The organism is Serratia sp. YC16 (assembly GCF_009707615.1).
Lineage (GTDB): Bacteria > Pseudomonadota > Gammaproteobacteria > Enterobacterales > Enterobacteriaceae > Serratia > Serratia surfactantfaciens.
This window is the reverse complement of the sequence record NZ_WLYN01000004.1, coordinates 173,015-229,056: the sequence shown is the minus strand read 5'-3', so window position 1 is coordinate 229,056 and position 56,042 is coordinate 173,015. Positions and strand designations below refer to the sequence as shown.

Below are 56,042 nucleotides of genomic sequence, written 5' to 3'. Positions count from 1 at the left end.
GCAGCTGCAGCCGCTCGAGCACCAGCACCTGCTTATTTGCGCTCACTTCGCTGCCCGGCAACGCCAGCAACACCGGCTGTTCCTCTTCTACCCGCTGATAGGCTTCGCGCACCGCCGCATCGAGACTGTCGCGCTGATCCTGATGCTGTTTGCGCAGCGTGCCGAGGCTCTCCTTCGCCGCTGATTTGTAGGCCACCCGCTCGAAAGAGGCGATATTCAACGTATCGACGACGCGCAGCGTTTGTGCCGAGCGCCGCTGGCTCATGTCGTGCTCCTTCTGCTGACGGGCGCGAGTGCGGCGGCGCTCTTCGCGCGCATGCTCCAGATCGGCACGCGCCGCCTGCTGCTGCGCATCGCGCTGGCGCCGGTAGTCGTCGTAATTACCGCCGTAACTGCGCAGCGCGTCGGGCGTCAGTTCGACGATGCGCTCCATGCGCGCCAGCAGCTGCCGGTCGTGGCTGGCGATCAGCACCCCGCCGCGCCACTGATCCAGCTGGTAATACAGCCAGGCGCGGCCGGCGCTGTCGAGGTGGTTGGTCGGTTCGTCCAGCAGCAGAAAGTCCGCCTCGCCCAGCAAGGCGCCGCACAGCGCCGCGCGCATCCGCTCGCCGCCGCTCAGAGAGTGTGCGGATCGCAAAGGATCGAAGGCCGGCAGCCCGGCGGCGGCGAAGGCATTTTTCAGGCGATCGTGGAGATCCCATCGCCCTTCCAGACGATCGATATCGTCCGCCAGCGGCCGCCCCTGTTCGAGACGCGCCAGCGCGGCGAACACCTCGCCGTAGCCCAGCAGCTGCGCCAGCGTGGTGTCCGCGCCGATCTCCGGCTGCTGCGCAACGTAAGCCAATGCGGCATGGGATTCGACGTGCCCGTTGCCCGGCTGATCCAGCCCGGCGATCAGGCGCAGCAGCTGGGTTTTGCCGACGCCGTTGCGCCCTACCAGGCCGCAGCGCTGCCGATCGAAAGCGAGATCCAACGGGCCGAACAGCGTTTCGCCGTCAGCAAATTGGCAGGTCAGTTGATGTAAAACGAAATAAGGGGACTGCGCAAAATGAGCCATAAGCACTCCTGAATGAGATCAAAACATCCCCACAGGGCGCGAGAGCGCACGGCGTGGGACCAGATATCAACAGGCGTGGTTGTTCATTTTCGGTTATGGCTCCGCAGAGAGAAGGAATTTGCAACGCACAAAGGCTAACCGATCTTTTGTTCGTTATGCAAACAGAGTCTGAGATTCATGATGTCTATCACATTCGGCACAACACAGATTCCCAAGCGGCGCGACAACGGCTAGATTTATCTCATCCGACCACTTTTGTTCACATAATAATAACAACGGGCCCTGATTTACCCGATGGAGAGTGCAATGAGCAATTACCCTCACCTGCTGGCGCCACTGGATCTCGGTTTCACCACCCTGAAAAACCGGGTGCTGATGGGATCGATGCATACCGGCCTGGAAGAGCTGCCCGATGGCCCGCAGCGCCTGGCTGCGTTCTATGCCGAGCGCGCCGCCGCCGGCGTAGCGCTGATCGTCACCGGCGGCATTGCCCCGAACGAACAGGGCGTGGTGTTTCGCGGCGGATCGATCCTCAACAACGAGGCGCAATTGCCTCACCACCGCCCGGTGACCAAAGCCGTCCATCAAGCGGGCGGCAAAATTGCGCTGCAAATCCTGCACACCGGCCGCTACAGTTATCAACCCAAACTGGTGGCCCCTTCCGCGCTGCAGGCGCCGATCAACCCGTTTACGCCGAGCGCGCTCAGCGAAGCGGAGATTGAGCAAACCATCGCCGATTTCGCCCGCTGTGCGGCGCTGGCGCAGCAGGCCGGCTACGACGGCGTTGAGGTGATGGGTTCCGAAGGCTACCTGATCAACCAATTCTTGACGACGCGCACCAACCAGCGCGACGACCAATGGGGCGGCAGCTTCACTAATCGCATGCGCTTCGCCGTCGAGACCGTCAGGGCGGTGCGCCAGGCGGTGGGCCCGGAATTCATTCTGATCTACCGGCTGTCGATGCTCGACCTGGTGGAAGACGGCTCCAGCTGGCAGGAGATCGAACAGCTGGCGCTGGCGGTCGAACAGGCGGGGGCGACGATCATCAACACCGGCATCGGCTGGCACGAAGCGCGCATCCCGACCATCGCCACCATGGTGCCGCGCGCCGGGTTCAGCTGGGTGACCCGCAAGCTGATGGGCAAGGTCGGCATCCCGCTGATCACCACCAACCGCATCAACGACCCGGCGGTGGCCGAGCAGGTGCTGGCGGACGGCTGCGCCGATATGGTGTCGATGGCTCGTCCGTTCCTCGCCGACGCTGCCTTTGTGCAAAAAGCCGCCGAAGGGCGCGCCGACGAGATCAATACCTGCATCGGTTGCAATCAGGCCTGTCTCGACCAGATCTTCGAAGGCAAGTTGACTTCCTGCCTGGTCAACCCGCGCGCCTGCCGCGAAACTGAAATGCCGCTGACGATGGCGGAGAAACCGAAAAAACTGGCGGTGATCGGCGCCGGCCCCGCCGGACTGGCCTTCGCCACCACGGCCGCCAGCCGCGGCCATCAGGTGACGCTGTTCGACGCCGCCGATCAGATCGGCGGCCAGTTCAACATCGCCAAGCAGATCCCCGGCAAGGAAGAATTCCATGAGACCCTGCGCTACTTCCGCCGCCAGCTGGCGCTGCGTGAAGTGACGGTCAGGTTGGGCGTTAAGGTCGAGGCGGCGGATTTAAGCGAATTCGATGAGGTGATCCTCGCCTGCGGCATCGTGCCGCGCACCCCGGACATTCCCGGCATCGGGCACGCCAAGGTGCTGAGCTATCTGGACGTGCTGCGCGATAAAAAACCGGTCGGCCAGCGCGTGGCGATCATCGGCGCCGGCGGCATCGGCTTCGATACCGCCGAGTACCTCAGCCAGCACGGCGTGTCCAGCAGCCTGGATCAGGCTGAATTCAACCGCGAATGGGGCATCGACGGCCGCCTTGAGCAGCGCGGTGGGCTGGCGGAGCAAGGGCCGCAGGCGCCGCGCGCCGCCCGGCAAATCTACCTGTTGCAACGCAAAACCAGCAAAGTGGGTGAAGGCCTGGGCAAAACCACCGGTTGGATCCATCGCGCCAGCCTGGCGATGCGCGGCGTGAAGATGCTCAACAGCGTCAGCTATCGGCTGATCGACGATGAAGGGTTGCATATCACCCGCGCCGAGCAAGATAGCTGCCTGCCGGTGGACACGGTGATCGTCTGCGCCGGGCAGGAACCGCGCCGCGAGCTGCAGCAGCCGCTGCTGGCGATGGGCAAAACCGTGCACCTGATCGGCGGCGCCGACGTGGCCGCCGAGTTGGACGCCCGTCGCGCGATCGATCAGGGTACGCGGCTGGCGATGGCGCTATAAAAAAGGGGCGCCCGGCGCCCCTGATATTGATGACAAACCTCATCCCCATACCGGATTGGCAGAGAGCAACGAATAGAAAACAAGGAAAATCAATTTATTGATTTTCGGCTGATAACCACAAAGGGGGACAAACCACGCTTTTTCCCCCTTTGTCTACAGCCAGAGGGGCGCCCGGCGCCCCTTGTTATTCACTCTCAGCGACGCGCGCCAGATTTCACCGCTCGAAGGATCACGAACTTCTTGTTCGAGGCCACCAGCGTACAGTTGCCGAACAGGCGCTTGAGCTTCTGGTGATAGTCTAGGTGACGGTTGCCGACGATGCGCAGTTCGCCGCCCACCTGCAGGCAACGCTTGGCGTCGCAGAACATCTGCCAGGCAGTGTGATCGGTGATGGCGTGTTGCTGGTGGAATGGCGGGTTGCACAGTACCGCCTGCACGCTTTCACGCTCGATGCCCGCCAGCGCGTTGTTCACCTCAAACTGACAGCGATCCAACTCTTGCGGCAGATTGTGCTCCACGTTCAGTTCGCTGGAGGCCACCGCCATGTAAGATTCATCGACGAAGGTCACCTGCGCTTCCGGGTTCTGCGCCAGCGCCGTCAGACCAATCACGCCGTTGCCGCAGCCCAGATCGACAATGTGGCCGTTCAGGCCGCGCGGCAGATGTTGCATAAACAGGCGCGCGCCGATATCCAGGCTGCCGCGCGAGAAGACGTTGGCGTGGTTGTGGATCAGCCAATCGGTGCCGTCCAGCGTCCAGTCGGTGGTTTCTGCCGCCGCCGGTGGGACGATGTCCGCCGCCTGGCAGAAGATCAGGCGCGCCTTCTTCCACGCCAGGCTGGTGCGCGTCGGGCCCAGCACCTTTTCAAACAGCTGCATCGTCGAGGTGTGCACGTCGCGGGCTTTGGCGCCGGCAACGATCAGCGTGTCTTCGGTCACAACGTGGCGCAGCGCGCGCAGCTGCTGTTCCAGCAGCGCCAACGCTTTCGGCACGCGAATCAGCACCACCGCCGGCGCCGCCGGCAGTTCGGCCAGGCTGTCCAACAGCGTGACCTGCTCAGGATCCAATCCGTTGAGCTTCAGGTTGTGGCGCGTCGCCAGCTGGCTCATGTACGAGTCGCTGACGCTGTAAGGGCGATGCGCGTGCAACGCACAGGCCAGGGTGCCGAAGTTATCGTTGAAAATCAGCACCGGGCGGCCGCCGATATCTACATTTTCAAGCTGTTGCAGCAGATATTCGTCCGCCGCTTCCCACGCCTGCAGTTGGGTGGATTCTTCCTGTTGGGGATAACGCTCCAGCTCAAGTTGCTGTGTTCCCAGATCGAGTTGGCTCATTGCCCCTCCTGACTGATAAAATTTGGGCTGTTTATCCCCTAAAAACGCCCGTCAGTAAAATGTTTTTTCGGATAAATTGCGTATTGCGCCGCGTATCTGAAAACCCACGCCCCTTTTCCCCTTTAACAACATTAACCTTCCTTGCCCGCACGTCCATGTCGACGTTTTTTTAACCTGACGGGGTGTAACTTTAAATGTTACACTGCCAATCCCTATGGAAGGGGGAAGCATGATTAAATCTTTCCGCGATCGCTATCTGGAGCAGTTCTATCTGGAAGGCAGACGCAGCCGTCTGATTCCCGGCATGCTCGAACGGCAGTTGGCCAGAAAGCTCGATATGTTGGCAGCCGCGCAGCAAGAGCGCGATTTGCATCACCCCACGGGCAACTATTACAAGCGGCTGTCGGGGCCGTTTCAGGGATGGTCAAGTCTGCGCGTTAATATGCACTGGCGGCTGATGTTCCAGTGGCGGCATGATGCCGCTGAAAGAATTTACCTCGATCCTCACCAAGATACCTGAACGAGGGGGAACCCATGTTGGAAACCACGACTCGCGAACCCACCACGGTGGGGGAAGTGCTGCAGGAAGAGTATTTAACGCCGTTAGGCATCGGCCAGGAAGAACTGGCGAAGGTGCTGGGCGTCACCCGCGCCACCGTTAACCGCCTGTGCAATGGTCATCGACGCATGAGCGTTGCCGAGGCCAACCTGTTTGCCGATCTGTTCGAAACGACCGCCGACTTTTGGCTGAACCTGCAGGCGGCGCACGATCGCTGGGAGGCCAGACAGGCCGATGCGCAGCGTGTGCGGCTGCGGCCAATCAAAGAAATACTGGGACGCAATATCACTCATGCATGACATCGAGCTCGCTTACCTGCAAGGCTACCCAACGCATCTGCAAAGCCAGGTGCAACAACTGATCCATCAAAACCGGCTGGGTGACGTGCTGCTGCAGCGCTATCCGCAGGTGCACGACTGTACCACCGACAAATCGCTGTATCAGTTTACCGTCGATCTGAAAAATCAGTATCTGCGCAACGCCCAGCCGCTGAGCAAGGTGGCTTACGACAGCAAGATCCACGTCATGAAGCACGCGCTTGGCCTGCATACCGCCATCTCGCGCGTGCAAGGCGGCAAGCTGAAGGCCAAGGCAGAAATCCGCGTGGCGACGGTGTTCAAAGTCGCGCCCGAGCCGTTCCTGCGCATGATCGTGGTGCATGAGCTGGCGCACCTGAAAGAGAAAGATCACAACAAGGCGTTCTACAGCCTGTGCTGCCACATGGAGCCGGATTACCACCAGCTGGAGTTCGATACCCGGCTGTATCTGACGCACCTTTCGCTGTTCGGCGAGCTGTATGCATAGCGAGTGGGGGCGTGATAATCTGCGGTTTTAGGCCTGGACCGGAGCTCGCCATGATTCGCTTTGCCGTCGTCGGCACCAACTGGATTACGGAACGTTTTATCGATGCCGCCCATGAAAGCGGCAAACTCAAGCTGAGCGCCGTGTATTCACGCTCGCTGGAACAGGCGCAGGCGTTTGGCGCCAACTATCAGGTCACGCAGTTTTTCGACTCGCTGGAGGCAATGGCCCAGTCCGACGTCATAGACGCGGTGTATATCGCCAGCCCCAATTCCCTGCACTGCCCGCAATCGCTGCTGTTCCTGCGCCATAAGAAGCACGTGATCTGCGAGAAGCCGCTGGCTTCCAACCAACGCGAAGCGGAACAGCTGGTGGCCTGCGCGCGGGAAAATCAGGTGGTGCTGTTCGAGGCGTTCAAAAGCGCCTATCTGCCTAATTTCCTGGCGCTACAGCAGGCGTTGCCGAAAGTCGGCCGGCTGCGCAAAGTCTTCATCAACTACTGCCAATACTCGTCACGCTACCCGCGCTATCTGGCCGGCGAGAACCCCAACACCTTTAACCCGCAGTTCTCCAATGGCTCCATCATGGACATCGGCTACTACTGCCTGGCCAGCGCGGTGGCGCTGTTCGGCGCGCCGCAGACGGTGCTCGCCAGCGCCACGCTGCTGGATACCGGCGTGGACGCCCACGGCACCGTCTGCCTGAACTACGGCGATTTCGACGTTACGCTTTCCCATTCCAAGGTCAGCGACTCGGCGCTCCCCAGCGAGATCCAGGGAGAAGAAGGCACGCTGATTATCGACAAGATTTCCGAGTGCCAGGGCGTGGCGCTGACGCCGCGCGGCGGCAACCGCCAGGATCTGAGCCAGACGCAGCACATCAACACCATGCTGTATGAAGCGCTGGCCTTTGCCGAGCGGGTTGAGAAGCACCAGGTCGAGCATCCAGGGCTGGAGCATTCGCTGATCGTCGCCCGCCTGCTGACCGACATCCGCCGCCAGACCGGCGTCGTCTTCCCCGCCGACGGAGAATAAGATGAAACCGCTGCTCGTCATGCAAACCGGCGATGCGCCGCAGGCCATTCGTCAGGAACTGGCCAACTTCGAAGGCATGTTCCTGCAACAGGGCAATATCGATGCCGAACGCGCGCACATCGTGCATCTGCCCGCCGGCGAGCGGCCACTGCCGCCGGCCACCTATTGCGGCGTGGTGATCACCGGTTCGCCGGCGATGGTGACCGAACAGCTGCCGTGGAGCGAAGAGGCCGCCGAGTGGCTGCGTCAGGCGATGGCGATCAAACTGCCACTGTTCGGTGTTTGTTATGGTCACCAACTGCTGGCCTATGCGCTTGGCGGCGAAGTGGGCTACCACCCGCAGGGCATGGAGGTCGGCACGCTGGAGATCGAGCTGCTGCCCGCCGCGGCCGACGATCGGCGGCTCACCCTGCTGCCGCCACGCTTCAAGGCCAATCTTATCCACTCGCAGAGCGTGCTGGCGCCGCCCGCCGGCGCGCAGACGCTGGCGCGTTCGCAACAGGATGCGCACCAGATCCTGCGCTATGGCGATCATGCCCTGACCACTCAGTTCCACCCGGAATTCAACGGCGCGGTGATGAGCCAGTATCTGCAGTGGCTCGGTGAGCTGCATCCCGAGCAGCAATCCCTCTATCAGCAGAAACAACAACAGGTTAGCGATACGCCGTTCAGCCGCCTGCTGCTGCAGGGATTCGTCGTCAGCCTCGGCGCGCAAAAAGCGTTGGCCGGCTAACGCGATTCACATTGACCGCCGACATATTTTGCATTACTTTCTGCTCTGCAAAGGGGAGTAACTTCATTGCCGGTCAATCGTCATTACGATGCGCAAGCATCCGGTTACCGGGCAACCTGATGTCAAAGGTGTAACTACCTTCATCAACGTTGTAAGTGAGACCTTGCCGGAAGGCGAGGTTTGCTTGCAGCGTTCACAGAGCGGCTGGCGTCTTCCGACGTTGGCCGTTTTTGTTTTTGAAGGATACCTCTGATGATGAATACCGTTGGCACACCGTGGTTATGGGGCAGCTTCGCCGCCGTCATAGTCGTGATGCTCGCAATCGACCTCCTGTTGCAGGGCCGTAAAGGCGCGCACACCATGACCCTGAAGCAGGCCGCCAGCTGGTCGCTGGTGTGGGTCAGCCTCTCCCTGCTGTTCAACTTCGGTTTCTGGTACTACCTGAACGAAACCGCCGGGCGCGCCGTCGCCGACACCCAGGCGCTGGCCTTCCTGACCGGTTACCTGATCGAAAAAGCGCTGGCGGTGGATAACGTGTTCGTCTGGCTGATGCTGTTCAGCTACTTCTCCGTGCCGGCCAACCTGCAGCGGCGAGTGCTGATCTACGGCGTGTTGGGCGCGATCGTGCTGCGTACTATCATGATCTTCGCCGGCAGCTGGCTGGTCAGCCAGTTCCAGTGGCTGCTGTATCTGTTCGGCGCTTTCCTGCTGTTCACCGGTATCAAGATGGCGCTGGCGAAGGAAGATGACTCGGCGATCGGCGACAAGCCGCTGGTAAAATGGCTGCGCAGCCGCCTGCGCATGACCGACAGCCTCGAAGGCGAGCGCTTCTTCGTGCGCCGCAACGGCATCCTGTTCGCCACCCCGCTGGTGCTGGTGCTGATCCTGGTAGAGCTGAGCGACGTGATCTTCGCGGTGGACAGCATTCCGGCGATCTTCGCCGTGACTACCGATCCGTTCATCGTGCTGACCTCTAACCTGTTCGCCATCATGGGTCTGCGCGCCATGTACTTCCTGCTGGCCAACGTGGCGGAGCGGTTCTCGATGCTGAAATACGGCCTGTCGGTGATCCTGGTGTTTATCGGCATCAAGATGCTGATTATCGACTTCTTCCACATCCCGATCGGCGTGTCGCTCGGCGTGGTGGCGGGCATCCTGGCGCTCACCTTGCTGATCAACGCCTGGGTCAATCGCCGCAACGATCGCCTGGCGAAGAAATAACCATAATCTGTTATCCGGGGCGCTAGTCGCCCCGTGATTGTTTGGCAATTCCCGCAAAACGCCAAACGTTATTACGATCACACAAATGTAACCAGTATGTTATCAAGTGTTGATCCGCGCTCAGAATTTCACCCTCGCCTCTTTCCAACATCATTCTATTGCTGAATACTGATTCGGCAAACACACTTAGTTACAGAATCACATAAAGCTACCCGGCGTCGTTCCCGCCGCGGCGGCCAGATAACATCAGGAAGAGAAGCACTATGCAAAAACTACTACAAAGGATCACACAGGGCAGCCTGGTCAAACAAATCATGGTCGGCCTGGTGGCCGGCATTCTGCTGGCGCTGGTTTCGCCGGCGGCGGCAACGGCGGTCGGCCTGCTCGGTTCCCTGTTCGTCGGCGCGCTGAAAGCGGTGGCGCCGGTGCTGGTACTGATTCTGGTCATGGCCTCCATCGCCAATCATAAACAGGGGCAGAAGACCAATATTCGTCCGATCCTGTTTCTCTACCTGCTGGGCACCTTCGCCGCCGCGCTGGTGGCGGTGGTCGTCAGCTTTATCTTCCCTTCCACGCTGGCGCTGACCACCGGGGCGACGGACATCACCCCGCCAGGCGGTATCGTGGACGTCATGAAGGGCCTGTTGATGAGCGTGGTGGCCAACCCGTTCCATGCGCTGATTAACGCCAACTACATCGGCATTCTGGCCTGGGCCGTCGGGCTGGGGCTGGCGCTGCGCCACGCCTCCGAAACCACCAAAAACCTGATCAACGACATGTCCCATGCGGTTACGCTGGTGGTGCGTGCGGTCATTCGCTGTGCGCCGCTCGGCATCTTCGGCCTGGTGGCTTCCACGCTGGCGGAAACCGGCTTCGGCGTGCTGTGGGGCTATGCCCAGCTGCTGATGGTGCTGCTCGGCTGCATGCTGCTGGTGGCGCTGGTGCTCAACCCGCTGATCGTTTACTGGAAGATCCGCCGCAACCCATACCCGCTGGTGTTCGCCTGCCTGCGCGAGAGCGGCGTGACCGCCTTCTTCACCCGCAGCTCGGCCGCCAATATCCCGGTGAACATGGAGCTGTGCAAGAAGCTGAACCTGAATGAAGACACCTACTCGGTTTCCATTCCGCTGGGCGCAACCATCAACATGGCTGGCGCGGCGATCACCATCACCGTGCTGACGCTGGCGGCGGTGAACACGCTGGGCATTGCGGTGGACGTACCGACCGCCCTGCTGCTGAGCGTGGTGGCGGCACTGTGCGCCTGCGGCGCCTCCGGCGTAGCGGGCGGCTCGCTGCTGCTGATCCCGCTGGCGTGCAATATGTTCGGCATTCCGAACGACGTGGCGATGCAGGTGGTAGCGGTCGGCTTTATCATCGGCGTGCTGCAGGATTCGGCGGAAACCGCCCTCAACTCCTCCACCGACGTGCTGTTCACCGCCGCCGCCTGCCAGGCGGAAGACCAACGGCTGGCGAATGAAGATCCGCTGAAGGTGCGTTAATCCCACCTTGCTTCATAGAAAAGGCGCTCTTTCGAGCGCCTTTTTTGTCAGTCTTACAGCGTCACCCCGCTTTTAAATATCGCCAGCTCGCGGAAATCGTTGGCTTCATTGCGCGCCGGGCGGCCGTTGACGATCTCGACAATCAGATCGACGAAGCGGCTGAGCAGCTCGTCCATGGTTACCCCGTGAATCAAGCCGCCGGCGTCGAAATCGATCCAGTGCGGTTTCTTCGCCGCCAGTTCGCTGTTGGTGGCCAGCTTCACCGTCGGTACAAAGCCGCCATACGGCGTGCCGCGTCCGGTGCTGAACAGCACCATATGGCAGCCGGCGCCGGCCAGCGCGCTGGTCGCCACCGCATCGTTGCCCGGCGCGCTGAGCAGGTTCAGCCCCGGCACGCGCAGCCGCTCGCCGTATTTCAGCACGTCCACCACCTGGCTCAGGCCCGCCTTTTGGGTGCAGCCGAGCGATTTTTCCTCCAGCGTGGTGATGCCGCCGGCCTTGTTGCCCGGCGACGGATTCTCATAAATAGGCTGCTGGTGGGCGATGAAATAGCGTTTGAAGTCGTTGATCATGTCGACGGTCTTGCCGAAGGTTTCCCAATCGCGACAGCGGCTCATCAGAATGCGCTCGGCGCCAAACATCTCCGGCACTTCGGTCAGCACCGTGGTGCCGCCGTTGGCGATCGCATAGTCGGAAAAGCGCCCCAGCAGCGGGTTGGCGGTAATGCCCGACAGCCCGTCCGAACCGCCGCACTCCAGGCCAAACCTCAGCTCGCTCAAGTGGCCTGGTTCGCGCCTATCGTGGCGCATCTCCCGATACAGCTCGTGCAGCAGCGCCAGTCCGGCCTCCACCTCGTCGTCCTGCTGCTGGCACACCATAAAGCGCAGCCGCCGATCGTCCTCGATCCCCAAGGTGGCGCGAAAGGCCTCCACCTGATTGTTCTCGCAACCCAGCCCGATCACCAGCACCGCGCCGGCATTGGGATGGCGGACCATGTTTTGCAGCATGATGCGGGTATTGGCATGATCTTGCCCCAACTGCGAGCAGCCGAACGGATGGCTGAACAGATGCACGCCGTCGATCCCGTCCGCCTGAGTTTGCTGTAAAAAGCGATGCTGGATCTGGCGGGCGATGCCGTTGACGCAGCCGACGGTGGGCACGATCCACAGCTCGTTGCGGATCCCCACTTCGCCGCCGGCCCGGCGATACAGCTGCACCTCGCGATCCGCCGCCTGCGGCGGCAGCGCGGGGAACTGCGGCTGGTAACGGTAGCTGTCCAGATCGCTCAGGTTGGTTTTGGCGTTTTGCGAGTGAATATGCTCCCCTGGCGCGATGGCCGCGAGCGCATGGCCGATCGGCTGACCATATTTGATGATGTCCTCACCCTCGGCGATCGGGCCGAGCGCAAACTTGTGCCCGCGCGCCACCGGCTGCGCCAATCGAACGCTCTCCGCTTCCAGCTCAACCGTTTCTCCAGCGGCCAGATCGCGCAGCGCCACCGCCACGTTATCCTGCTCATGAATCTTTATCGTACTTTGCATAAACCGGTCCCGGATAACGGCTACGCCAGTTCAATGGCGAAATAGTTTTTGGCGTTGTCGAAGCAGATGTTTTGCACCATCTCGCCCAGCAGCGCGATGTCCGCCGGCGCTTCGCCATCCGTCACCCAGCGGCCGATCATCTGGCAAAGGATGCGACGGAAGTATTCATGGCGCGTGTACGACAGGAAGCTGCGGCTGTCGGTCAACATGCCGACGAAACGGCTCAGCAGCCCGAGCTGCGCCAGCTGCGTCATCTGCCGTTGCATGCCGTCCTTTTGATCGTTGAACCACCAGCCGGAGCCGAATTGCATCTTGCCGGGCGTGCCTTCCCCCTGGAAGTTGCCGACCATGGTGCCGATCACTTCGTTATCGCGCGGGTTGAGGCAGTAGAGAATGGTTTTCGGCAGGCCGCCCTGCCGCGCCTGGGCGTCCAGCAGCCGCGACAGTGGTTCCGCCAACGGCCGGTCGTTGATCGAATCGAAACCGATATCCGGGCCGACGGCGGCCAGCATGCGGCTGTTGTTATTGCGCAGCGCGCCGATGTGATACTGCTGCACCCAACCACGGCGCCGGTACTCGCCGGCCAGAAACAGCAGTACCGCGCTTTTGAACTGGGCGCTCTGTTCCGGCGTCGGCAGCTCGCCGTTCAGGCGGCGCAGCAGGATCGCATCCAGCGTCGCTTCATCGGCCTCGCCGAACACCACCACGTCCAGCGCATGGTCGGCCACCTTGCAACCGTGGGCGGCAAAGTGATCCATGCGCTGGTACAGGGCATCGCACAGCGTGCTGAAGCGGCCGATGGCAGTGTCAGCCGCCGCCTCCAGCTGCCGCAGATAGTCGTTGAAGCCCGGTGCATCGATAGTGAAAGCCTTGTCCGGCCGCCAGCTCGGCAGCACTTTGATCTCGAAGCTGCGATCGTCGGCGATCGCCCGATGATGGCGCAGATCGTCGATAGGATCGTCGGTGGTGCCGACCATTCTCACGTTCATCTGGCGCATGATGCCGCGCGCGCGAAACTCATCCTGCGCCAGCAGCGCATTGCCGCGCTGCCAGATCTCGTCCGCCGTGGCCGGCGACAGCAGCGTGCCGGTGATGCCGAACGGCCGGCGCAGCTCCAGATGCGTCCAGTGATAGAGCGGATTGCCGATGGTATGCGGCACCGTGGCGGCCCAGGCGTCGAACTTCTCGCGATCGCCCGCATCGCCGGTGCACAGCCGCTCCGCTACGCCGTTGGTGCGCATCGCCCGCCATTTGTAGTGATCGCCCCGCAGCCAAATATCGTACAGGTTGCTGAAGCGGGTGTTCTCCGCGATCTGCTGCGGCGGCAAATGGCAGTGATAATCGAAAATCGGCTGCGGCGCCGCATAGTCGTGATACAAGCGCCGGGCAAACTCGCTGTCCAGCAGGAAATCTTCGCTCAAAAACGTCGCCATTTCGGGCTCCTTACTTGCCGTGCGGCACGGGAATCGAATCGCAAAAGTTATCACACCAATTTTAATGAGCGTCCAGCAAATTTTTCCCGCCATTTGCCGTTTTGCTGTCCTTCAATCCCTTTTTCGCTCAGTTTTACGGCAAACGTGCGGCATAAACGCACTATTTCACCGGCAACAGTATCGCTCAGGCGAATAATTCCTTTTGTGATATCACTCAACCTTTAAACCTGTATGACAGGTTATTGTCTCGCCAGCCGCATCGCCGGCCACACCTTCAAACGGGGAGACTTTTCGGATGCGTAAAATTAAAGGGTTACGCTGGTACATGATCGGACTGGTGACCATCGGCACCGTGCTGGGCTACCTGACCCGCAACGCCATCGCCGTCGCGGCGCCAACGCTGGAAGATACGCTGCACATCACCACCCAACAGTATTCCTATATCGTCGCCGCCTATTCCGCCTGCTACACCGTGATGCAGCCGGTGGCGGGCTATGTGCTGGACGTACTGGGCACCAAAATCGGCTACGCCATGTTCGCCATTCTGTGGGCGCTGTTCTGCATGGGCACCGCGTTGGCCAACAGCTGGGGCGGCCTGGCGCTGGCGCGCGGCGCGGTCGGCATGGCCGAAGCGGCGATGATCCCCGCCGGGCTGAAGGCCAGCAGCGAGTGGTTTCCGGCCAAAGAGCGTTCGATCGCCGTCGGCTATTTCAACGTGGGGTCGTCGATCGGCGGCATGATCGCCCCGCCGCTGGTGGTCTGGGCCATCGTGGCGCACAGCTGGGAAATGGCGTTCATCATCACCGGCGTGCTGAGCCTGATCTGGGCCATCTGTTGGCTGCTGTTCTACAAACATCCGAAAGATCAGAAGAAACTGAGTCAGGAAGAACGCAGTTACATCCTCGAAGGCCAGGAAGCGCAACACCAGACCACCCACGCCAAAAAGATGTCGGCCTGGCAGATCGTGCGCAACCGCCAGTTCTGGGGGATCGCGCTGCCGCGCTTTCTGGCGGAGCCGGCCTGGGGCACCTTCAACGCCTGGATCCCGCTGTTCATGTTCAAGGCCTACGGCTTTAATTTGAAAGAGATCGCCATGTTCGCCTGGATGCCGATGCTGTTCGCCGATCTCGGCTGCATCGTCGGCGGCTACCTGCCGCCGCTGTTCCAGAAGTATTTCAAGGTCAATCTGATCGTCTCGCGCAAGCTGGTGGTGACGATGGGAGCGGTGTTGATGATCGGCCCCGGCATGATCGGCCTGTTCACCAGCCCTTACGCCGCCATCGCGCTGCTGTGCGTCGGCGGCTTCGCCCATCAGGCGTTGTCCGGGGCGCTGATCACCCTCTCTTCCGACGTATTCGGCCGCAATGAGGTAGCGACCGCCAACGGCCTGACCGGCATGGCGGCCTGGACCGCCAGCACACTGTTCGCCCTGGTGGTCGGCGCGCTGGCGGATACGCTCGGCTTCAGCCCGCTGTTCGCGGCGCTGTCGGTATTCGACATTCTCGGCGCGATCGTCATCTGGACGGTGCTGCAAAACCGTCCGGCCGCCGAACCGCAGTCAACCGCGCTGCAGCCGACCCCGGCGCGCAGCTGATCCCACCGCCCGGCCGCCGCGCCGGGCCCCTTACCCCTCTGGCAGCAGTGCCGAATAAGTGGTATAACAAATCCAATGGCTACGCGCCCCTTCCCACCGCACCGTATAGAGCATTCACTATGGAATTCACTGAAACCAGACGCCTGTATCAGCAACTGGCCGCCGAGCTTAAGCACCGTATCGAAAGCGGCCGCTACCCGGTGGGCGACAAACTGCCGGCCGAGCGATACATCGCCGAAGAGATGAATGTCAGCCGCACCGTGGTGCGCGAAGCGATCATCATGCTGGAAGTGGAAGGCTATGTGGACGTGCGCAAAGGATCCGGGATCCACGTGGTCTCCAACCAGCAAAAGCACCTGGTGGTGCCGGGCGACAGCATCGAGTTCGCCACCGCCGGCCCGTTTGAGCTGCTGCAGGCGCGCCAGCTGATCGAAAGCAACATCGCCGAATTCGCCGCCACCCAGGTGACCAAGCAGGATATCGTGCAACTGATGGAGATCCAGGAGCACGCCCGCAAAGAGGATCGCTTCCGCGACTCGCAGTGGGATCTGAAGTTCCACGTGCAGGTGGCACTGGCTACTCAGAACACCGCCATGGCCACCATCGTGGAGAAAATGTGGGTGCAGCGGGTCAACAACCCTTACTGGAAAAAGCTGCACGAGCACATCGACGAACGCTCGATCGCCAGCTGGTGCGACGATCACGATCAAATCCTCAAGGCGCTGATGCGCAAAGACCCTTACGCCGCCAAGCTGGCGATGTGGCAACATCTGGAAAACACCAAGCAGATGCTGTTCAACGCCACCAGCGACGACTTCGAATACAACGCCGACCGCTACCTGTTCGCCGAGAATCCGGTAGTGCATCTGGATGGCGTGAGCCACGAGCCGAAATAGCCACTGCGGTCAAAAACCGTCGGCTTATGTCAGGTAATGTAAAATCCGCTGAATCGATGCCGTAACCGCCGTTTGCCGTGTACTATTTCACCGCTGGCAACGTAGATTTCCCTGTTGCCAATCGTGCTATTTTGGTAGAGTTAGCCCACTTTTTTACCCATTGCTGCAGGGGCGGAACGCGAATAAATGCGCTGGTTGTTTGCCATGCTGATTGCTCTTTTCTGCTGGACCGGTTCGGTCTCCGGCCAACAGCTTTGCGTGGCGTCATCCAAGCCCACCCCCAGCGCGCTGAGCAGCCTGCCGCTGCTGGCGGAGCCGGCGCTTTCCCCCTATGATCATGTATATCGGGCGCCGGCCGAAGCGCGCCGCAAAGCCCCCGGCAAGTTGCCGCTGCTGCTGCCCAGAGCGCACTCTTTCTCCGGCTCGCTGCTCGCATTTTCCCTGCTGGCGCCGGTCTATACCCTGGCCGCAGAGCCGGGCTACCGAATTCGTTTCCCCCGCCAGGACACCCCGGCCCCCAACCGGCTTGCCCAGGTCGACTGGATGCTGGACGCCTCCAGGCAACAGAGTCGGCAAGCCGGCTGGAAAGAAAGTAACATGCAGTACCGTGGCACGCTGACTTACCACCTATGACCGGTGTCGCACCGCTTAGAAACTTTAAAGCAACGCCGTTTCATCGTTATCAGCAATCAGGATCGCCGCGCGCTTTCAGCCCACGTCCGCTCCGTCGCTGAGATAAAAATAAACAATGACGTTTTAGGAACACCGGATGGATATCATTAAAGAACTGATACATGCCTTGTGGCAGCAGGATTTTGAGACGCTGGCGAACCCTTCGTTGGTGTGGACCCTCTACATCCTGCTGTTCATGATCCTGTTTTTGGAAAACGGCCTGCTGCCGGCCGCTTTCCTGCCGGGCGACAGCCTGCTGATCCTGGTCGGCGTGCTGATCGCCAAAGGCACCATGGGCTTCCCGCTGACCGTCGTGATCCTGACCGTCGCCGCCAGCCTGGGGTGCTGGGTCAGTTACATACAGGGCCGATGGCTCGGCAATACGCGAACGGTGCAAGGCTGGCTTTCGCACCTGCCGGCCCACTACCATCAGCGGGCGCACAACCTGTTCCACCGCCACGGGCTTTCCGCCCTGCTGGTGGGCCGCTTCCTGGCCTTCGTGCGCACCCTGCTGCCGACCATCGCCGGGCTGTCCGGCCTGAGCAACGCGCGCTTCCAGTTCTTCAACTGGATGAGCGGCCTGCTGTGGGTCTTGATCCTGACGACGCTGGGTTTCGCGCTGGGTAAAACCCCGGTGTTCCGCAAGTATGAAGATCAGCTGATGTTCTGCCTGATGATGTTGCCGCTGGTGTTGCTGGTGGTCGGTCTGGTCGGCTCGCTGATCGTGCTGTGGCGCAAGAAACGCGCCAGCGGCCAGAACCCGGGGAAAGGGGCGTGACAGCAAAGCGCCCGCGCTGGCAATACGTCCTGATGATCGCGCTCGCCCTGCTGGCGTTGGCGACGCTGTTGGTGCCCTGCATGGTGCGCACCGAGAGCGAGCTGCGCATTCGCGCCAGCCAGCAGGGGCTGTCGCTGCCCGACGGATTTTATGTCTACCAGCGCCTCGATGAGCGCGGCATCCGCATCAAGAGCATCACGCCGGAAGGCGATGGCCTGGTCATTCGCCTGGATTCGCCGGAGCAGCAATTGCTGGCGCGCGAAGCGTTGCAAACCATCCTGCCGCCCGGTTACCACATCGCATTGAGCGAGTCTCCGGTGCCGTCGCATTGGGTGCGCGAATTTGCGCGTTCCCCACTCAATCTGGGATAATCCCCCTTCAGATGAAGGGGTTTCCTTTCGCTGCCGCTATCTTCATTTTCATTCGCACCGTTTAGCTCAAAAATCAGTCAGTCGACACCAGACCGCGGCTGATTCTTTGGGGGCACGCCGGTTTCATGACTATGCTGAAGGGTAACTTCAGCCGGCGATGAACGCCCTCCTCTCGCGCTGCCGTCTTAGGCAGTCAGGAAAGCGGATGCCTGTGCAGGCATCCCATGAAAAGGAACTGAAAGATGAAATTACGCCATTCACTGTTACTGCTGCTGCCACTCTGCGCGCTGCCGGCACTCGCTTCGGCCGCAGAGGGCGGCTGCGCCGCCAAAGCGCAAAGCATCCAGCAACAAATCGACTACGCCACCCAGCACGGCAACACCCACCGCGTGGACGGGCTGAAAAAGGCGCTGAGCGAAGTGCAGACCCACTGCACCGAAGCCGGCCTGCAGGCCGAACGCCAGAAAAATATCGCGGAGAAACAGCGCAAGGTTGACGAACGCCGGGAAGAACTGAAAGAAGCGCAGCAAACCGGCAAGCTGGACAAGGTCGCCAAGAAACAGCAAAAGCTGGCGGAAGCGCAGGCTGAGTTGAAACGCGCCCAGGCGGAATAATTTTTTACACCAGCGGATTTATCGATGAGAGCCCCATCACGCGGGATTTCTTAAGCATATGAAAGTGATGTCTGGTGTTATCTGCTAGTCATCACCCCTTTGCTCCGGCGAAAAAATCCGCTATGTTAAAAGTCTGTCGAAATAAACGTTAAGGAATAATCACATGGCACATGATTCAAATGCAGAAAACTTACGCGCTGAACTGAAGTCCTTAGCCGATACGCTGGAGGAAGTGCTGAACTCCTCCACCGACAAGCCGAAAGCCGAGCTGGAGAAGCTGCGTTCGAAAGCGGAAGGCGCGCTGAAAGAGACCCGCGCTCGCCTGAGCGACGCCGGTGACAAGCTGGCTTCGCAAACCAAACAGATCGCCGGCCAAGCCGACGACTACGTGCGCGACAACCCGTGGACCGGCATCGGTATCGGCGCGGCGGTCGGCGTGGTGCTGGGCGTGCTGCTCGCGCGTCGCTAATCATGGCTGAACAACCGCAAGTGCGCGCGCAGGGCCCCGCCAAAGGGGTCCTGGATATCGGTCAGCGCATCATCACGATCCTGGTCGGCATGGTGGAAACCCGTGTCCGGCTGGCGGTCGTCGAGCTGGAAGAGGAGAAAGCCAACCTCATTCAGCTGCTGATCATGGCCGGTATGACGCTGCTGTTCACCGCCTTCGGTTTGATGAGCCTGCTGATCCTGATCTTCTGGGCCATCGATCCGGTCTACCGGCTGGTGGCGCTGGGTGCCACGACCGGCGTGTTGCTGTTCCTGGCCGTGGTCGGCACCATCTGGACGCTGGTCAAGGCCCGTCGCACCACGCTGCTGGGCGCCACGCGCAAGCAGCTGGAGCTCGACCGCGCCGAGCTGGAGCGCGAACCATGAGCCGCCGCCGCTACCTGGAATGGAAGAAAGAGAGGCTGATTCGGCAGATCCAGCAACAGCGTCTGGATCTGGCCGAACACAAGTCTCTGTGGCTGGAAAAGACCGAACGCATCGACCGCGGCTGGCAAACGGTGTTTGGCCTGCGCCGCTATCTGGTGCTCGGTTCCAGCATCATGGCGCTGTACGGCATCCGCCATCCCAGCAAGATGATCCGCTGGTCGCGCCGCGCTTTCGGCGCCTGGAGCGCTATCCGTCTGTTTAAGAAGACGTTCTCTACCAAGTAAGCCGCCGCGTTTTTCCTTCAAACCTCCTGTTGCTCTGCCCCCATTTTTCCCCCTGAAACAGCATGCCTAATCCCGGGGCCGGGCAACCTGCTGACCAACGGCAATTTATTAGCACGCTAAAGATTCAGATTTTTTGAAAAATTACGACAGTTTTACTTGCTAACAACCTGAGCACTTCCCGCTTAACATTCACTCCATCAATACGATACGGACCGGACAGGGTCAAAGACCCGCTACGCCGCCCGCTGATATGACTACCGCCGAACAGGCGCACAAAAACACTTTTGGAGTTGATGATGAAAAAATTAGAAGATACAGGTTTGCTGGTTGCTCGTATTCTGATGCCAATCCTGTTCATCGTGGCAGGCTACGGCAAAATGGGTGACGCCTACGCCGGCACCCAACAATACATGCAATCGATGGGCGTGCCTGGCTTCTTGCTGCCGCTGACCATCCTGCTGGAATTTGGCGGCGGCCTGGCGATCCTGTTCGGTTTCCTGACCCGCACCGTGGCGCTGTTCACCGCCGGTTTCACCATCCTGACCGCGCTGCTGTTCCACACTGACTTTGCAGAAGGCGTAAACCAGCTGATGTTCATGAAAAACCTGACCATCGCCGGCGGCTTCATCGTGTTGGCAGTCGCAGGCCCAGGCGGCTTCAGCATCGACCGTATTCTGAACAAGAAATGGTAATCTAAACTGTCATTCAGGGCCCGGCATGCCGGGTCCTGTCGTTTTTCACTCGGACACCAAGGAGATTCCCATGGGACAACTCGTCGATGGCGTTTGGCAAGACATCTGGTATGACACGAAATCTACCGGCGGCCGTTTCAAACGTTCAACCGCTCAGTTTCGCAATTGGGTGACCGCCGACGGTCAGCCGGGCGAACACGGCGCGGGCGGCTTCCAGGCCGAAGCGGGCCGTTATCACCTGTACGTTTCTCTCGCCTGCCCCTGGGCGCACCGCACGCTGCTGATGCGCAAATTGAAAGGGCTGGAGCAGATCATTCCAGTTTCCGTGGTGCACCCGCTGATGCTGGAAAACGGCTGGACCTTTGGCCAGGATTTTCCTGAGACCACCGGCGACCCGCTGTATCACGCCGACTTCCTGTACCAGATCTACCTGCGGGCCGACCCGCACTACAGCGGGCGCGTGACCGTGCCGGTGCTGTGGGATAAACAGCAGCAAACCATCGTCAGCAACGAATCCGCCGACATCATTCGCATGTTCAACAGCGCATTTGACGGCGTGGGCGCCCGCGCGGGCGATTACTACCCGGCCGAACTGCGCGGCAAGATCGATGAGCTGAACGGTTGGATTTACGATCGGGTGAACAACGGCGTGTACAAGGCCGGTTTCGCCACCAGCCAGGAAGCGTATGACGAAGCGGTCCACGGGGTATTCAGCGCGCTGGAGCGCCTGGAGCAGATCCTGGGGCAGCACCGCTATCTGACCGGCGATCGGCTGACCGAGGCCGACCTGCGGCTGTGGACCACGCTGGTGCGTTTCGATCCGGTATACGTCACCCACTTCAAGTGCGACAAACACCGCATCAGCGACTACCTGAACCTGTACGGTTTCCTGCGCGACATCTACCAGATGCCGGGCATCGCCGAGACGGTCAGCCTGCCGCACATTCGCAATCACTACTACCGCAGCCACGCCACCATCAACCCGTATGGCATCATTTCCATCGGGCCGGCGCAGGATCTGGACGAGCCGCACGGCCGCGACCAGCGCTTCGGTTAAGACGAAAAAAATCCCCTTGCCGCCCGGCAAGGGGATGTCATTCAACGAACGTTAACGCTGTGCGAACAGGCGCGGAATTTCGCGCAGGAACCAGGCTTTCGCCTCTCCCATGCTGTCGCGCCGCCAGGCCATGATGATGTCGGCTTCGCGGCTGTATTCCGGCCCCACCACCCGCAGCCGCCCGGCTTCGATATCTTTCTCCACCATCGGATACGGCATGGTCGCCACCCCCAACCCGGCCAGCAGCGCCAGACGCTTGTCTTCAATGGTGCTCACCGTCAGACGTTGTTGTTTATCCAGCAGCTGAACGGTCAACACCGGGCGCTCGCGGGCGGTATCCGCCACGGCGATGCCGCGGTACTTCACGCGGGTCACCTCGGACAACGGCTCCGGCTCCTGATGGATCGGGTGATCCGGCGCGGCGACATAGACGCTCATCACCTTGTACAGTTTGCGGGTGTTGATCTCCGAGGATGCGCGGAAATGCATATCCGGTGCGATCACGATGTCGGCGCGCCCCTGCTCCAGCCGCTCCCAGGCGCCCGCCAACACTTCGGTGAAAATCGACACCTGGGTATTGGCCTTCAGCGCCAGCTTGTCGACCAGCGGGAACAGCAGGCTCGGCGGTGATAACGCTTCGCTGACGATGGTCAGGTGGGTTTCCCAACCGCGCGCCAGCGCTTCGGCGTCAGTGGTCAGCTTGTCTGCCGCCTCCAGCAGCACCCGCCCGCGCTCCAGCAGCATGCGCCCCACGTTGGTGAACTTGGTGCGGTGGCCCGAACGGTCGAACAGCACCACGTCCAATTCTTCTTCCAATTTTTGCATGGTGTAGCTGAGCGCCGACGGCACCCGGCCCAATTCGTCGGCGGCCGCGGCGAAACTGCCACGCCGGTCGATCGCGTCCATCACTCTCAGCGCCTCAAGCGTGAGCGCCCGATCTCTGGCCATCACATCCCTCTGTCAGGAAATTTGAATATGCCGACCAGATTAACTGGCTAACAATCCGACGTCCAGATGCTTACCATTTGGATAATGAATTTAGAGAGCCGATTGCCATGATTACATGCAGAACAGCACAACAATGCGGGCAAGCTGACTTTGGTTGGCTGCAGGCTCGCTACACCTTTTCCTTTGGTCACTACTTCGATCCCAAACTGATGGGCTACGCCTCGCTGCGGGTACTGAATCAGGAGGTGCTGGCACCAGGCGCGTCGTTCCAGCCGCGCACCTATCCCAGCGTGGACATCCTGAACCTGATCCTGCAGGGCGAGGCGGAGTACCGCGACAGCGACGGTAACACGGTGCGTGCCAAAGCCGGCGAAGCGCTGCTGTTGGCCACCCAGCCGGGCCTGAGTTACAGCGAGCAGAACGTCAGCGGCGACACGCCGCTCACCCGTCTGCAGCTGTGGCTGGACGCCTGTCCGGAACGCAGCAACGAGCGGGTGCAGCGCCTGACGCTGCCGACGGCAGGCAGCCTGCTGCTGGCCTCGCCGGACGGCGCGCAGGGCAGCCTGCAGCTGCGCCAGCAGGTCTGGATCCACCATCTCGATCTGCAAGCGGGTGAACAGCTGACGCTGGCGATTAACGGGCCGCGCGCTTATTTGCAGTCGATCCACGGCACCATCACCGCCAACGGCGAGCGCCACGAAGAACAGCGTCTGACCTGCGGCGACGGTGCCTTCGTGCGCGAGGAGAATCGCCTGACGATCCGCGCCGAGACGCCGCTGCGCGCGCTGCTGATCGACCTGCCGGTGTAAACCAAACCGGCCGGAAAACGAAAAACCCCGCGCAACTGACGTTGCGCGGGGTTTTCTTTTGTCGAGGGAGTTGACCGGTAAGCCGGGTTCTGTCGTGGACAGTCATTCCTCTAGGCCAGCAATCGCTCACTGGCTCAAGCAGCCTACCCGGGTTCAGTACGGGCCGTACCATGTGAACCCCTATTTGGCCTTGCTCCGGGTGGAGTTTACCGTGCCACGAACTGTTGCCAGCCGCGCGGTGCGCTCTTACCGCACCCTTTCACCCTTACCTGATCCCGCTTGCGCGGGCCATCGGCGGTTTGCTCTCTGTTGCACTAGTCGTAGGCTTGCGCCTCCCAGGCGTTACCTGGCACCCTGCCCTATGGAGCCCGGACTTTCCTCCCCTCCATCTGTCTCCCCGAAGAGGACGGCAATGAAGCGGCGACTGTCTGGTCAACTCCGGCGCGGATAGTAGCGTCGCGACGGCGGCAGGTCAACCGCTTTACGGCTGTTGTTGCTCCAGCGCGTGCTTATACAACGCATTTTTCTTCACGCCGTGGATTTCCGCCGCCAGCGCCGCCGCCTTTTTTAGCGGCAGCTCTTTTTGCAGCAGCGCCAGCGTGCGCAGCGCCTCGAGTGGTAACGCATCCTCCTGCGCCTTGTGGCCTTCGACGATCAGCACCATTTCGCCGCGGCGGCGCACTTCATCTTCCTGCACCCACGCCAGCAGTTCGCCCACCGGCGCGCCGTGGATGGATTCCCAGGTCTTGGTGAGTTCGCGCGCCAGCACCACATAGCGCTGCGGGCCCCAGACGGTGACCATGTCCTGCAGGCTTTCCAGCAGACGATGGGTGGACTCATAGAAAATCAGCGTGCGCGGCTCCTCCGCCAGCGCCATCAGCGTATCCTTGCGCCCCTTGGTTTTCGCCGGCAGGAAGCCTTCGTAGCAGAAACGGTCGGAAGCGACGCCCGCAGCGCACAGCGCAGTCGTGGCGGCGCAGGCGCCCGGCAGCGGCACCACGCGAATGCCTGCCTCGCGGCAACGGCGCACCAGGTGATAACCGGGATCGTTGATCAATGGAGTGCCGGCGTCGGACACCAGCGCGATGCTCTGGCCTTCCTGCAGTTTCGCCAGCAGTTGATCGGCCTTTTGCTGTTCGTTGTGATCGTGCAGTGCGAACAGGCGCGCGTTGATCGCGAAGTGTTGCAGCAGCAATCCGGTATGGCGCGTATCTTCCGCCGCGATCAGATCAACGCTTTTCAGTACCTCTAACGCACGGTGGGTAATATCGCCCAGATTGCCGATTGGAGTGGGCACCACATACAGCGTTGATGCAGAAATGACTGATTGTTGGTGTTGATTCATTGTTTCATCCGGGTTGCCGATTTAATATTGAGCATCTTGAAAAAAACATCACTGGATACAGTATGCTTTCCTCAACATTCGTTCGTACCAAAGCAGGGCGTTCCAAGCCTGTCCGACTGACCGCAGTCATCGCCGCCGCCCTTTTCCTGGCGGGCTGTCCAAGTCGGGCCCCGCAAACGCCGCCCGCCAATATACAGGACGAAGCGAGCGCCAGCTCCGATTACTACCTGCAGCAGTTGCAGCAAAGCAGCGATGATAACAAGGCTGACTGGCAATTACTTGCTATTCGCGCCTTGCTGCGTGAAGGAAAACTGCCGCAGGCCGGCGACCAGTTGAATCAACTGCCGAAAAACCTCAGCGGCGCGCAGCAGACCGAACGCCAATTGCTGACCGCCGAACTGCAGATCGCCAACAAGAGCTACGTCAGCGCCCGCAGCACGCTGGGCCACCTGGACAGCGGTTCGCTGTCGCCGAATCAGAAGGTGCGTTACTACCAGGCGCAGATCGCCGCCAATCAGGGCAAAGCGTCGCTGCCGCTGATCCGCGCCTATATCGCGCAGGAGCCGCTGCTGACCGGTAAACCGCATCAGGAAAACCTGGACCAGACCTGGCAGGCGCTGCTGCAGCTGACGCCGCAGGAGATGAACAGCCTGGTGATCAACGCCGATGAAAACGTGCTGCAAGGCTGGTTGGATCTGCTGCGCGTCTATCAGGACAACAAGCAGGATCCCGATCTGCTGAAGGCCGGCATCAAAGATTGGCAGAACCGTTATCCGAAAAACCCGGCGGCCAAAACGCTGCCGGCTCGCCTGAACCAGGTGCTGAACTTCACCCAAGCCTCTACCTCGAAAATCGCCCTGCTGCTGCCGTTGAACGGCCAGGCGAAGGTGTTCGCCGACGCCATCCAGCAAGGCTTCGAAGCGGCGAAAAACGGCGGCTCCATGCCGGCGCCACAGCCTCAAGCCGCACAACCGGCTGCCACAGCGGCCCAAACGGCGCCGGCCGACCAGGCCGCTGCGGGTGACATCAACGCCAACGGCGCGGTCAGCCCTTCAGCGCAAGAGAGCCAGCCTGCAGTGACCGCCGCGCAACCCGCCGCACCGTCCAGCGCGCCGGTAACGCCGCTGCAGGCCGCCAATGCGCAGGTCAAAGTGTACGACACCACCAGCCAGCCGCTGGCCGCCTTGCTAAGCCAGGCGCAGCAGGATGGCGCCACTCTGGTGGTCGGGCCGCTGCTGAAAGAGAACGTCGACCAGCTGTCCGCCAGCACCACCACGCTGAACGTACTGGCGCTCAACCAGCCGGAAACGCCGAAGGATAACCTGAACATCTGTTACTTCGCTCTGTCGCCGGAAGATGAAGCGCGCGACGCCGCCCGCCACATCTGGGAACAACAGAAGCGCCAGCCGTTGCTGCTGGTGCCGCGCGGTGCCTTCGGCGATCGCGTCGCCAAGGCCTTTAACCAGGAATGGCAGAAACAGGGGGGGCAAACCGTGCTGCGTCAGGACATCGGCTCCGCCGGTGAACTGCGCCAGATGGTGAACAGCGGCGGCATCCGCATGACCGGCACGCCGATGTCGAGCGCCCCGGCGCCGCAGAGCGTCACCATCGCCGGGCTGACCATTCCGGCGCCGCCGAGCGACGTACCCGCCGCCACCGGCGGCAACGTCGACGCGGTATATATCGTCGCCACCCAGTCCCAGCTGACGCTGATCAAACCGATGATCGACATGGCCACCAGCTCGCGCGGCAAACCGGCGATGTACGCCAGCTCGCGCAGCTACCAGGCCGGCGCCGGCCCGGACTTCCGTCTGGAAATGGAAGGCCTGCAGTTCAGCGATATTCCGCTGTTGGCCGGCTCAAACCCTCAGCTGCTGCAGCAGGCCAGCGCGCGTTTCCGCAACGATTACTCGCTGGTGCGCCTGTATGCAATGGGGATGGATGCCTGGACATTGGCCAACCATTTTGCTGAAATGCGCCAGCTGCCGGGCTTCCAGGTTTCCGGCACCACCGGTACGCTGAGCGCGTCGCCGAACTGCGTGATCAACCGCAAACTGCCTTGGCTGCAATACCGTCAGGGTACGGTCGTCCCGGTCTCTTGAACCCACGCGCCTCAGGGGCGGGCTATGAGTTACTGGCCCGCCGTCATCTGGAACACGCCGGGCTCACCTTCTGCGCCGCCAACGTCGCGGTGCGCGGCGGTGAGCTCGACCTCATCATGCGCGACGGCGCCACCTGGGTGTTCGTCGAAGTGCGCTACCGCCGCAACGACGCTTTCGGCGGCGCGGCCGCCAGCGTCACCTCTCGCAAACAGCAGCGGTTGCTGCACGCCGCCGCCGTCTGGCTGGCGGGACGCGGAGCCAGTTTTGACACATCATCTTGCCGTTTTGATGTTTTGGCCATTACCGGTAGCCAGTTAGAATGGATACCCAACGCCTTCAATGCGGATTAATCGGGGTTTTGCGGCGCAGACCGGCCCTTTGACTTAGTGGATTAATACAACGTGCTGGATAGAATTAAAGTCTGTTTTACCGAAAGCATCCAAACCCAGATCGCGGCGGCGGAAGCGTTGCCTGACGCCATTTCCCGCGCGGCGATGACGCTGGTTCAATCCTTACTCAACGGCAACAAAATCCTGTGCTGCGGCAACGGCACCTCGGCGGCCAACGCGCAGCACTTCGCCGCCAGCATGATCAACCGTTTTGAAACCGAGCGCCCCAGCCTGCCGGCCATCGCCCTCAATGCCGACAACGTGGTGCTGACGGCGATCAGCAACGATCGGCTGCACGACGAAGTGTACGCCAAGCAGGTGCGCGCGCTCGGGCACACCGGCGACGTGCTGCTGGCGATTTCCACCCGCGGCAACAGCCGTGATATTGTGAAAGCGGTCGAAGCGGCCGTCACGCGCGACATGACCATCGTCGCGCTCACCGGCTACGACGGCGGCGAACTGGCCGGGTTGCTCGGCCAACAGGATGTCGAGATCCGCATCCCGTCGCACCGCAGTTCGCGCATTCAGGAAATGCATATGCTTACCGTAAACTGCCTGTGCGACCTGATAGACAATACGTTATTCCCCCACCAGGACGATTAAGGAACTGAGATGAAGCTAAAAGCCACATTTGCAGTGCTGTCCAGCGCCCTGCTGTTGCAAGGCTGTATCGCCGGCGTCGTCGTCGGCAGTGCGGCCGTCGCCACCAAAACCGCCACCGACCCGCGCAGCGTAGGGACTCAGGTAGATGACGGCACGCTGGAAGCCAGGGTCGAGAGCGCCCTGAGCAAAGACCAGCAGTTGAAGAAAGAAGCCCGGGTGGTCGCCACCGCCTATCAGGGCAAGGTGCTGTTGACCGGTCAGTCGCCTAACGCCGACCTCACCGCGCGCGCCAAGCAGATCGCCATGGGCGTGGAAGGCACCACCGAAGTGTATAACGAAATCCGCCAGGGCACGCCGGTCAGCCTGAGCACCGCCTCCTCCGACACCTGGATCACCACCAAGGTGCGTTCGCAGCTGTTGACCAGCGATACGGTGAAATCGTCCAACGTGAAGGTCACCACCGAAAACGGCGAAGTGTTCTTGCTGGGCCTGGTCACGCAGCAGGAAGGGCAATCGGCGGCGCAGATCGCCAGCCAGGTCAGCGGCGTGAAGCACGTCACTACCGCCTTTACCTATGTGAAGTAACCCTCTCTGCGGGAGCGGCGCTACGCCGTTCCCGCTCGCTTAATCCAGCTTGTTCTCGCGTAAAAACGTTTCCCCGCCCAACTGCCGCATCTGACGCATGATCCACTGTTGACGCTGCACCACATAGCCGGACGGCGCATCGGCCCTGAAACGGTGCGGATTCGGCAATACCGCCGCCAGCAGCGCCGCTTCGGCTGCGGTCAGGCGCTTGGCCGGCTTATGGAAAAAGCGTTGTGAAGCCTCCTCCACGCCGAACACCCCATCGCCGAACTCTACGATGTTCAGATACACCGTCAGAATGCGCCGCTTGGTCCACACCAGCTCGATGCCCGACGTCAGCCCGGCCTCCAGCCCTTTGCGCAGCCAGCTGCGGCCATCCCACAGAAACAGATTCTTGGCGGTTTGCTGCGACAGCGTGGACGCGCCGCGGATGCGCGTCGGGCGTTTCTCGTTGTGGCTGAGCGCCTTTTCAATGGCCGCCACGTCGAAGCCCCAATGATCGGGAAACTTCTGATCTTCCGCCGCCATCACCGCCAGCGCCATCTGCGGCGAGATATCGTCCATCGACACCCAGTCAGAATGAGCGACGTAGCCGAAGTCGCCGCTCAACCAGGCGCTGACTTGCCGCTCCACCATCACGGCGGAAAACGGCACCGGCAGGAAAGCAAAGGCCACAATGCCCAGCACCCACAGGCCGATAATCGCGATGACGCCGCGCTTCAGCCAATACCACGGGCGCAGCCGCCGCCATCCGCCGAGCGATTTTCTCATTCAGCCAGTTCCAGCACCCGCGCCACCAGTTTGTCGATGCCGAGGGCCGCCTGCGCGATCGACGGCGCCAGCATATAGGCCGGCGTGGTCACGATCTTATGTTCGCGGTCCACCACGATGTCGTCCACCGGGCAAATCACCGGCTCTCCGCCCATGGCGTCAATCACTTCCCCCAGGTCGGGATCGTTGCCAATGGTCAGCCGCGCTTGTTGATCCAGCAGCTTCGGCAACAGCGCCGGCGCGATGCACATCAGGCCAATTGGTTTGTTGGCCTTATGCATCTCGCGCGTCAGGCGCGCCAAATCTTCATCGACCCAACATTCCGCGCCGGCTTCGGCGAAATTGCTGAGATTCTTGGCGGCGCCGAAGCCGCCGGGCACGATCAGCGCATCCAGCTGCGCGGCTTCCGCCAGCGCCAGCGGCTGCACAGCGCCGCGGGCGATGCGCGCCGATTCAATCAGGACATTGCGCGACTCCGCCATCTCATCACCGGATAAGTGATTGATAACATGGCGTTGAGGTTTATCCGGCGCAAAGCACACCGCCTGGGCGCCGGCGCGGTCCAACGCCAGCAGCGTCAACACCGCTTCATGGATCTCTGTACCGTCATAAACGCCGCTGCCGCTGAGGACGACACCCACCTTTTTCATCACTCTTACTCCTGTCGCTGCTGTCAACTGGTTCGTGCTCGGAGTTGACAAACACTAATCTACATCACACATTTTAATGAATCTTCTAACAAGAGCGCTTACATTTGCTATGTTGTTGGCTGTATGATGTTTAGGAATTCGCTACAACCTGCTCGACCAGAACACTGAAACCAATACGCAGGTTCACAATTTCCCTGGTGTTGGCGCAATATTCGCGCACCCCGGCTTAGGTCGGGGTCATTTTTTTTCAGCGTTCTCAACCCAAGCCCGCAGCACCTGCACATCGTTGCGCCACTCTTGTTTCAACTCATCCACCCAATCCTGCACGTTATCCCACCAGGCCGGCAGCGTAGGCGTTTGAATTTGTTGTGCCAGCTGCTGCAGGTGGCGCAGACCGACCGAACCGGCGGCGCCCTTGATCTTGTGCCCTTCCTCGGTGATGCCTTTCTGATCGCGCGCCGTCATGTTGGAATCCAGCACCGCCAGATAGCCCGGCATCATCTGTTCGAACATCTCCAGGCTTTGGTGGATCAACTGCGGGCCAACCAGGTCCATGTACTGCTCCAGCATCGCGGTATCGAGTAACGACTCATTAATCTGCATCGCCTTGTGCTCCGTTTTCTTAGAAGTGTGAGAAGGTTGATGATCCCAATAGTGTTTGATGACCTGGGTCAGCGCCGGCACCGACAACGGCTTGCTCAGCACATCGTCCATGCCCGCCTCGAGATACTCTTTTTTGTCTTTCAGCACGTTGGCGGTCAGGGCCACCAGCGGCGGCAGCGCCTGCCCGGCATAGCGCTCACGCAGCGCCCGGGCGATATCCAGCCCTGTCATGTCCGGCAGTTGGATGTCCAGCAGCACCAGATCGAACTCGTCCGGATCGAACATCGCCAGCGCGTCGTGGCCGTTCATCGCCACCTCGACGCTGTTGCCCAGCTTCTCCAGCACCGAGCGCGCCACGATCACGTTCAGTTCGATATCCTCCACCAGCAGGATGTGCAGCGCCGGCAACGGCAGCTCCTCTTCCTCCGGCGCCGCGCTGACGGCTTCCTGCACCGCCGGCGCCTTGATGGTCAGGGTGAAGCAAGAACCGTGCCCCTGTTCGCTGCGCACGGTGATGTCGCCGCCCATGCTCTGCGCCAGCCGCTTGGAGACCGCCAGCCCGATGCCGGTGCCGGTGGCCGGGCGGCCACCGCGCTGATCTTTCACCTGATAATACATGGCGAAGATCTTGTCCTGCTCGTCCTGCGGGATGCCCATGCCCGAGTCTTCCACCTCGAACACCAGCTTCTCCGGCGCCTCGCGCCGCACGCGCACCACGATTTGGCCCTGCTGGGTAAATTTCACCGCGTTGCCGATCAGGTTCCACAGGATCTGCCGCAGGCGGGTGCCGTCGGTCACGATCTGCTGCGGCAGCGGCGTCTGCGGCTCCATGACGAACTGCAGCCCTTTCGGCTGCGCCAGCAGGCCCGAGAGGTTCTCCAAATCCGCCAGGAAGCCGGTGAAGTCCACCGGCTGGTTGTCGAGCTGCACCTTGCGCCGCTCGAGCTTATCCATTTCGATAATGTCGTTGAAGATGTTGCCGAGGGTGATAGCGCTGACGTGAATGGTCTTCAGGTATTTCAGCTGCTCATCGTTCAGCTCGGTATCGAGCAGGATGCGGCTCAAGCCGACGATGCCGTTAAGCGGCGTACGCAGCTCGTGGCTGATCGTTGAGATAAAGGTGGTCTTCTCCCTACTGGCATTCTCCAGCGCGTCCTGGTAGCGCTTACGCTCGGTAATATCGCGGCCGAAGCCCATCAGCCCGTGGCGTTTGCCCACCCGGTCGTAAAACGGCACCTTGCGCAGCTCGAAACAGGCCTTGCGGCCGTCGGGATACACCAACCACTGTTCGTAGGTCAGCGAGACGTTGTGGCGGAACACCTTCTCGTCGGTTTCGATCACCTTTTCGGCGATCTCCTGGCCGTAGACGTCGAACGGCGTCAGGCCGATCAACTGCTTCTCGCTCTTGCCGGTCAGCAGCTCCATCGCGCGGTTGCAACCGGAAAACTCTTTGTCTTCGTTGCGGTAATAAACCAGATCCGGCGAGGCATCGAGGAAGGAACGCAACAGCGCCGATTGCTGGCCCAGCTCAATCTGCGCCAGTTCGCGCTGTTCCATCTCTTCCGTCAGCTTTTCCATCACCTGCAGACGCTCTTCCTCCGCCTTGATACGGTCGGCGATCTCCTGGTTCAGCTGGCTGATATTGTCTTTAAGCTGCTGGTTGAGCTCCAGATCGCGGTGGCGCATCTCCTCGAGCTTGTCCACCAACCGCGCCAGCCGTTGGCGCGACTCCTCCAACTGCTCCACCACCACAGAGAGGAAATAGACCGCCCACGGGGTGATCAGCAGGCCGAAGAAAATCGAACGCACCACGTCGATGCTTTCCACTTCGCCGCGCAGCAGCATGGTCACCGCCATCTGCACCACCATCGCCAGCACCACCAGCGCCGAGGCCAGCAGCAGCGAGAAGCGCACCAACCCCAGTTTTACCATTAAATCGACGTAGTACTGGGCCAACACCCGGATTTGCTTCATAGCGGCTCCCATCAGACACAATCTTTTGAATCATACCGTAAAACAGCGGTGAGATAAGGCGGCAAACGCCGAAGTGTGGCAAAGATTGCACTTCAGAGCGGCATGCCAGGGCGGTAGCGCCGCTTTTCATCCAGCGCACTGCCCTGCCCGCCGTGCCGTTGCAGATAAGCGCCGACCGCCTGCATGCCGCTCCAGCGGTTTTCGCACCACAGCGGCGCCAGCAGCGTAGGCCGGCGGGCGCTGGCGGAAAGGCGGTGGTACACCACGTCCCCCGGCGTATGGCGGATCATCTCCCCGGCGCTGGCGGCATAATCCTCCAGCGCCAGTTCGGACAAACGCCCGGCCTGCCAAGCCCGCGCCAGGGTACTGCCGGTGACGACGTGCAGCGGGTGGAGCTTGATGCCGTCGACGCCGGTCTGCGTCACCTGCTGCAGCGTGAGCAGATGATCGCGCTGGGTTTCTCCCGGCAGCCCGACGATCAGATGGCAGCACACCTTCAGACCGCGCTGTCGAGCGAGGCGTGCGGTCTGCTGATAGCAGCGGAAATCATGGCCGCGGTTGATGCGCTTTAGCGTTTTATCGTGCGCCGTCTGCAGCCCCAGTTCCAGCCACACTTCATAGCCTTGTTCGCGGTAGCCCGCCAGCAGGTCCAACGCGGCGGGCGGCACGCAGTCCGGCCGGGTGCCGACGCACAGGCCGACCATGTCGCTCTGCGCCAGCGCCTGCCGATACATCGACGCCAGCAGTTCGACCTCCGCATAGGTGCTGGTATAGGCCTGGAAATAGGCCAGATAGCGCCGCGCCCGGTCGACCCGCGCGGCCTGCCGCGCCAGCTGTTCGGCGATGCTCTGCTGCTGCATCGTTTCATCGGCGAACGACGCGACGTTGCAAAATGTACAGCCGCCGCGTCCCAGCGTGCCGTCGCGGTTTGGGCAGCTGAATCCGCCGTGTAGCGTGAGTTTATGGATCTTTTCGCCATAGCGGCGCTGGAGATCCGCACCAAACATATTGACTAATTGCGGCAACTGCATAATCTTGGTGATTCTCTGTGTTCAAAGCCGCGATGCTAATAAGAAACGGTTTTTCCCGCGATGACAGAGATCAACGCTTTCCCCGCAAGGCGCCATCACGCATAACCATTCATCATAAACGCAAATAAATTCACTATAATTCTGATGAATTATTCTAATCATCACGCAACCGTTAACGGCAATATGACAACGCGGTGAAAAATAGTCATAAACATCAACAAAGCAATATCTTATAGAATAAAACTCTGTCATTAACCCCCGCACTAGCATGGTGCAGAGATTAAGGGGTTGCACTATAGTGAGACAGCTCACACTTCTGCGGGGATCCGCGTTGCCCCACGATAGTGCAAAAATGCATTAAAACATTTATTTTTCAAATAAATAAACATCATCAATTCGATAAGAATCTATCTTAAGCCCACATTTGACCTGCGAATTCTTTCTCGCTAAGTTGGAAGTCCGCTGGAAGCTTTCTGGACGGGCAAACGTCTCGTCATATTTATGCAGTAATTGAAGACTCCCTCTTAAAACAAGTCCTATACCACTTGTGAGACCGTCACGAGAGGCCATTGATGGAGGGCGGAAAAGCAGATTGGCGGGGTTAACTTGCTGATTGGACTTCTGCCTGAAATTGGGAAGCCCCCTCGCAGTAGGTTGTGAGAGTCACGCAGAGCCTGGGGAGGTTCACTGATATGTTGTACGATAAATCCCAAGAGAGGGACAACTGTGGTTTCGGCCTGATCGCCCACATAGAAGGCGAACCTAGCCACAAGGTGGTGCGCACCGCCATTCACGCGCTGGCCCGCATGCAGCACCGCGGCGCGATCCTGGCCGACGGCAAGACCGGCGACGGCTGCGGCCTGTTGCTGCAAAAACCCGATCGCTTCTTCCGCATGGTGGCGGAAGAGCGCGGTTGGCGCTTGGCCAAGAACTACGCCGTCGGCATGATGTTCCTTAGCCAGAATGAAGAGGAAGCGCGCCTCAGCCGCCGCATCGTGGAAGAAGAGCTGCAAAACGAAACGCTGTCGATCGTCGGCTGGCGTGAAGTGCCGACCAACCCGGACGTGCTGGGTGAAATCGCCCTCTCCTCCCTGCCGCGCATCGAGCAAATCTTCGTTAACGCCCCGGCCGGCTGGCGCCCGCGCGATATGGAACGCCGCCTGTTCGTGGCGCGCCGCCGCATCGAGAAACGCGTGCAGGACAACAGTTTCTACGTCTGCAGCTTCTCCAACCTGGTGACGATCTATAAAGGCCTCTGCATGCCTGCGGATCTGCCGCGCTTCTATCTCGATCTGGCGGACCTGCGCCTGGAATCGGCCATTTGCCTGTTCCACCAGCGTTTTTCCACCAACACCGTGCCGCGCTGGCCGCTGGCGCAGCCGTTCCGTTACCTGGCGCACAACGGCGAAATCAACACCATCACCGGCAACCGCCAATGGGCGCGCGCCCGTACCTATAAATTCCAAACGCCGCTGATCCCGGATCTGCAGGCCGCCGCGCCGTTCGTCAACGAAACCGGCTCCGACTCCAGCTCGCTGGACAACATGCTGGAGCTGCTGCTGGCGGGCGGGATGGATCTCATCCGCGCCATGCGCCTGCTGGTGCCGCCGGCCTGGCAGAACAACCCGGACATGGACGGCGATCTGCGCGCCTTCTTCGACTTCAACTCGATGCACATGGAGCCGTGGGACGGCCCGGCCGGCATCGTGATGTCCGACGGCCGCTACGCCGCCTGTAACCTCGATCGCAACGGCCTGCGCCCGGCGCGCTACGTGATCACCAAAGACAAGCTGATCACCTGCGCCTCCGAAGTCGGCATCTGGGATTACCAGCCGGACGAAGTGGTGGAAAAAGGCCGCGTCGGCCCCGGCGAGCTGATGGTGATCGACACCCGCAGCGGCCGTATCCTGCACTCGGCGGAAACCGACAACGATCTGAAAAGCCGCCATCCGTATAAAGAGTGGATGGAGAAAAACGTCAAACGTCTGGTGCCGTTCGAAGATCTGCCGGACGATCAGGTTGGCAGCCGCGAGCTCGACGACGCACAGCTCGAGACCTACCAGAAACAGTTCGGCTACAGCAGCGAAGAGCTGGATCAGGTGATCCGCGTGCTGGGCGAGATCGGCCAGGAAGCCACCGGCTCGATGGGCGACGATACCCCGTTCGCCGTGCTCTCCAGCCGGCCGCGCATCGTTTACGACTATTTCCGCCAGCAGTTCGCGCAGGTCACCAACCCGCCTATCGATCCGCTGCGCGAAGCGCACGTCATGTCGCTGGCCACCAGCATCGGCCGTGAAATGAACGTGTTCTGCGAAGCCGAAGGCCAGGCGCACCGCCTGAGCTTCAAATCGCCGATCCTGCTGTACTCCGATTTCAAACAGCTCACCACGCTGGAAGGCGAATACTATCGCGCCGAGACCCTCGATCTGACCTTCGATCCGCAACAGCAGGATCTGGAGCAGACCATTCGCGCCCTGTGCGACGAAGCGGAACGCAAGGTGCGCGAAGGCGCGGTGCTGCTGGTGCTGTCCGACCGCGCCATCGCGCCCGGCCGCCTGCCGGTACCGGCCCCGATGGCAGTTGGCGCCGTACAAACCCGCCTGGTGGAGAAAAGCCTGCGCTGCGACGCCAACCTGATCGTTGAAACCGCCAGCGCCCGCGATCCGCACCACTTCGCCGTGCTGCTCGGCTTCGGCGCGACCGCCATCTACCCGTATCTGGCCTATGAAACCCTGGCCAAGCTGGTGGACAGCCAGGCGATCGACAAGAAATACCGCGACGTGATGCTGAACTACCGCAACGGCATCAACAAGGGCCTGTACAAGATCATGTCCAAAATGGGCATCTCGACCATCGCCTCTTACCGCTGTTCCAAGCTGTTCGAAGCGGTCGGCCTGCACCGCAATCTGGCAGATCTGTGCTTCCAGGGCGTGGTCAGCCGCATCGGCGGCGCCAGCTTCAGCGACTTCCAGCAGGATCTGCAGAATCTTTCCAAGCGCGCCTGGCTGAAACGCAAACCGCTGGAGCAAGGCGGCCTGCTGAAGTTCGTGCACGGCGGCGAATACCACGCTTACAACCCGGACGTGGTGAACTCGTTGCAAAAAGCGGTGCACAGCGGCGAGTACAGCGACTATCAAGCCTACGCCAAGCTGGTGAACGAGCGGCCGGTCGCCATGCTGCGCGATCTGCTGGCCATCACGCCGAAAGGCGAACCGATCCCGGTCGATCAGGTTGAACCGGCGGAGTCGCTGTTCAAACGCTTCGACACCGCGGCGATGTCGATCGGCGCACTGAGCCCGGAAGCGCACGAGTCGCTGGCGATCGCCATGAACGGCCTCGGCGGTTTCTCCAACTCCGGCGAAGGCGGCGAAGATCCGGCGCGCTACCGCACCAACAAGGTGTCGCGCATCAAACAGGTGGCCTCCGGCCGCTTCGGCGTGACGCCGGCCTATCTGGTGAACGCCGATGTGATCCAGATTAAGGTGGCGCAGGGCGCCAAGCCGGGCGAAGGCGGCCAGCTGCCGGGCGACAAAGTCACCCCGTATATCGCCAGACTGCGTTACTCGGTGCCGGGCGTGACCCTGATCTCCCCGCCGCCGCACCACGATATCTACTCGATCGAAGATCTGGCGCAGCTGATCTTCGACCTGAAGCAGGTCAATCCGAAGGCGGTGATCTCGGTGAAACTGGTGTCCGAACCGGGCGTCGGCACCATCGCCACCGGCGTGGCGAAAGCCTATGCCGATCTCATCACCATCGCCGGTTACGACGGCGGCACCGGCGCCAGCCCGCTGTCCTCGGTGAAATACGCCGGCTGTCCGTGGGAATTGGGCCTGGTGGAAACCCAGCAGGCGCTGGTGGCCAACGGCCTGCGCCACAAGATCCGCCTGCAGGTGGACGGCGGCCTGAAAACCGGCGTGGACATCGTCAAAGCGGCGATCCTGGGCGCGGAAAGCTTCGGCTTCGGCACCGGGCCAATGGTGGCGCTGGGCTGCAAATACCTGCGCATCTGCCATCTCAACAACTGCGCGACCGGCGTCGCGACTCAGGACGACAAACTGCGCCGCGATCACTACCACGGCCTGCCGGAACGCGTGACGAATTACTTCCAGTTTATCGCGCGTGAAACCCGCGAGATCATGGCGCAGCTGGGCGTGAGCCAGCTGGTGGATCTGATCGGCCGCACCGAGTTCCTGACCGAGCTGGACGGCATCTCCGCCAAACAAAACAAGCTGGATCTGTCGCCGCTGCTGAAAACCGCCACGCCGCATCCGGGCAAAGCGGTGTACTGCACCGAAAGCAGCAACCCGGCGTTCGACAAGGGCCTGCTGAACAAAGAGCTGCTGGCGCAGGCGCAGCCGCACATCGAAGCGAAACAGGGCAAAACCTTCTACTTCGACATTCGCAACACTGACCGCTCCGTGGGCGCCATGCTGTCCGGCGCTATCGCCAACGCGCACGGCGATCAGGGCATGGCGGCCGATCCGATCAAGGCGCACTTCTCCGGCACCGCCGGGCAGAGCTTCGGCGTCTGGAACGCCGGCGGCGTCGAGCTGACCCTGACCGGCGACGCCAACGACTATGTCGGTAAAGGCATGGCCGGCGGCAGCATCGCGGTGCGTCCGCCGATCGGCTCCGCCTTCCGCAGCCATGAAGCCAGCATCGTCGGCAACACCTGCCTGTACGGAGCCACCGGCGGCAAACTGTTCGCCGCCGGCCGCGCGGGCGAACGTTTCGCGGTGCGCAACTCCGGCGCCATTACCGTGGTGGAAGGCATCGGCGACAACGGCTGTGAATACATGACCGGCGGCATCGTCTGTGTGCTGGGTAAAACCGGCATCAACTTTGGTGCCGGCATGACCGGCGGCTTCGCCTACGTGCTGGACGAAGACGGCGAGTTCCGCAAGCGCGTGAACCCGGAGCTGGTGGAAGTGCTGGATGTCGATCAGCTGGCGATCCACGAGGAGCACCTGCGCGGCCTGATCACCGAACACGTGCAGGCGACCGGCTCTTCCCGCGCGGAAGAGATCCTGGCCAACTGGCCGGAGTGGGCGCCGAAGTTCGCCCTGGTCAAACCAAAGTCCAGCGATGTCAAAGCGCTGTTGGGTCACCGTAGCCGTTCCGCAGCCGAGCTGCGGGTGCAGGCGCAGTAAGAGGTAGGTCATTAATGAGCCAGAACGTTTATCAATTTATCGACCTGCAGCGTGTTGATCCGCCAAAGAAACCGCTGAAAATCCGCAAAATCGAGTTCGTCGAGATCTATGAACCGTTTTCGGAAACCCAGGCCAAGGCCCAGGCGGATCGCTGTCTGTCCTGCGGCAACCCGTATTGCGAGTGGAAGTGCCCGGTGCACAACTACATCCCGAACTGGCTGAAGCTGGCCAACGAAGGCCGCATCATGGAAGCGGCGGACCTGGCGCATCAGACCAACAGCCTGCCGGAAGTGTGCGGCCGCGTATGCCCGCAGGATCGCCTGTGCGAAGGCTCCTGCACCCTGAACGACGAGTTCGGCGCGGTCACCATCGGCAATATCGAGCGCTACATCAGCGATAAGGCCATCGAAATGGGCTGGAAGCCGGACATGTCGCACGTGCAGCCGACCGGCAAGCGCGTGGCGATCGTCGGCGCCGGCCCCGCCGGGCTGGCCTGCGCCGACGTGCTGACCCGCAACGGTGTCAAAGCGGTGGTGTATGATCGTCATCCGGAGATCGGCGGCCTGCTGACCTTCGGTATCCCGGCCTTCAAGCTGGAAAAGGACGTGATGATCAAACGCCGCGGCATCTTCAGCGAGATGGGCATCGAGTTCCAGTTGAATACCGAAGTGGGCAAAGACGTCAGCATGGAGACTTTGCTGAGCGAGTACGATGCGGTGTTCCTCGGCGTCGGTACCTATCAGTCAATGCGCGGCGGCCTGGAGAACGAGGAGGCGCAGGGCGTGTACGACGCACTGCCGTTCCTCATCGCCAACACCAAGCAGCTGATGGGGTATGAAACCGAGCAGCACGAGCCTTATGTCAGCATGGAAGGCAAACGCGTGGTGGTGCTGGGCGGCGGCGATACCGCCATGGACTGCGTGCGCACCTCGGTGCGTCAGGGCGCGACGCAGGTCACCTGCGCCTACCGCCGCGACGAAGCCAACATGCCGGGCTCGAAGCGCGAAGTGAAGAACGCCCGGGAAGAAGGGGTGGACTTCCAGTTCAACCTGCAGCCGCTGAGCATCGAACTGAACAGCGCCGGCCGCGTAGCCGGAGTGAAAATGGTGCGCACTCAGTTAGGCGCGCCGGATGCCAACGGCCGTCAGGCGGCGGAGCAGGTGCCGGGTTCCGAGCACGTGATCGACGCCGATGCGGTGGTGATGGCGTTCGGCTTCCGCCCGCACCGCATGGACTGGCTGGCGGCGCATGACGTGCAGCTCGACAAACAGGGCCGCATCCTGGCACCGGAAGGCAACGACAACGCGTTCCAGACCAGCAACCCGAAAATCTTCGCCGGTGGCGACGCGGTGCGCGGCTCCGACCTGGTGGTGACGGCGATCGCCGAAGGCCGCAAAGCGGCAGACGGCATCATGAACTACCTGGAAGTGTAAACCTCCCGTACCATCCGAGGCCCGGCACATTGACGGGCCTCTGTTTTTAGCCTGCCACGCTTTGTAACAACCTCCCCTCTCCTTACCGCCTCAACGCGCTATAGTATTGAGTTAGCACCATTGCGGGGCGCGGCTGCGCCTGACACCGAGATAAGGATAGCGAACATGAAATGCTCCATTTCCCTGTTGGCCGGCGCGCTGCTGGCCGCCAGTTTCAGCGCTTCAGCCATGGCGCCGGATTCGCAGGAGGTCGGTTACAATATCGAAGCGCGCGGCGCGCGGCCGGTCGTGGCGCAGTTGGGTAAGGCCGGGCAGTTCAGCGCCGTAGAAAACAGCATCCGGCTGGGGGACGACAACTGGATTGCCCTGGCGCCCAAGCTGGCCGGCGGCGGCAACGCCGGCTTTACCGCCGGTATCAAATCGGCCCTTTCCGCGGCCCTGATCTACAATCCGGCGGCGGTGTTGCAGGCGCTCAACCAGGGCAACGATCTGCCGCTTAATGACATCTGCACCGCGCCGCCGGAGGTGCAAGGCGACACCGCCATCACCAGTTTCCGCCAGCGCGCAACCCGCGCCCTGTCTACCGTGCGCGTCGGCGATCTCAGCGCGCCCCGCGATGCCTGCATTGCCGCCCTGAAAGGCTGACCCGCTTCTGCCGGGCAAAAAAAAAGCACCCCTTAGGGTGCTTTTTCATTTGCTCTGGCGGGATTATTTCACCACGCGCAGCGCCGGGCGGCCACCGCGCGGCGGCTGCGGCGGCTCGTCATCCGAGCCGTTGTCTTCCGCAGTATCCGGGCGATCGCCGTCGATCACTGACATCAGCGTTTCCGAAGGGATCGTCTCATTGTCCAGACCTTCGAACACGCCTTCGCTCTCGTCGTAGGCGGCTTCCGGTTCGAACATCGTGCCGGCGCCGTTTTCACGCGCATAGATCGCCAGCACGGCAGCCATCGGCACCGAAACCTGACGCGGCACGCCGCCGAAGCGCGCGTTGAACTGCACGTCTTCGTTGCCCAACGCCAGGTTGCCTACCGCGCGCGGCGCGATATTCAGCACGATCTGGCCGTCACGCGCGAATTCCATCGGCACCTGAACATCAGGGCGAGTCACGTCGACCACCAGGTGCGGCGTCAGCTGGTTATCCAGCAGCCAGTCGTAGAACGCCCGCAGCAGATACGGGCGACGCGGCGTCATCTGAGACATGTCCATAGCGCTTAGCCCCGGGTTTGCAGGCGCATTTCACGCTCGGCTTCGGTCAGGGAAGCCAGGAAAGCGTCGCGTTCAAAGACGCGGGTCATGTAGCCTTTCAGCTCTTTGGAGCCGGCGCCGCTCAATTCGATGCCCAGCTGCGGCAGACGCCACAACAGCGGTGCCAGGTAGCAATCCACCAGGCTGAACTCTTCGCTCATGAAATACGGCGCCTGACCGAAGATCGGCGCGATCGCCAGCAGCTCTTCGCGCAGTTGGCGGCGGGCGGACTCCGCTTCCTGACCGCTGCTTTTCTCGATCTTGTCCATCAGCGAGTACCAGTTCTTCTCGATGCGCAGCATCATCAGACGGCTCTCGCCACGGGCAACCGGGTAAACCGGCATCAGCGGCGGGTGCGGGAAACGCTCATCCAGGTATTCCATGATGATGCGGGATTCATACAGGGTCAGTTCGCGATCGACCAGCGTAGGCACCGTCTGGTAAGGGTTGAGGTCAATCAGATCTTGCGGCAGGTTATCCATTTCGACCTGCTCGATCTCGACGCTGACACCTTTCTCCGCCAGTACGATGCGTACTTGATGGCTAAAAATGTCGGTCGGGCCAGAGAACAGCGTCATTACCGAACGTTTGTTGGCAGCGACAGCCATGAAAACCTCCAAGTTATCTAGAAAATACTGCGAATAGCCAACTGACAGGCTGCTATCCTGAATAATCTTGCCGCAGGCCGGCAGCACGCAGCGCGACCCGAGCCCATGAAAAACCGGCCCAGGCGGTCAACTGCACGGCGAACAGGCGCAAAAGTGGGTGATAGTTTACCAGATTTTGCTTGTTTTGTGGGGACGCTGCGGCGAATTCATGTTGAATTGTCTGATATGCCACAGATTTTAGTCGGGGACGGCGGATTTCAGGCATAAAAAAACCCGGTGAAGCACCGGGTTTTTTGCGTAAATCGCACTGCCGAAGCAGCGAAAATTAACGCTTGGAGAACTGCGGACGACGACGTGCTTTACGCAGGCCGACTTTCTTACGTTCAACCTGACGAGCGTCACGGGTGACGAAGCCAGCTTTACGCAGTTCAGAACGCAGAGTCTCATCGTACTCCATCAGTGCACGGGTGATACCGTGACGGATAGCGCCAGCTTGACCGGAGATACCACCACCTTTAACGGTGATGTACAGGTCCAGTTTGCCAACCATGTCGACCAGCTCCAGCGGCTGACGAACTACCATGCGGGCAGTTTCGCGACCGAAGTACTGTTCCAGGCTGCGCTGGTTGATAACGATGTTACCGTTGCCCGGCTTGATGAAGACGCGAGCGGCGGAGCTTTTGCGGCGACCAGTGCCGTAGTATTGATTTTCAGCCATTGCCATTAATCCCGATTAAATGTCCAGAACTTGCGGTTGCTGTGCCGCGTGATTGTGCTCGGTGCCCGCGTAAACTTTCAGTTTACGGAACATAGCACGACCCAGCGGGCCCTTTGGCAGCATGCCTTTAACCGCGATTTCAATCACGCGCTCAGGACGGCGGGCAATCATCTCTTCAAAGGTCGCTTGCTTGATACCACCGATGTGGCCGGTGTGGTGGTAGTACACTTTGTCTGTACGCTTGTTGCCGGTTACAGCAACTTTGTCAGCGTTCAGAACGATGATGTAATCACCGGTATCCACGTGCGGGGTGTATTCCGCTTTATGCTTGCCGCGCAGGCGACGAGCCAGTTCAGTAGCGAGACGGCCTAAAGTTTTACCATCTGCATCAACAACGTACCAGTCGCGTTTTACGGTTTCTGGTTTAGCTGTAAAAGTTTTCATTAGAAAGCTTACCCAATAATTAGTTACACGTTGGTGAACACCCAAACGCTCGAAAACAGTTGAGGCTCACACGACCATACAAGTCCAGCAAACCTACCCCTTCGAATAGCCATTGCCGGCACTATAAAGTTTTTGGGAAAAAAAACTTTGTTGTAACGTGGGGTCGCAAGATTATAGAGAAGTCGCTCACAAAGATCGAACGGTTTTTGAATGGAAAATAAATTTATCGCCGGTGGCGGACAACCGGCGATACGGCGGCGACAAGCCTGCGGACTCAGGGCAGATGCGGCAGCTTGAGATACTCTTCGCTCTGCATTTCCTGCAGGCGCGACAGGCAGCGCTGGAATTCAAATTTCAGTTGCACCCCCTGATAGATCTCGAACATCGACGCTTCGGCACCGATCACCAGCTTGATGTGCCGCTCGTAGAATTCGTCCACCAACGCCAGGAAACGGCGCGCGGTATTCTCTTTCAGCGGCCCCATCACCTGCACATTATACAGGATCACGCTGTGATACAGCCGCGACAGCGCAATATAGTCCAGCTGGCTGCGCGCCTCTTCGCACAGCGTGTGGAAATCTACCGCCAGCACGCCGTCCACCGAACGGATCGCCTGCAGCGGCCGATGGTTGATCTGCAGCACCGGCGCCTCCTCCCCCGCCTTGCCCGCCAGCTTGACGAACATCCGATCCAGGGTCTCGCGCGTTTGCTCGCCCAGCGGCGTCAGGTAGAGGTGCGCCTGGGTCAGGGTGCGCAGGCGATAGTCGATGCCGGCGTCAACGTTCATCACGTCGCAGTATTCGTTGATGAGATCGATGGCCGGCAGAAAACGCGCCCGCTGCAGGCCGTTGCGGTAGAGATCGTCCGGCGGGATGTTCGAGGTGGCCACCAGGGTGATGCCGCGCGCGAACAGCGCCTGCAGCAGCGTGGCCAGCAGCATGGCGTCGGTGATGTCGGACACGAAGAACTCGTCGAAGCACAGCACGTCGGTTTCGGCCTTGAAGCCGTCGGCGACGATTTCCAGCGGGTTTTCCTGCCCTTGCAGCTCGGTCAACTCTTCATGCACCCGCAGCATGAAGCGGTGGAAGTGCAGACGCATCTTGCGATCGCCCGGCAAGCTGTGGAAAAACATGTCCATCAGCCAGGTTTTGCCGCGCCCGACGCCGCCCCACATATACAGCCCCTGCACCGGACGCTGCGATGCCGTTTCGCCGCCCTTGCCCAGCAAACGGCTGAGCTTGCCGCGCAAGCCGCCGGCAGGCGCGCTCACCGCCGGTTTTTGCAGCAGGGCCTGATAAATGCGATCCAGTTGAGTGACGGCCCGGCGTTGAACCTCATCGGCCTGATATTCCCCCGCATCCAGCGCCTGCTGGTAGCGAGATAACGGTGATAGTGCCTGCATCTGTTCGATGTTCCCTAAGAACGCTTAGAAATTATTTAGCCAACGTTGGCGGCAAGTTGATGCCGATTCGCACCGTTATCGCCACAAATGCCCGCTGCGGGCGCCGTTGAAAACCCCTGTAAACACTGGGTGGAAGCGCATCAGGATTCCACTCGGACAAGGTTAACGGTTATAGTGGATATTATTAAGTGAAAAATCCCTGCGGAACAACGAAGTCAAAATAGGAGTCATCATGACCTGGGAGTATGCGCTGATTGGTTTGGTCGTCGGTATCGTGATTGGTGCGGTGGCGATGCGTTTTGGCAACCGTAAATTGCGTCAACAACAAGTCTTGCAGAATGAGCTGGACAAGAGCAAAACCGAGCTGGAAGAGTACCGTCAGGAGCTGGTCGGCCACTTCGCCCGCAGCGCCGAGCTGCTGGACAACATGGCGCGTGATTATCGCCAGCTGTATCAGCATATGGCGAAAAGCTCCAACAACCTGCTGCCGGATCTGCCGATGCAGGAGAACCCGTTCCGCTATCGCCTGACCGAAGCGGAAGCGGACAACGATCAGGCGCCGGTGGAAATGCCGCGCGACTATTCGGAAGGCGCTTCCGGCCTGCTGCGCGGCCAAGGCGCGCGCCGCGACTAACATCTCGCCCTTCGCCCGCGGGGCCACCCGCGGGTTTATTTCTCCGTTTGCCTGATTGACCTTCCTTCGCATTACCTTTACTGAACTTTGCACGCAAATTCACGGTCTTACCCTTCACTATGACAAGGTGATTGCCTTATCATCAAATTTTCATCGGCAGGTATTGAGAGAGTTATCATCAATGAAGAAAAAATCGTTAATTCTTAGCGCATTGGCAATGAGCCTCGGCCTGGCGCTCAGCTCCGTACCGGCGGCTAACGCGGCCCTGCCCGTCGCCGTTCAGGGTCAGCCGCTGCCGAGCCTGGCGCCGATGCTGGAAAAAGTCTTGCCCGCCGTCGTGAGCGTGCATGTCGCAGGCACTCAGGTGCAGCGCCAACAGCTGCCGGAAGAGTTCAGACGCTTCTTCGGCCCTAATTTCCCCGGCCAACAGCAGAGCTCCCGCCCGTTTGAAGGGCTGGGTTCCGGCGTGATCATCGACGCCGCCAAAGGCTACGTGCTGACCAACAACCACGTCATCAACAACGCCGATAAAATCCGCGTGCAGTTGAACGACGGCCGTGAGCTGGACGCCAAGCTGGTCGGCCGCGATGAGCAATCCGACATCGCCCTGCTGCAGCTCAGCGACACCAAAAATCTGACCGCCATCAAGATGGCCGACTCCGATCAGCTGCGCGTCGGCGACTTCGCCGTAGCGGTCGGTAACCCGTTTGGCCTGGGCCAAACCGCCACCTCCGGCATTATCTCGGCGTTGGGCCGCACCGGCCTGAATCTGGAAGGGCTGGAAAACTTCATTCAGACCGACGCCTCGATCAACCGCGGCAACTCCGGCGGTGCGCTGGTTAACCTGAACGGCGAGCTGATCGGCATCAATACCGCCATCCTGGCACCGAGCGGCGGCAACGTCGGCATCGGCTTCGCCATTCCGAGCAATATGGCGCAGAACCTGAGCCAGCAGCTGATCGAATTCGGCGAAGTGAAGCGCGGCCTCTTGGGCATCAAGGGCAGCGAAATGACCCCGGACATGGCCAAAGCCTTCAACACCGACGCGCAGCGCGGCGCCTTCGTCAGCGAAGTGCTGCCGAAATCCGCCGCCGCCAAGGCCGGCATCAAAGCCGGGGATATTCTGGTTTCCGTCGACGGCAAGCCGGTGAACAGCTTCGCCGAGCTGCGCGCCAAGGTCGGCACCACCGCGCCGGGCAAAACCCTCAAGGTCGGCCTGCTGCGCGACGGCAAACCGCAGGAAGTCTCGGTCACGCTGGACAACAGCGAGAGCGCCTCGACCAACGCCGAAACGCTGTCGCCGGCGCTGCAGGGGGTTTCCCTCAGCAACGGCGCGCTGCCGAGCGGCGACAAGGGCGTGAAGGTGGAGAACGTGGATAAAGGCTCGACGGCGGCGCAGATCGGCCTGCAAAAAGGCGACGTGATCATCGGCGTCAACCGCCAGCGCGTGGACAGCATCACTGCGCTGCGTAAGGTGCTGGAAGCCAAGCCGCCGGTGATGGCGCTCAATATCGTGCGCGGTAACGAAACCATTTATCTGCTGCTGCGTTAATTTGTGCAAAAACCGGGCTCGGTGACATACTGCGCCCGGTTAACTCATGCTATCCTCCGAACATCGTTCACCACACCACGAAAACTCCATGTTTGCTAAGCTCTTGCGTTCTGTCGTTATCGGTCTCATCGTTGCCGGCCTGCTGTTGGCCGCCCTGCCCATGCTGCGCTCTTCCAACGGCCTGTTTGCAGAAAAAACCGAGAATACCAGCGACGAAACGCCGGTGAGCTACAACAAAGCGGTGCGCCGCGCTGCGCCCGCCGTGGTGAACATCTACAACCGCAACCTGAACGGCGCCGCCAACGTGCTGTCGCTCGGTTCCGGCGTGATCATGAACGAACGCGGCTATATCATCACCAACCGCCACGTGATCAAAGACGCACAGCAGATCACCGTGGTGTTGCAGGATGGCCGCCGCTACGAAGCGCTGCTGGTCGGCTCCGATGGCCTGACCGACCTGGCGGTGCTGAAGATCGATCCCGGCAATTTACCGGTGATCCCGACCAATAAAAATCGCGTTGCCCACGTCGGCGACGTGGTGCTGGCGATCGGCAATCCCTATAACCTGGGGCAGACCGTCACTCAGGGCATCCTCAGCGCCACCGGGCGCATCAGTATGAGCACCACCGGCCGGCAGACGTTCCTGCAGACCGACGCCTCGATCAACCGCGGCAACTCCGGCGGCGCGCTGGTCAACTCGTTGGGCGAGCTGATCGGCATCAACACCCTGACCTATGACAAAATCACCGACGGCGAAACGCCGGAGGGCCTCGGCTTCGCCATTCCGATCGAACTGGCCACCAAAATCATGGACAAGCTGATCCGCGACGGCCGCGTGATCCGTGGCTATTTCGGCATTCAGGGCAAAGAGATCATCCCGCTGCGCTCGTCCAATTCCGGCATCGATCGCCTGCAGGGCATCATCGTGACCGAGATTACGCCAAACGGCCCGGCGAGCAGCGCCGGTTTCCAGATCAACGACATCATCATCAACGTGGATAACAAACCGGCGGTGTCCGTGCTGGAAACCATGGATCAGGTGGCGGAGATCAGGCCGGGCACCGAGATACCGGTTATCGTGCTGCGCGACGGCAAGCGCATTACGTTGAAAATGACGGTGGGTGAATTCCCGGAAGACAGCAATTAAAAAAGGGCCGGCTTGATAGCCGGCCCTTTGATTTTCATCCTGCCGACGCAGCCGCGCCGGCGCTAATGCGTTATTCGCCTTTCACACGCTCGATGTTCGCACCCAGCGCGCGCAGCTTGTCTTCAATACGTTCATAGCCGCGATCGATGTGATAGATGCGATCGACAACGGTCACGCCGTCGGCGATGCAGCCGGCAATCACCAGGCTGGCGGAAGCGCGCAGGTCGGTCGCCATCACCTGAGCACCGGACAGCTGTTCAACGCCATGACAGATCACGGTGTTGCTCTCGATTTCCGCGTGCGCGCCCATGCGGATCAATTCCGGCACGTGCATGAAGCGGTTTTCGAAGATGGTCTCGGTGATGACGCCGGTGCCTTCCGCCACCAGGTTCAGCAGGCTGAACTGGGCCTGCATGTCGGTCGGGAAGCCCGGGTGCGGCGCGGTGCGCACGGTGACCGCCTTCGGACGTTTGCCGTGCATGTCCAGGCTGATCCAGTCTTCGCCCACTTCGATATCGGCACCGGCTTCGCGCAGCTTGGCCAACACCGCATCCAGGGTGTCCGGACGGGTGTTGCGGCACATCACTTTACCACCGGAAACTGCGGCGGCGATCAGGAAGGTACCGGTCTCGATGCGGTCAGGCAGCACGCGATACACGCCGCCACCCAGACGCTCGACGCCCTCGATGGTGATCTTGTCGCTACCGGCGCCGCTGATCTTCGCGCCCAGCGTGTTGAGGAAGTTGGCGGTATCGACAATTTCCGGCTCACGCGCGGCGTTCTCGATAACGGTGGTGCCGGTCGCCAGGGTCGCAGCGCTCATGATGGTCACAGTCGCGCCCACGCTCACCTTGTCCATAACGATGTGCGCGCCTTTCAGGCGGCCATCGACGGACGCCTTGACGTAACCTTCTTCCAGCTTGATCTCGGCGCCCAGCTGCTCCAGGCCGGTGATGTGCAGATCGACCGGACGCGCGCCGATGGCGCAGCCGCCCGGCAGAGAAACCTGACCGCGGCCGAAGCGCGCCACCAGCGGCCCCAACGCCCAGATGGAAGCGCGCATGGTTTTCACCAGATCGTAAGGGGCGCAGAACTCGTTCACGCCGCTGGCGTCCACAAAGACTGAACCGTTGCGCTCAATCTTGGTACCCAATTGGTTGAGTAGTTTAATGGTGGTGTCGATGTCCTTCAGTTTAGGGACATTCTGCAGCTCGACCGGCTCTTCCGCCAACAGGGCGGCGAACAGGATCGGCAGGGCGGCGTTTTTGGCCCCGGAAATAGACACTTCACCGCTCAGGCGAGTCCGACCCTGCACACGAAATTTATCCATCTGACTACTCTCTGTTATCTAATCTGAAGCTGCCCGCCCGGCAGGGCAAACAGCCTTAAAATCCGTTGAGTTTGCGGTCTCGCTGCCACTCTTCAGGGGTGTACGCCTTGATAGACAAGGCATGAATGCGGTTGTCCGCAATGTATTCCATCAGCGGCGCGTAAACCGTCTGCTGTTTTTTGACGCGGCTCATGCCGGCGAACAGTTCGCCGACCACGATCGCCTGAAAGTGGCTGCCGTCGCCCGTCACATGTACTTCATCCAGTGCCAATGCCTGCATCAGCACGTCTTTAATCTCGTTGGTTTCCATAGTATCCAGTTCTGCCGCTAAAGGATCATAAACAGCCTAGTATCTTAGTGGAATACGATGTTTTCTTAAACTAAAGAAAAAGCCCCTGCGTAACAGGGGCTTTGTATCGCTTTACCACGTAAAGGCGGCGTAAAACGCCGCTAACCGGCGGTATCGACAGGCATTATCGCCTGCAGGTTGTAGAGCGCGATCAGCGTTTTCAAGCGCTCGGTAGCGCCGAAAATTTTTAGCGCGACGCCGCGTTGGCGCTGCTCTTCCTGCAGATGCAGCAACAGCGCCAGCCCGGAGGAGTCCACACGCTGCAGCTGCGCCACGTCTATCGCGGTTTTATCCGCCATCAGCGCGTCGCGCTGCCGCCACAACGGCTGCAGCGTTTCCCGGTCCAGTTCACCGCGCAGGATCAGCGTCTGCTGCTGTGATTCGAAGCTGAGCGCTGCCGACATCAGTTTTTCTTGTCCAGCGTGATAGGCTGCGCGGCGGCGGCCTGCAGCTGTTTGGTCAGGCCGTCGATGCCCTGGGTACGCAGCGTAGACGCCCACTCGTTCTGCTTGGTGGTGATCATGCTGACGCCTTCGGCGATCATGTCATATGCCTGCCAGTAGCCGGTTTTGCTGTTCTTGCGCCATTGGAAGTCCAGACGCACCGGCGGGCGGCCGCCGTTGTCGATGATGGTGACGCGAATGGCTACGATATCGGCATTGCCCAGCGGCTGTTCAGGCGCGATCTGGTAAGTCTGGCCGTGGTACATCGCCAGCGCCTGGCCGTAAGCCTGCTCCAGGTAAGACTGGAAGGCGGTGAAATAAGCTTCGCGCTGCGCAGGCGTCGCGTCTTTGTAGTAACGGCCCAGCACCAGCGCACCGGCGTATTTCACCTGCACGAACGGCATCAGTTCCTGATGCACGATGGCGCGCAGATAATTCGGGTCCTGCTTGATCTTCGGCTGTTCGTTCTTCAAACGGCTGAAGGTCTTCTGCGCCGCTTCTTGCATCATGCTGTAAGGATTGGTTTGGTCGGCTGCGCTCGCCAGCGGCGCAACCACCAGCAGGGCCACCATCAGTAAACGTTTAAACATGCAGGTATCCTCTCTTAATGATTTGGAACAGCGGGTTGCGGTGCAGCGCCGGCAGCCGGCTCAGCGGCCGCGTCTCCCGATTTGGCGCTGTCCTGACCGCCGCTTTTATACAGGAACTGGCCGATCAGATCTTCCAGAACCATGGCTGACTTGGTGTCCTGAATGGTGCCGCCGTCTTTCAGAATGGCGGTGCCCATTTCAGGATCTTCGAAGCCCACGTTAAGCGCCAGATATTGCTCGCCCAGCAGGCCGGAGGTGCGGATCGCCAGCGAACTGGTATCCGGGATTTGGTCGTACTTTTTCTGGATATCCATCGCCACGCGCGGCGTGTAGGTTTTCGGATCGAGTTCGATGTCCGCCACGCGGCCGATCACTACGCCGCCGATCTTCACCGGCGAACGTGGCTTCAGGCCGCCGATGTTGTCGAACGTCGCGTAAACGCGGTAGGTCGGCTCGCTGCCGATCGATTTAAGGTTCGCCACCTGCAGGCAGATAAACACGATGGCGCACAGCGCGATCAGCATAAATGCCCCAACCCAGATTTCACTCTTCTTCGTTTGCATCGAATCAATTCCCAAACATCAGTGCTGTCAGCACGAAATCCAATCCCAACACCGCCAGTGACGAATGCACCACGGTCCGCGTCGTCGCCCGGCTAATCCCTTCAGAGGTAGGCACGGCGTCGTACCCGTTGAAAATGGCAATCCAGGTTACGGTAATGGCGAACACCACGCTTTTGATCAGGCAGTTGAGCAGATCTTTTTTCCACTCTACGGCGCCCTGCATCGCCGACCAGAAGAAGCCGCTGTCGATGCCCTTCCAATCCACGCCGACCACCGAGCCGCCCCAAATGCCGATCGCCACGAAGATGATGGTCAACAGCGGCATGCTGATAAGCCCGGCCCAGAAGCGCGGCGCCACGATGCGCCGCAGCGGATCGACCGCCATCATTTCCAGGCTGGAGATCTGTTCCGTCGCCTTCATCAGGCCGATTTCCGCCGTGAGCGCGGAACCGGCGCGGCCGGCGAACAGCAGCGCCGTCACCACCGGCCCCAGCTCGCGCAGCAGCGACAGCGCCACCATCATGCCGAGGCTGGCTTCAGCGCTGTAGGTGGTGAGCACGATGTACCCCTGCAGACCCAGCACCATGCCGATGAACAGCCCGGAAACCATGATGATCAACAGCGACTGCACGCCGACGCTATAGAGCTGCTTCAGCAACAGCGGCCACTGCTTGCCGGGTTCCGGCCGGCCAATCAATGCGTTGAACAGCATCAGCCCGGCGCGGCCGAAGCTGGCGCTGGTGTTGATGCCACTGCGCCCCAACGACGCTAACGCTCTTAATAACATGAGCTTATTTACTCCCTAAGCCTAGCAGTTCAGTCTGATAGTCCCCGGCCGGATAGCGGAACGGCACCGGCCCATCCGCTATACCATCCAGGAACTGGCGCACGCGCGCATCAGGATTGTTCTGCAATTGCTGCGTGGTGCCTTCGGCGATCACCCGGTGATCGGCCACGATGTAGGCGTAGTCGGCGATGCTCAGCACCTCCGGTACGTCGTGCGACACCACGATGCAGGTAATGCCCAACGCATGGTTCAGCTCGTCAATCAGCTTGACCAGCACCCCCATGGTGATCGGATCCTGGCCGACGAAGGGCTCGTCGAACATGATCATTTCAGGGTCCAGCGCGATCGCCCGCGCCAACGCCGCCCGGCGCGCCATGCCGCCGGAGAGTTCATTGGGCATCAGTTGGGCCGCGCCGCGCAGCCCCACCGCTTCCAGCTTCATCAGCACCGTGCTGCGCAGCAGGGGTTCAGGCAGGTTGCTGTGTTCACGCAGCGGGTAGGCCACGTTTTCGAATACGGTCAAATCGGTGAACAGCGCGCCCGACTGGAACAGCATGCTCATCTTTTTGCGCGCGTCGTATAACTGACGGCGGGACAACGCGGGAATGTTGTCGCCGTCAAACCAAATCTCCCCGCTGTCCGGCGTCAGTTGACCGCCGATCAGACGCAGCAGCGTGGTTTTGCCGATGCCCGATGGCCCCATGATCGCCGTGACCTTACCGCGAGGCACCGTCAGGTTGATGTCTTCAAATATCCGTCGGTCGCCGCGCGAGAAGCTCATGTCGCGCACTTCGACCAAATTATCTGCCTTTTGGAGCATGTTAATGGACCCTTTACGACTCATCTTTTGCTGAATCTACCCGTGATGTTAAAGCAATGGGCGCAATCCGTCTCATCTTTACAAAAACTTACTGCCATTTCGCAACCAATGGTGCCATTGGTTTTACTTTTCCGCGCCACCCGGTCAAAATTGGCGCCATAACGAAAAAAAACGAAAGTGTTCAACTATTAGCCGGGAAAAACCGTTGCTGCGACTCAAACGCGCGCAACGGAGGGCAAGCAATACCGCCGCATTGACGGCTTTAACCAACGAACCGGGATAATACCCGACAAAGGACCCTGCATGTTTCTCGCGATAGCATTATTAATCGTTGGTTTATTTCTACTGGTGTACGGTGCAGACCGCTTAGTTTATGGTGCTGCCGTGATTTCCCGCTCGCTCGGCGTGCCGCCGTTGATCATCGGCATGACCATCGTCGGCATCGGCACGTCGCTGCCGGAGTTGATCGTGTCGACCACCGCCGCGCTCAACGGGCAGATAGATATGGCCGTTGGCAACGTATTAGGTTCCAACATCACCAACATTTTATTGATCCTGGGCGTCGCGGCGCTGATCCACCCGCTGGCGGCGCGCTCCGAAATACTGCGGCGCGAACTGCCGTTGATGTTAGCGGTCACAGTATTGTGCGGTTTCGTGTTGATGGACGGCACCCTCAGCAGGCTGGACGGCGTGCTGCTGTTGGCCGCCGCCGCCGGCTTCATCCTGCTGATGCTGAAAATCGCCCGTCTGGCGCAGCGCGAGGGCAGCGACAGCCTGACCATGGAGCAGATCGCCGAGTTGCCGCAGGACAGCAGCAACACCGTGGCGGTGCTGTGGCTGGTACTGGCGTTTATCATTCTGCCGCTCTCTTCCAGAATGGTGGTCGATAACGCGACGGTGATCGCGCACTATTTCGGCCTGAGCGAACTGGTGGTCGGGCTGACCATTATCGCCATCGGCACCAGTCTGCCCGAGTTGGCCACCTCCATCGCCGGGGCGCTGAAGGGCGAAGATGATATGGCGATTGGCAACATCATCGGCTCCAATATTTTCAACACGGTGATCGTGCTGGGCGTACCCGCCCTGCTGTCGCCGGGCAGCGTGGACGCCGCCGCCTTCCAGCGCGATTACTGGGTGATGCTGGCGGCCAGCGTGCTGCTGAGCGTGCTGTGCATCGGCCGCAAACACCGCATCGGCCACCTGGCGGGCGCGCTGTTATTATGCGGCTTTATTGCGTATCTTGCGGTGCTGTTCTTTAACCCTTTCAGTACTTTCGGCTAAACCGACGGGAATGAGTATGTCGAACATTGAGTTGCAACCGGGCTTCGATTTTCAACAGGCCGGTAAAGAAGTGCTTCAGATAGAGCGTGAAGGGCTAGCCCAGCTCGACAGCTACATCAACGCAGACTTCACCCACGCCTGCGAAACCATCGCCGCCTGCAGCGGCAAAGTGGTGGTGATGGGCATGGGCAAGTCCGGTCATATCGGCTGCAAGATCGCCGCGACCTTCGCCAGCACCGGCACCCCCTCATTCTTTGTTCATCCGGCGGAAGCCAGCCATGGCGATTTGGGTATGGTCACCTCGCAGGACATCGTGCTCGCGATTTCCAACTCCGGCGAGTCCAGCGAGATCCTGGCGCTGATCCCGGTATTGAAACGCCAGCAGATCACCCTCATCTGTATGACCAACAACCCGGAAAGTTCGATGGGCAAAGCGGCGGATATCCACCTGTGCATCAAGGTGCCGCAGGAGGCCTGCCCGCTGGGGCTGGCACCGACCACCAGCACCACCGCCACGCTGGTGATGGGTGATGCGCTGGCCGTCGCGCTGCTGAAAGCGCGCGGGTTCACGCCGGAAGATTTCGCGCTGTCTCATCCGGGCGGCGCACTCGGCCGCAAACTGCTGCTGCGGGTTAGCGATATCATGCACAGCGGCGACGAAATGCCCCACGTCAGCGCCGACGCCTCGTTGCGCGACGCGCTGCTGGAAATCACCCGCAAAAATCTGGGCCTGACGGTGATCTGCGACGATCTGATGAAAATCGCCGGCATCTTTACCGACGGCGACCTGCGACGGGTGTTCGACATGGGCATCAACCTGCACGAGGCGAAGATCGCCGATGTCATGACGCCGGGCGGCGTGCGGGTGCGCCCCAATATCCTGGCGGTCGATGCGCTGAATCTGATGCAACAACGCCACATCACCGCGCTGTTGGTTGCCGATGGCGACCAATTGCTGGGTGTGGTACATATGCATGACATGCTGCGCGCCGGCGTCGTTTAATTAAGGAATAGAACGGAATGGGTATGGTAGAAACCTGCTACGGGCCGGTAGAACAAGAGGTTATGGCGCGTGCCGGGAACATCCGCCTGTTGATTTGCGACGTTGACGGCGTGCTGTCGGACGGCCTGATCTTCATGGGCAACAACGGTGAAGAATTGAAGGCGTTCAACGTGCGCGACGGCTACGGCATCCGCTGCTTGAAAACCTCGGACATCGAGGTGGCGATCATCACCGGTCGCTCCGCCAAGCTGCTGGAAGACCGCGCGCAGACGCTCGGTATCACCCATCTGTATCAGGGGCAATCCGATAAGCTTTTGGCCTTCCGCGAACTGTTGGATACACTGTCGTTAACGGCGGATCAGGTCGCCTATATCGGCGATGACCTGATCGACTGGCCGGTGATGGCGCAGGTCGGGCTGGCGGTCGCGGTGGCGGACGCACACCCGCTGCTGACGCCGCGCGCTCACTATGTCACCCGCATTGCCGGCGGCCGCGGCGCGGTGCGCGAACTGTGCGACATCATTCTTTTGGCTCAAAATAAGCTGGAGGACGCCAAAGGGCTGTCGATATGAGTAAAACCAAACTGTGGATCACCATCCTGTTGACGGTGATCGTTCTGGCGCTGATCGGCTGGAACATGACGGACTTCAGCGACGACACCGCGCCTGGCCCGGCCAACGATCAGGATCCGACCTACCAGAGCCAGCATACGGTCACCGTGGTGTACAACCCGGCCGGCAAGCTGAATTACAAGCTGGTGGCGGAAGACGCGAAGTATTACACCGCCGGCGAGCTGAGCTGGTTCACCCAGCCGGTGATGACGCTGTTCGATGAGAATGCGGTGGCCACCTGGTCAGTTCGCTCCGATCGCGCCAAACTGACAAAAGACCGGATGCTGTATCTGTATGGTCACGTCGAGGTAAACAGCCTGACCACCACCTCGCAGCTGGAAAAAATTAAGACGGACAACGCTCAGGTAAACCTGGTCACCCAGGACGTCACCTCCGATGACGAAGTCACGCTTTACGGGACCAATTTTACCTCTAACGGCATGAAAATGCGTGGGAACCTGCGGACCAAAACCGCTGAGCTGATTGATAAGGTTAAGACCAACTATGAAATCCAGAACCAAAAACCAACTCCGTAATCTGTTGATCGGCAGCTTAGTTTTGGCCGCCAGCGCCCCTGCTCTGGCGCTGAAATCCGACTCCAGCCAGCCGGTCAGCATCGACTCGCTCAAGCAGTCGTTGGACATGCAAAGCAACGTCAGCACCTTCACTGACAACGTGGTGATCAAACAGGGCACCATCGATATCCGCGCCGACAAGGTGGTGGTCACCCGTCCGGGCGGAGATC

The 56,042-nt window shown here is 60.6% G+C and carries 58 protein-coding genes and 1 other RNA gene (2 of these 59 running past the window's edge); 35 read left to right on the top strand and 24 right to left on the bottom strand.

Going from position 1 to position 56,042, the window contains the following annotated elements; translation table 11 throughout:
* A protein-coding gene (locus GKN89_RS15390) for an ABC-F family ATP-binding cassette domain-containing protein (protein ID WP_154747292.1) crosses the window boundary here: on the bottom strand, positions 1-1,057 show its 5' portion. Its footprint begins 563 nt before the window's first position; 1,057 of the gene's 1,620 nt are visible here — the first part of the coding sequence; its start codon is at positions 1,055-1,057; the stop codon falls past the left edge of the window.
* Positions 1,058-1,363: 306 nt separating this feature from the next.
* Between GKN89_RS15390 and GKN89_RS15385 the strand changes: the two genes are divergently transcribed.
* Positions 1,364-3,385 (top strand): FAD-dependent oxidoreductase, encoded by a 2,022-nt coding sequence (locus GKN89_RS15385; protein WP_154747291.1) that lies wholly within the window; start codon positions 1,364-1,366, stop codon positions 3,383-3,385.
* A gap of 194 nt (positions 3,386-3,579) precedes the next feature.
* On the opposite strand, the gene rlmG is transcribed toward GKN89_RS15385, so the two are convergent.
* The gene (rlmG, locus tag GKN89_RS15380; RefSeq protein ID WP_019453100.1) at positions 3,580-4,719 is read right to left on the bottom strand and encodes a 23S rRNA (guanine(1835)-N(2))-methyltransferase RlmG; all 1,140 of its coding nucleotides are present in this window, start codon (positions 4,717-4,719) and stop codon (positions 3,580-3,582) included.
* 229 nt (positions 4,720-4,948) lie between these two features.
* Here rlmG and GKN89_RS15375 point away from each other — a divergent pair, with 229 nt between their 5' ends.
* From GKN89_RS15375 to sstT, 7 genes are all read left to right on the top strand, one after another.
* On the top strand, positions 4,949-5,239 hold the full coding sequence (locus GKN89_RS15375; protein ID WP_046897263.1) for a type II toxin-antitoxin system RelE/ParE family toxin: 291 nt from the start codon (positions 4,949-4,951) through the stop codon (positions 5,237-5,239).
* A 14-nt stretch (positions 5,240-5,253) separates the two neighbouring features.
* A complete protein-coding gene (locus GKN89_RS15370; protein WP_015379150.1) occupies positions 5,254-5,577 on the top strand; it encodes a HigA family addiction module antitoxin in 324 nt (107 codons plus the stop codon).
* Positions 5,570-6,082: a M48 family metallopeptidase gene (locus GKN89_RS15365; RefSeq protein WP_016930176.1), complete on the top strand. Its 513-nt coding sequence runs from the start codon at positions 5,570-5,572 to the stop codon at positions 6,080-6,082. The genes GKN89_RS15370 and GKN89_RS15365 overlap by 8 nt, the downstream gene beginning before the upstream one ends.
* Positions 6,083-6,132: 50 nt before the next feature.
* A complete protein-coding gene (locus GKN89_RS15360; RefSeq protein WP_154747290.1) occupies positions 6,133-7,113 on the top strand; it encodes a Gfo/Idh/MocA family protein in 981 nt (326 codons plus the stop codon).
* 1 nt (position 7,114) lies between these two features.
* Positions 7,115-7,846: a glutamine amidotransferase gene (locus GKN89_RS15355; protein WP_019453102.1), complete on the top strand. Its 732-nt coding sequence runs from the start codon at positions 7,115-7,117 to the stop codon at positions 7,844-7,846.
* Positions 7,847-8,098: 252 nt separating this feature from the next.
* Entirely contained in the window at positions 8,099-9,067 is a 969-nt protein-coding gene (locus tag GKN89_RS15350) for a TerC family protein (RefSeq protein ID WP_019453103.1), read from the top strand.
* Positions 9,068-9,330: 263 nt separating this feature from the next.
* Entirely contained in the window at positions 9,331-10,566 is a 1,236-nt protein-coding gene (gene sstT / locus GKN89_RS15345) for a serine/threonine transporter SstT (protein WP_063918713.1), read from the top strand.
* A gap of 53 nt (positions 10,567-10,619) precedes the next feature.
* On the opposite strand, the gene GKN89_RS15340 is transcribed toward sstT, so the two are convergent.
* Genes GKN89_RS15340 through GKN89_RS15330 form a run of 3 tightly spaced genes read right to left on the bottom strand, consistent with a single transcriptional unit; the run spans position 10,620 to position 13,758 of the window.
* A complete protein-coding gene (locus GKN89_RS15340; RefSeq protein WP_154747289.1) occupies positions 10,620-12,107 on the bottom strand; it encodes a UxaA family hydrolase in 1,488 nt (495 codons plus the stop codon).
* A 20-nt stretch (positions 12,108-12,127) separates the two neighbouring features.
* Positions 12,128-13,540 (bottom strand): glucuronate isomerase, encoded by a 1,413-nt coding sequence (gene uxaC / locus GKN89_RS15335; protein ID WP_154747288.1) that lies wholly within the window; start codon positions 13,538-13,540, stop codon positions 12,128-12,130.
* 50 nt (positions 13,541-13,590) lie between these two features.
* Positions 13,591-13,758, bottom strand: a complete 168-nt coding sequence (locus tag GKN89_RS15330; protein WP_154747287.1) for a hypothetical protein — start codon at positions 13,756-13,758, stop codon at positions 13,591-13,593.
* A gap of 77 nt (positions 13,759-13,835) precedes the next feature.
* On the opposite strand from GKN89_RS15330, the gene GKN89_RS15325 reads away from it, so the two are divergent.
* The 11 genes from GKN89_RS15325 to GKN89_RS15275 all read left to right on the top strand — a co-directional run bounded on the left by GKN89_RS15325 (position 13,836) and on the right by GKN89_RS15275 (position 21,371).
* Positions 13,836-15,134: an MFS transporter gene (locus GKN89_RS15325; RefSeq protein WP_063918710.1), complete on the top strand. Its 1,299-nt coding sequence runs from the start codon at positions 13,836-13,838 to the stop codon at positions 15,132-15,134.
* Between the two features lie 119 nt (positions 15,135-15,253).
* The gene (exuR, locus tag GKN89_RS15320) at positions 15,254-16,030 is read left to right on the top strand and encodes a transcriptional regulator ExuR (protein ID WP_019453108.1); all 777 of its coding nucleotides are present in this window, start codon (positions 15,254-15,256) and stop codon (positions 16,028-16,030) included.
* 186 nt (positions 16,031-16,216) lie between these two features.
* Entirely contained in the window at positions 16,217-16,663 is a 447-nt protein-coding gene (locus GKN89_RS15315) for a hypothetical protein (RefSeq protein ID WP_063918709.1), read from the top strand.
* 136 nt (positions 16,664-16,799) lie between these two features.
* Positions 16,800-17,480: a DedA family protein gene (locus GKN89_RS15310; RefSeq protein WP_063918708.1), complete on the top strand. Its 681-nt coding sequence runs from the start codon at positions 16,800-16,802 to the stop codon at positions 17,478-17,480.
* Positions 17,477-17,851, top strand: coding sequence for an EnvZ/OmpR regulon moderator MzrA (mzrA, locus tag GKN89_RS15305; RefSeq protein WP_004937130.1), 375 nt, complete (start codon positions 17,477-17,479; stop codon positions 17,849-17,851). The genes GKN89_RS15310 and mzrA overlap by 4 nt, the downstream gene beginning before the upstream one ends.
* Before the next feature lie 242 nt (positions 17,852-18,093).
* Positions 18,094-18,465 (top strand): DUF1090 domain-containing protein, encoded by a 372-nt coding sequence (locus tag GKN89_RS15300; protein WP_019453111.1) that lies wholly within the window; start codon positions 18,094-18,096, stop codon positions 18,463-18,465.
* Between the two features lie 163 nt (positions 18,466-18,628).
* Positions 18,629-18,934 carry a YqjD family protein gene (locus GKN89_RS15295; RefSeq protein WP_004937125.1) on the top strand — a complete coding sequence of 102 codons (306 nt, stop codon included), beginning with the start codon at positions 18,629-18,631 and terminating at the stop codon, positions 18,932-18,934.
* 2 nt (positions 18,935-18,936) lie between these two features.
* Complete coding sequence (locus GKN89_RS15290; protein ID WP_015379160.1) at positions 18,937-19,338, top strand: phage holin family protein; 402 nt, start codon at positions 18,937-18,939, stop codon at positions 19,336-19,338.
* Complete coding sequence (locus GKN89_RS15285) at positions 19,335-19,622, top strand: YqjK-like family protein (protein WP_019453112.1); 288 nt, start codon at positions 19,335-19,337, stop codon at positions 19,620-19,622. Before GKN89_RS15290 ends, GKN89_RS15285 begins: the two co-directional genes overlap by 4 nt.
* 296 nt (positions 19,623-19,918) lie before the next feature.
* Positions 19,919-20,314 carry a DoxX family protein gene (locus GKN89_RS15280; protein ID WP_025160115.1) on the top strand — a complete coding sequence of 132 codons (396 nt, stop codon included), beginning with the start codon at positions 19,919-19,921 and terminating at the stop codon, positions 20,312-20,314.
* A 70-nt stretch (positions 20,315-20,384) separates the two neighbouring features.
* The gene (locus tag GKN89_RS15275; protein WP_063918705.1) at positions 20,385-21,371 is read left to right on the top strand and encodes a glutathione S-transferase family protein; all 987 of its coding nucleotides are present in this window, start codon (positions 20,385-20,387) and stop codon (positions 21,369-21,371) included.
* Between the two features lie 51 nt (positions 21,372-21,422).
* On the opposite strand, the gene GKN89_RS15270 is transcribed toward GKN89_RS15275, so the two are convergent.
* Positions 21,423-22,319, bottom strand: a complete 897-nt coding sequence (locus GKN89_RS15270) for a LysR family transcriptional regulator (protein WP_004937113.1) — start codon at positions 22,317-22,319, stop codon at positions 21,423-21,425.
* A 107-nt stretch (positions 22,320-22,426) separates the two neighbouring features.
* Here GKN89_RS15270 and GKN89_RS15265 point away from each other — a divergent pair, with 107 nt between their 5' ends.
* Complete coding sequence (locus GKN89_RS15265) at positions 22,427-23,128, top strand: pirin family protein (RefSeq protein WP_154747286.1); 702 nt, start codon at positions 22,427-22,429, stop codon at positions 23,126-23,128.
* A gap of 62 nt (positions 23,129-23,190) precedes the next feature.
* Here GKN89_RS15265 and rnpB read toward each other — a convergent pair.
* An RNA gene (rnpB, locus tag GKN89_RS15260) (RNase P RNA component class A) lies at positions 23,191-23,568 on the bottom strand.
* 41 nt (positions 23,569-23,609) lie between these two features.
* Positions 23,610-24,473 (bottom strand): 16S rRNA (cytidine(1402)-2'-O)-methyltransferase, encoded by an 864-nt coding sequence (gene rsmI, locus GKN89_RS15255; protein ID WP_004937108.1) that lies wholly within the window; start codon positions 24,471-24,473, stop codon positions 23,610-23,612.
* A 62-nt stretch (positions 24,474-24,535) separates the two neighbouring features.
* On the opposite strand from rsmI, the gene GKN89_RS15250 reads away from it, so the two are divergent.
* From GKN89_RS15250 to dolP, 4 genes are read left to right on the top strand one after another with little or no spacing between them, the layout of a single operon-like run.
* Positions 24,536-26,575, top strand: a complete 2,040-nt coding sequence (locus GKN89_RS15250; RefSeq protein ID WP_025160117.1) for a penicillin-binding protein activator — start codon at positions 24,536-24,538, stop codon at positions 26,573-26,575.
* Complete coding sequence (locus tag GKN89_RS15245) at positions 26,572-26,925, top strand: YraN family protein (RefSeq protein WP_019453117.1); 354 nt, start codon at positions 26,572-26,574, stop codon at positions 26,923-26,925. The genes GKN89_RS15250 and GKN89_RS15245 overlap by 4 nt, the downstream gene beginning before the upstream one ends.
* A gap of 51 nt (positions 26,926-26,976) precedes the next feature.
* Positions 26,977-27,567 (top strand): DnaA initiator-associating protein DiaA, encoded by a 591-nt coding sequence (gene diaA, locus GKN89_RS15240; protein WP_004937103.1) that lies wholly within the window; start codon positions 26,977-26,979, stop codon positions 27,565-27,567.
* 9 nt (positions 27,568-27,576) lie between these two features.
* Positions 27,577-28,152, top strand: a complete 576-nt coding sequence (dolP, locus tag GKN89_RS15235; RefSeq protein ID WP_021505102.1) for a division/outer membrane stress-associated lipid-binding lipoprotein — start codon at positions 27,577-27,579, stop codon at positions 28,150-28,152.
* Positions 28,153-28,191: 39 nt separating this feature from the next.
* On the opposite strand, the gene mtgA is transcribed toward dolP, so the two are convergent.
* From mtgA to GKN89_RS15215, 4 genes are all read right to left on the bottom strand, one after another.
* Positions 28,192-28,923, bottom strand: coding sequence for a monofunctional biosynthetic peptidoglycan transglycosylase (gene mtgA / locus GKN89_RS15230; protein ID WP_019453119.1), 732 nt, complete (start codon positions 28,921-28,923; stop codon positions 28,192-28,194).
* On the bottom strand, positions 28,920-29,573 hold the full coding sequence (gene elbB, locus GKN89_RS15225; protein ID WP_019453120.1) for an isoprenoid biosynthesis glyoxalase ElbB: 654 nt from the start codon (positions 29,571-29,573) through the stop codon (positions 28,920-28,922). Before elbB ends, mtgA begins: the two co-directional genes overlap by 4 nt.
* A 237-nt stretch (positions 29,574-29,810) precedes the next feature.
* The gene (arcB, locus tag GKN89_RS15220; protein WP_019453121.1) at positions 29,811-32,150 is read right to left on the bottom strand and encodes an aerobic respiration two-component sensor histidine kinase ArcB; all 2,340 of its coding nucleotides are present in this window, start codon (positions 32,148-32,150) and stop codon (positions 29,811-29,813) included.
* A 92-nt stretch (positions 32,151-32,242) separates the two neighbouring features.
* On the bottom strand, positions 32,243-33,181 hold the full coding sequence (locus tag GKN89_RS15215; protein ID WP_154747285.1) for a TIGR01212 family radical SAM protein: 939 nt from the start codon (positions 33,179-33,181) through the stop codon (positions 32,243-32,245).
* 692 nt (positions 33,182-33,873) lie between these two features.
* On the opposite strand from GKN89_RS15215, the gene gltB reads away from it, so the two are divergent.
* The 3 genes from gltB (at position 33,874) to GKN89_RS15200 (ending at position 40,412) form a co-directional block, all read left to right on the top strand.
* On the top strand, positions 33,874-38,334 hold the full coding sequence (gltB, locus tag GKN89_RS15210) for a glutamate synthase large subunit (protein ID WP_154747284.1): 4,461 nt from the start codon (positions 33,874-33,876) through the stop codon (positions 38,332-38,334).
* Positions 38,335-38,348: 14 nt separating this feature from the next.
* Positions 38,349-39,767 carry a glutamate synthase small subunit gene (locus GKN89_RS15205; RefSeq protein WP_019453124.1) on the top strand — a complete coding sequence of 473 codons (1,419 nt, stop codon included), beginning with the start codon at positions 38,349-38,351 and terminating at the stop codon, positions 39,765-39,767.
* 165 nt (positions 39,768-39,932) lie between these two features.
* Entirely contained in the window at positions 39,933-40,412 is a 480-nt protein-coding gene (locus GKN89_RS15200; RefSeq protein ID WP_019453125.1) for a hypothetical protein, read from the top strand.
* Positions 40,413-40,475: 63 nt separating this feature from the next.
* On the opposite strand, the gene sspB is transcribed toward GKN89_RS15200, so the two are convergent.
* The 5 genes from sspB to zapE form a co-directional block, all read right to left on the bottom strand.
* Complete coding sequence (gene sspB, locus GKN89_RS15195) at positions 40,476-40,976, bottom strand: ClpXP protease specificity-enhancing factor (protein ID WP_033654801.1); 501 nt, start codon at positions 40,974-40,976, stop codon at positions 40,476-40,478.
* Positions 40,977-40,981: 5 nt separating this feature from the next.
* Complete coding sequence (gene sspA / locus GKN89_RS15190) at positions 40,982-41,623, bottom strand: stringent starvation protein SspA (protein ID WP_004937082.1); 642 nt, start codon at positions 41,621-41,623, stop codon at positions 40,982-40,984.
* Positions 41,624-41,948: 325 nt separating this feature from the next.
* Positions 41,949-42,341 (bottom strand): 30S ribosomal protein S9, encoded by a 393-nt coding sequence (rpsI, locus tag GKN89_RS15185; RefSeq protein ID WP_004937080.1) that lies wholly within the window; start codon positions 42,339-42,341, stop codon positions 41,949-41,951.
* Between the two features lie 15 nt (positions 42,342-42,356).
* The gene (gene rplM, locus GKN89_RS15180; RefSeq protein WP_004937079.1) at positions 42,357-42,785 is read right to left on the bottom strand and encodes a 50S ribosomal protein L13; all 429 of its coding nucleotides are present in this window, start codon (positions 42,783-42,785) and stop codon (positions 42,357-42,359) included.
* A gap of 274 nt (positions 42,786-43,059) precedes the next feature.
* Positions 43,060-44,187: a cell division protein ZapE gene (zapE, locus tag GKN89_RS15175; RefSeq protein ID WP_154747283.1), complete on the bottom strand. Its 1,128-nt coding sequence runs from the start codon at positions 44,185-44,187 to the stop codon at positions 43,060-43,062.
* Positions 44,188-44,419: 232 nt separating this feature from the next.
* On the opposite strand from zapE, the gene zapG reads away from it, so the two are divergent.
* The 3 genes from zapG to degS all read left to right on the top strand — a co-directional run bounded on the left by zapG (position 44,420) and on the right by degS (position 47,520).
* Positions 44,420-44,821 (top strand): Z-ring associated protein ZapG, encoded by a 402-nt coding sequence (gene zapG, locus GKN89_RS15170; protein ID WP_063918700.1) that lies wholly within the window; start codon positions 44,420-44,422, stop codon positions 44,819-44,821.
* A gap of 181 nt (positions 44,822-45,002) precedes the next feature.
* On the top strand, positions 45,003-46,373 hold the full coding sequence (degQ, locus tag GKN89_RS15165; RefSeq protein WP_025160118.1) for a serine endoprotease DegQ: 1,371 nt from the start codon (positions 45,003-45,005) through the stop codon (positions 46,371-46,373).
* A gap of 88 nt (positions 46,374-46,461) precedes the next feature.
* Positions 46,462-47,520, top strand: a complete 1,059-nt coding sequence (gene degS, locus GKN89_RS15160; RefSeq protein ID WP_019453130.1) for an outer membrane-stress sensor serine endopeptidase DegS — start codon at positions 46,462-46,464, stop codon at positions 47,518-47,520.
* 70 nt (positions 47,521-47,590) lie between these two features.
* Here the strand turns inward: degS and murA are convergent, their stop codons facing one another.
* The 7 genes from murA to mlaF form a co-directional block, all read right to left on the bottom strand.
* The gene (gene murA, locus GKN89_RS15155; RefSeq protein ID WP_063918698.1) at positions 47,591-48,850 is read right to left on the bottom strand and encodes a UDP-N-acetylglucosamine 1-carboxyvinyltransferase; all 1,260 of its coding nucleotides are present in this window, start codon (positions 48,848-48,850) and stop codon (positions 47,591-47,593) included.
* 55 nt (positions 48,851-48,905) lie between these two features.
* Positions 48,906-49,160 (bottom strand): BolA family iron metabolism protein IbaG, encoded by a 255-nt coding sequence (gene ibaG, locus GKN89_RS15150; RefSeq protein WP_004937066.1) that lies wholly within the window; start codon positions 49,158-49,160, stop codon positions 48,906-48,908.
* A 140-nt stretch (positions 49,161-49,300) separates the two neighbouring features.
* Positions 49,301-49,603, bottom strand: a complete 303-nt coding sequence (gene mlaB, locus GKN89_RS15145) for a lipid asymmetry maintenance protein MlaB (protein ID WP_074055004.1) — start codon at positions 49,601-49,603, stop codon at positions 49,301-49,303.
* Positions 49,603-50,232, bottom strand: a complete 630-nt coding sequence (gene mlaC / locus GKN89_RS15140) for a phospholipid-binding protein MlaC (RefSeq protein ID WP_019453133.1) — start codon at positions 50,230-50,232, stop codon at positions 49,603-49,605. Before mlaC ends, mlaB begins: the two co-directional genes overlap by 1 nt.
* A gap of 14 nt (positions 50,233-50,246) precedes the next feature.
* Entirely contained in the window at positions 50,247-50,795 is a 549-nt protein-coding gene (mlaD, locus tag GKN89_RS15135) for an outer membrane lipid asymmetry maintenance protein MlaD (RefSeq protein WP_025160119.1), read from the bottom strand.
* 4 nt (positions 50,796-50,799) lie between these two features.
* Positions 50,800-51,582 carry a lipid asymmetry maintenance ABC transporter permease subunit MlaE gene (mlaE, locus tag GKN89_RS15130; RefSeq protein WP_004937059.1) on the bottom strand — a complete coding sequence of 261 codons (783 nt, stop codon included), beginning with the start codon at positions 51,580-51,582 and terminating at the stop codon, positions 50,800-50,802.
* A 4-nt stretch (positions 51,583-51,586) separates the two neighbouring features.
* Positions 51,587-52,402 (bottom strand): phospholipid ABC transporter ATP-binding protein MlaF, encoded by an 816-nt coding sequence (mlaF, locus tag GKN89_RS15125; RefSeq protein ID WP_043129180.1) that lies wholly within the window; start codon positions 52,400-52,402, stop codon positions 51,587-51,589.
* 303 nt (positions 52,403-52,705) lie between these two features.
* Here mlaF and GKN89_RS15120 point away from each other — a divergent pair, with 303 nt between their 5' ends.
* The 5 genes in view from GKN89_RS15120 to lptA are tightly spaced (at most 17 nt apart) and all read left to right on the top strand, a layout consistent with a single transcriptional unit that may run on beyond the window.
* On the top strand, positions 52,706-53,683 hold the full coding sequence (locus GKN89_RS15120) for a calcium/sodium antiporter (protein WP_025160120.1): 978 nt from the start codon (positions 52,706-52,708) through the stop codon (positions 53,681-53,683).
* Between the two features lie 16 nt (positions 53,684-53,699).
* On the top strand, positions 53,700-54,686 hold the full coding sequence (gene kdsD, locus GKN89_RS15115) for an arabinose-5-phosphate isomerase KdsD (RefSeq protein WP_019453137.1): 987 nt from the start codon (positions 53,700-53,702) through the stop codon (positions 54,684-54,686).
* 17 nt (positions 54,687-54,703) lie between these two features.
* Positions 54,704-55,258, top strand: coding sequence for a 3-deoxy-manno-octulosonate-8-phosphatase KdsC (gene kdsC / locus GKN89_RS15110; RefSeq protein ID WP_019453138.1), 555 nt, complete (start codon positions 54,704-54,706; stop codon positions 55,256-55,258).
* Positions 55,255-55,833: an LPS export ABC transporter periplasmic protein LptC gene (gene lptC / locus GKN89_RS15105; protein WP_019453139.1), complete on the top strand. Its 579-nt coding sequence runs from the start codon at positions 55,255-55,257 to the stop codon at positions 55,831-55,833. Before kdsC ends, lptC begins: the two co-directional genes overlap by 4 nt.
* Positions 55,802-56,042 carry the 5' end (the start) of a lipopolysaccharide ABC transporter substrate-binding protein LptA gene (lptA, locus tag GKN89_RS15100; protein ID WP_025160121.1) on the top strand. It continues 299 nt past the right edge of the window, so 241 of the gene's 540 nt are visible here — the first part of the coding sequence; it begins with the start codon at positions 55,802-55,804; its stop codon lies beyond the right edge, outside the window. The genes lptC and lptA overlap by 32 nt, the downstream gene beginning before the upstream one ends.

Coding starts and splice junctions, on each gene's coding strand:
- GKN89_RS15385 (WP_154747291.1), top strand. CDS start 1,364: ATGAGCAATTACCCTCACCTGCTGGCGCCACTGGATCTCGGTTTCACC.
- rlmG (WP_019453100.1), bottom strand. CDS start 4,719: ATGAGCCAACTCGATCTGGGAACACAGCAACTTGAGCTGGAGCGTTAT.
- GKN89_RS15375 (WP_046897263.1), top strand. CDS start 4,949: ATGATTAAATCTTTCCGCGATCGCTATCTGGAGCAGTTCTATCTGGAA.
- GKN89_RS15370 (WP_015379150.1), top strand. CDS start 5,254: ATGTTGGAAACCACGACTCGCGAACCCACCACGGTGGGGGAAGTGCTG.
- GKN89_RS15365 (WP_016930176.1), top strand. CDS start 5,570: ATGCATGACATCGAGCTCGCTTACCTGCAAGGCTACCCAACGCATCTG.
- GKN89_RS15360 (WP_154747290.1), top strand. CDS start 6,133: ATGATTCGCTTTGCCGTCGTCGGCACCAACTGGATTACGGAACGTTTT.
- GKN89_RS15355 (WP_019453102.1), top strand. CDS start 7,115: ATGAAACCGCTGCTCGTCATGCAAACCGGCGATGCGCCGCAGGCCATT.
- GKN89_RS15350 (WP_019453103.1), top strand. CDS start 8,099: ATGATGAATACCGTTGGCACACCGTGGTTATGGGGCAGCTTCGCCGCC.
- sstT (WP_063918713.1), top strand. CDS start 9,331: ATGCAAAAACTACTACAAAGGATCACACAGGGCAGCCTGGTCAAACAA.
- GKN89_RS15340 (WP_154747289.1), bottom strand. CDS start 12,107: ATGCAAAGTACGATAAAGATTCATGAGCAGGATAACGTGGCGGTGGCG.
- uxaC (WP_154747288.1), bottom strand. CDS start 13,540: ATGGCGACGTTTTTGAGCGAAGATTTCCTGCTGGACAGCGAGTTTGCC.
- GKN89_RS15325 (WP_063918710.1), top strand. CDS start 13,836: ATGCGTAAAATTAAAGGGTTACGCTGGTACATGATCGGACTGGTGACC.
- exuR (WP_019453108.1), top strand. CDS start 15,254: ATGGAATTCACTGAAACCAGACGCCTGTATCAGCAACTGGCCGCCGAG.
- GKN89_RS15315 (WP_063918709.1), top strand. CDS start 16,217: ATGCGCTGGTTGTTTGCCATGCTGATTGCTCTTTTCTGCTGGACCGGT.
- GKN89_RS15310 (WP_063918708.1), top strand. CDS start 16,800: ATGGATATCATTAAAGAACTGATACATGCCTTGTGGCAGCAGGATTTT.
- GKN89_RS15300 (WP_019453111.1), top strand. CDS start 18,094: ATGAAATTACGCCATTCACTGTTACTGCTGCTGCCACTCTGCGCGCTG.
- GKN89_RS15295 (WP_004937125.1), top strand. CDS start 18,629: ATGGCACATGATTCAAATGCAGAAAACTTACGCGCTGAACTGAAGTCC.
- GKN89_RS15290 (WP_015379160.1), top strand. CDS start 18,937: ATGGCTGAACAACCGCAAGTGCGCGCGCAGGGCCCCGCCAAAGGGGTC.
- GKN89_RS15285 (WP_019453112.1), top strand. CDS start 19,335: ATGAGCCGCCGCCGCTACCTGGAATGGAAGAAAGAGAGGCTGATTCGG.
- GKN89_RS15280 (WP_025160115.1), top strand. CDS start 19,919: ATGAAAAAATTAGAAGATACAGGTTTGCTGGTTGCTCGTATTCTGATG.
- GKN89_RS15275 (WP_063918705.1), top strand. CDS start 20,385: ATGGGACAACTCGTCGATGGCGTTTGGCAAGACATCTGGTATGACACG.
- GKN89_RS15270 (WP_004937113.1), bottom strand. CDS start 22,319: ATGGCCAGAGATCGGGCGCTCACGCTTGAGGCGCTGAGAGTGATGGAC.
- GKN89_RS15265 (WP_154747286.1), top strand. CDS start 22,427: ATGATTACATGCAGAACAGCACAACAATGCGGGCAAGCTGACTTTGGT.
- rsmI (WP_004937108.1), bottom strand. CDS start 24,473: ATGAATCAACACCAACAATCAGTCATTTCTGCATCAACGCTGTATGTG.
- GKN89_RS15250 (WP_025160117.1), top strand. CDS start 24,536: ATGCTTTCCTCAACATTCGTTCGTACCAAAGCAGGGCGTTCCAAGCCT.
- dolP (WP_021505102.1), top strand. CDS start 27,577: ATGAAGCTAAAAGCCACATTTGCAGTGCTGTCCAGCGCCCTGCTGTTG.
- mtgA (WP_019453119.1), bottom strand. CDS start 28,923: ATGAGAAAATCGCTCGGCGGATGGCGGCGGCTGCGCCCGTGGTATTGG.
- elbB (WP_019453120.1), bottom strand. CDS start 29,573: ATGAAAAAGGTGGGTGTCGTCCTCAGCGGCAGCGGCGTTTATGACGGT.
- arcB (WP_019453121.1), bottom strand. CDS start 32,150: ATGAAGCAAATCCGGGTGTTGGCCCAGTACTACGTCGATTTAATGGTA.
- GKN89_RS15215 (WP_154747285.1), bottom strand. CDS start 33,181: ATGCAGTTGCCGCAATTAGTCAATATGTTTGGTGCGGATCTCCAGCGC.
- gltB (WP_154747284.1), top strand. CDS start 33,874: ATGTTGTACGATAAATCCCAAGAGAGGGACAACTGTGGTTTCGGCCTG.
- GKN89_RS15205 (WP_019453124.1), top strand. CDS start 38,349: ATGAGCCAGAACGTTTATCAATTTATCGACCTGCAGCGTGTTGATCCG.
- GKN89_RS15200 (WP_019453125.1), top strand. CDS start 39,933: ATGAAATGCTCCATTTCCCTGTTGGCCGGCGCGCTGCTGGCCGCCAGT.
- sspB (WP_033654801.1), bottom strand. CDS start 40,976: ATGGACATGTCTCAGATGACGCCGCGTCGCCCGTATCTGCTGCGGGCG.
- sspA (WP_004937082.1), bottom strand. CDS start 41,623: ATGGCTGTCGCTGCCAACAAACGTTCGGTAATGACGCTGTTCTCTGGC.
- rpsI (WP_004937080.1), bottom strand. CDS start 42,341: ATGGCTGAAAATCAATACTACGGCACTGGTCGCCGCAAAAGCTCCGCC.
- rplM (WP_004937079.1), bottom strand. CDS start 42,785: ATGAAAACTTTTACAGCTAAACCAGAAACCGTAAAACGCGACTGGTAC.
- zapE (WP_154747283.1), bottom strand. CDS start 44,187: ATGCAGGCACTATCACCGTTATCTCGCTACCAGCAGGCGCTGGATGCG.
- zapG (WP_063918700.1), top strand. CDS start 44,420: ATGACCTGGGAGTATGCGCTGATTGGTTTGGTCGTCGGTATCGTGATT.
- degQ (WP_025160118.1), top strand. CDS start 45,003: ATGAAGAAAAAATCGTTAATTCTTAGCGCATTGGCAATGAGCCTCGGC.
- degS (WP_019453130.1), top strand. CDS start 46,462: ATGTTTGCTAAGCTCTTGCGTTCTGTCGTTATCGGTCTCATCGTTGCC.
- murA (WP_063918698.1), bottom strand. CDS start 48,850: ATGGATAAATTTCGTGTGCAGGGTCGGACTCGCCTGAGCGGTGAAGTG.
- ibaG (WP_004937066.1), bottom strand. CDS start 49,160: ATGGAAACCAACGAGATTAAAGACGTGCTGATGCAGGCATTGGCACTG.
- mlaB (WP_074055004.1), bottom strand. CDS start 49,603: ATGTCGGCAGCGCTCAGCTTCGAATCACAGCAGCAGACGCTGATCCTG.
- mlaC (WP_019453133.1), bottom strand. CDS start 50,232: ATGTTTAAACGTTTACTGATGGTGGCCCTGCTGGTGGTTGCGCCGCTG.
- mlaD (WP_025160119.1), bottom strand. CDS start 50,795: ATGCAAACGAAGAAGAGTGAAATCTGGGTTGGGGCATTTATGCTGATC.
- mlaE (WP_004937059.1), bottom strand. CDS start 51,582: ATGTTATTAAGAGCGTTAGCGTCGTTGGGGCGCAGTGGCATCAACACC.
- mlaF (WP_043129180.1), bottom strand. CDS start 52,402: ATGCTCCAAAAGGCAGATAATTTGGTCGAAGTGCGCGACATGAGCTTC.
- GKN89_RS15120 (WP_025160120.1), top strand. CDS start 52,706: ATGTTTCTCGCGATAGCATTATTAATCGTTGGTTTATTTCTACTGGTG.
- kdsD (WP_019453137.1), top strand. CDS start 53,700: ATGTCGAACATTGAGTTGCAACCGGGCTTCGATTTTCAACAGGCCGGT.
- kdsC (WP_019453138.1), top strand. CDS start 54,704: ATGGGTATGGTAGAAACCTGCTACGGGCCGGTAGAACAAGAGGTTATG.
- lptC (WP_019453139.1), top strand. CDS start 55,255: ATGAGTAAAACCAAACTGTGGATCACCATCCTGTTGACGGTGATCGTT.